This window comes from Methylobacterium sp. E-046, assembly GCF_022829625.1.
GTDB classification, from domain to species: domain Bacteria; phylum Pseudomonadota; class Alphaproteobacteria; order Rhizobiales; family Beijerinckiaceae; genus Methylobacterium; species Methylobacterium longum.
The window spans coordinates 1-57,075 of record NZ_JAKSYP010000159.1 but is presented as its reverse complement, the minus strand read 5'-3'; the positions used below and the strand labels follow the sequence as shown (position 1 = coordinate 57,075).

46 protein-coding genes, 1 tRNA gene, 1 rRNA gene and 1 pseudogene (1 of these 49 only partly in view) are annotated in these 57,075 nt (G+C 71.7%); 19 read left to right on the top strand and 30 right to left on the bottom strand.

The window, feature by feature from the left end; translation table 11 throughout:
* Positions 1-1,149, bottom strand: partial view of a Na+/H+ antiporter NhaA gene (nhaA, locus tag MKK82_RS13615; RefSeq protein WP_243986050.1) — the 5' portion only. Its footprint begins 48 nt before the window's first position; the window shows 1,149 of its 1,197 coding nt (coding positions 1-1,149); it begins with the start codon at positions 1,147-1,149; its stop codon lies off the left edge, out of view.
* A gap of 375 nt (positions 1,150-1,524) precedes the next feature.
* On the opposite strand from nhaA, the gene MKK82_RS13610 reads away from it, so the two are divergent.
* Complete coding sequence (locus MKK82_RS13610; protein WP_238290429.1) at positions 1,525-1,800, top strand: hypothetical protein; 276 nt, start codon at positions 1,525-1,527, stop codon at positions 1,798-1,800.
* A 260-nt stretch (positions 1,801-2,060) separates the two neighbouring features.
* Here MKK82_RS13610 and MKK82_RS13605 read toward each other — a convergent pair whose 3' ends face one another.
* From MKK82_RS13605 to MKK82_RS13570, 8 genes and pseudogenes are all read right to left on the bottom strand, one after another.
* A complete protein-coding gene (locus MKK82_RS13605; RefSeq protein ID WP_238290430.1) occupies positions 2,061-2,456 on the bottom strand; it encodes a DUF1850 domain-containing protein in 396 nt (131 codons plus the stop codon).
* Positions 2,453-4,712: pseudogene (locus MKK82_RS13600) on the bottom strand (TRAP transporter permease). The gene MKK82_RS13605 and the pseudogene MKK82_RS13600 overlap by 4 nt, the downstream one beginning before the upstream one ends.
* Positions 4,713-4,794: 82 nt before the next feature.
* Positions 4,795-5,757, bottom strand: a complete 963-nt coding sequence (locus MKK82_RS13595) for a TAXI family TRAP transporter solute-binding subunit (RefSeq protein ID WP_238290433.1) — start codon at positions 5,755-5,757, stop codon at positions 4,795-4,797.
* A gap of 597 nt (positions 5,758-6,354) precedes the next feature.
* Positions 6,355-7,113: an SDR family oxidoreductase gene (locus tag MKK82_RS13590; protein WP_238290434.1), complete on the bottom strand. Its 759-nt coding sequence runs from the start codon at positions 7,111-7,113 to the stop codon at positions 6,355-6,357.
* A 21-nt stretch (positions 7,114-7,134) separates the two neighbouring features.
* Entirely contained in the window at positions 7,135-8,349 is a 1,215-nt protein-coding gene (locus tag MKK82_RS13585; RefSeq protein ID WP_238290435.1) for an ABC transporter substrate-binding protein, read from the bottom strand.
* A 324-nt stretch (positions 8,350-8,673) separates the two neighbouring features.
* Positions 8,674-9,657, bottom strand: coding sequence for a patatin-like phospholipase family protein (locus MKK82_RS13580; RefSeq protein WP_243986049.1), 984 nt, complete (start codon positions 9,655-9,657; stop codon positions 8,674-8,676).
* Positions 9,658-9,829: 172 nt separating this feature from the next.
* The gene (locus tag MKK82_RS13575) at positions 9,830-10,813 is read right to left on the bottom strand and encodes an NAD(P)/FAD-dependent oxidoreductase (protein WP_238290437.1); all 984 of its coding nucleotides are present in this window, start codon (positions 10,811-10,813) and stop codon (positions 9,830-9,832) included.
* A 119-nt stretch (positions 10,814-10,932) separates the two neighbouring features.
* Positions 10,933-11,070: a hypothetical protein gene (locus MKK82_RS13570; RefSeq protein WP_243986048.1), complete on the bottom strand. Its 138-nt coding sequence runs from the start codon at positions 11,068-11,070 to the stop codon at positions 10,933-10,935.
* A 561-nt stretch (positions 11,071-11,631) separates the two neighbouring features.
* Here MKK82_RS13570 and MKK82_RS13565 point away from each other — a divergent pair.
* From MKK82_RS13565 to MKK82_RS13545, 5 genes are all read left to right on the top strand, one after another.
* Positions 11,632-12,000 (top strand): hypothetical protein, encoded by a 369-nt coding sequence (locus MKK82_RS13565; protein WP_238290439.1) that lies wholly within the window; start codon positions 11,632-11,634, stop codon positions 11,998-12,000.
* Between the two features lie 37 nt (positions 12,001-12,037).
* The gene (locus MKK82_RS13560; protein ID WP_243986047.1) at positions 12,038-13,417 is read left to right on the top strand and encodes a PepSY-associated TM helix domain-containing protein; all 1,380 of its coding nucleotides are present in this window, start codon (positions 12,038-12,040) and stop codon (positions 13,415-13,417) included.
* A gap of 25 nt (positions 13,418-13,442) precedes the next feature.
* Complete coding sequence (locus tag MKK82_RS13555; protein WP_238290442.1) at positions 13,443-13,862, top strand: DUF2946 family protein; 420 nt, start codon at positions 13,443-13,445, stop codon at positions 13,860-13,862.
* Positions 13,863-13,931: 69 nt separating this feature from the next.
* The gene (locus tag MKK82_RS13550; protein WP_238290443.1) at positions 13,932-16,268 is read left to right on the top strand and encodes a TonB-dependent receptor family protein; all 2,337 of its coding nucleotides are present in this window, start codon (positions 13,932-13,934) and stop codon (positions 16,266-16,268) included.
* A 78-nt stretch (positions 16,269-16,346) separates the two neighbouring features.
* Positions 16,347-16,907 (top strand): copper chaperone PCu(A)C, encoded by a 561-nt coding sequence (locus MKK82_RS13545; RefSeq protein WP_238290444.1) that lies wholly within the window; start codon positions 16,347-16,349, stop codon positions 16,905-16,907.
* A 27-nt stretch (positions 16,908-16,934) separates the two neighbouring features.
* Here MKK82_RS13545 and MKK82_RS13540 read toward each other — a convergent pair whose 3' ends face one another.
* Positions 16,935-18,107 (bottom strand): patatin-like phospholipase family protein, encoded by a 1,173-nt coding sequence (locus MKK82_RS13540; RefSeq protein WP_238290445.1) that lies wholly within the window; start codon positions 18,105-18,107, stop codon positions 16,935-16,937.
* Positions 18,108-18,329: 222 nt separating this feature from the next.
* Here MKK82_RS13540 and MKK82_RS13535 point away from each other — a divergent pair, with 222 nt between their 5' ends.
* Positions 18,330-18,650, top strand: a complete 321-nt coding sequence (locus MKK82_RS13535; RefSeq protein WP_238290446.1) for a hypothetical protein — start codon at positions 18,330-18,332, stop codon at positions 18,648-18,650.
* Positions 18,651-18,689: 39 nt separating this feature from the next.
* Here MKK82_RS13535 and MKK82_RS13530 read toward each other — a convergent pair whose 3' ends face one another.
* Positions 18,690-18,941, bottom strand: coding sequence for a hypothetical protein (locus MKK82_RS13530; protein ID WP_238290447.1), 252 nt, complete (start codon positions 18,939-18,941; stop codon positions 18,690-18,692).
* A gap of 160 nt (positions 18,942-19,101) precedes the next feature.
* Here MKK82_RS13530 and MKK82_RS13525 point away from each other — a divergent pair, with 160 nt between their 5' ends.
* The 4 genes from MKK82_RS13525 (at position 19,102) to MKK82_RS13510 (ending at position 26,556) form a co-directional block, all read left to right on the top strand.
* The gene (locus MKK82_RS13525; RefSeq protein ID WP_238290448.1) at positions 19,102-19,689 is read left to right on the top strand and encodes a phospholipase A2 family protein; all 588 of its coding nucleotides are present in this window, start codon (positions 19,102-19,104) and stop codon (positions 19,687-19,689) included.
* A 509-nt stretch (positions 19,690-20,198) separates the two neighbouring features.
* Positions 20,199-21,335: an MFS transporter gene (locus tag MKK82_RS13520; RefSeq protein WP_243986078.1), complete on the top strand. Its 1,137-nt coding sequence runs from the start codon at positions 20,199-20,201 to the stop codon at positions 21,333-21,335.
* Between the two features lie 75 nt (positions 21,336-21,410).
* Positions 21,411-24,032 carry an aminopeptidase N gene (gene pepN, locus MKK82_RS13515; protein ID WP_238290449.1) on the top strand — a complete coding sequence of 874 codons (2,622 nt, stop codon included), beginning with the start codon at positions 21,411-21,413 and terminating at the stop codon, positions 24,030-24,032.
* A gap of 178 nt (positions 24,033-24,210) precedes the next feature.
* Positions 24,211-26,556: a PAS domain-containing sensor histidine kinase gene (locus tag MKK82_RS13510; protein ID WP_243986045.1), complete on the top strand. Its 2,346-nt coding sequence runs from the start codon at positions 24,211-24,213 to the stop codon at positions 26,554-26,556.
* A 110-nt stretch (positions 26,557-26,666) separates the two neighbouring features.
* On the opposite strand, the gene MKK82_RS13505 is transcribed toward MKK82_RS13510, so the two are convergent.
* Positions 26,667-26,921 (bottom strand): hypothetical protein, encoded by a 255-nt coding sequence (locus MKK82_RS13505; protein WP_238290451.1) that lies wholly within the window; start codon positions 26,919-26,921, stop codon positions 26,667-26,669.
* 160 nt (positions 26,922-27,081) lie between these two features.
* On the opposite strand from MKK82_RS13505, the gene MKK82_RS13500 reads away from it, so the two are divergent.
* Positions 27,082-27,366: a hypothetical protein gene (locus MKK82_RS13500; RefSeq protein WP_243986043.1), complete on the top strand. Its 285-nt coding sequence runs from the start codon at positions 27,082-27,084 to the stop codon at positions 27,364-27,366.
* A 98-nt stretch (positions 27,367-27,464) separates the two neighbouring features.
* Here MKK82_RS13500 and MKK82_RS13495 read toward each other — a convergent pair whose 3' ends face one another.
* The 4 genes from MKK82_RS13495 to MKK82_RS13480 are packed head-to-tail and all read right to left on the bottom strand — an operon-like array spanning position 27,465 to position 31,973.
* Positions 27,465-28,607: a GNAT family N-acetyltransferase gene (locus MKK82_RS13495; protein WP_238290454.1), complete on the bottom strand. Its 1,143-nt coding sequence runs from the start codon at positions 28,605-28,607 to the stop codon at positions 27,465-27,467.
* Positions 28,604-29,944: a lipopolysaccharide biosynthesis protein gene (locus tag MKK82_RS13490; RefSeq protein ID WP_243986041.1), complete on the bottom strand. Its 1,341-nt coding sequence runs from the start codon at positions 29,942-29,944 to the stop codon at positions 28,604-28,606. Before MKK82_RS13490 ends, MKK82_RS13495 begins: the two co-directional genes overlap by 4 nt.
* A gap of 56 nt (positions 29,945-30,000) precedes the next feature.
* On the bottom strand, positions 30,001-30,915 hold the full coding sequence (locus MKK82_RS13485; protein ID WP_238290456.1) for an SGNH/GDSL hydrolase family protein: 915 nt from the start codon (positions 30,913-30,915) through the stop codon (positions 30,001-30,003).
* The gene (locus MKK82_RS13480; RefSeq protein WP_238290457.1) at positions 30,876-31,973 is read right to left on the bottom strand and encodes an OpgC family protein; all 1,098 of its coding nucleotides are present in this window, start codon (positions 31,971-31,973) and stop codon (positions 30,876-30,878) included. Before MKK82_RS13480 ends, MKK82_RS13485 begins: the two co-directional genes overlap by 40 nt.
* Before the next feature lie 168 nt (positions 31,974-32,141).
* Here MKK82_RS13480 and MKK82_RS13475 point away from each other — a divergent pair, with 168 nt between their 5' ends.
* On the top strand, positions 32,142-32,408 hold the full coding sequence (locus MKK82_RS13475) for a hypothetical protein (RefSeq protein ID WP_238290458.1): 267 nt from the start codon (positions 32,142-32,144) through the stop codon (positions 32,406-32,408).
* Positions 32,409-32,428: 20 nt separating this feature from the next.
* Here the strand turns inward: MKK82_RS13475 and rfbA are convergent, their stop codons facing one another.
* The 4 genes from rfbA to rfbC form a co-directional block, all read right to left on the bottom strand.
* Complete coding sequence (gene rfbA / locus MKK82_RS13470) at positions 32,429-33,328, bottom strand: glucose-1-phosphate thymidylyltransferase RfbA (protein ID WP_238290459.1); 900 nt, start codon at positions 33,326-33,328, stop codon at positions 32,429-32,431.
* A complete protein-coding gene (gene rfbD, locus MKK82_RS13465; protein ID WP_238290460.1) occupies positions 33,325-34,230 on the bottom strand; it encodes a dTDP-4-dehydrorhamnose reductase in 906 nt (301 codons plus the stop codon). Before rfbD ends, rfbA begins: the two co-directional genes overlap by 4 nt.
* Positions 34,230-35,279 carry a dTDP-glucose 4,6-dehydratase gene (rfbB, locus tag MKK82_RS13460; RefSeq protein WP_238290461.1) on the bottom strand — a complete coding sequence of 350 codons (1,050 nt, stop codon included), beginning with the start codon at positions 35,277-35,279 and terminating at the stop codon, positions 34,230-34,232. The genes rfbD and rfbB overlap by 1 nt, the downstream gene beginning before the upstream one ends.
* A 91-nt stretch (positions 35,280-35,370) precedes the next feature.
* Positions 35,371-35,922, bottom strand: coding sequence for a dTDP-4-dehydrorhamnose 3,5-epimerase (gene rfbC, locus MKK82_RS13455; protein WP_238290463.1), 552 nt, complete (start codon positions 35,920-35,922; stop codon positions 35,371-35,373).
* Positions 35,923-36,098: 176 nt separating this feature from the next.
* On the opposite strand from rfbC, the gene MKK82_RS13450 reads away from it, so the two are divergent.
* On the top strand, positions 36,099-37,010 hold the full coding sequence (locus MKK82_RS13450; RefSeq protein ID WP_238290464.1) for a DUF6925 family protein: 912 nt from the start codon (positions 36,099-36,101) through the stop codon (positions 37,008-37,010).
* Positions 37,011-37,019: 9 nt separating this feature from the next.
* Here the strand turns inward: MKK82_RS13450 and MKK82_RS13445 are convergent, their stop codons facing one another.
* The 5 genes from MKK82_RS13445 to queE all read right to left on the bottom strand — a co-directional run bounded on the left by MKK82_RS13445 (position 37,020) and on the right by queE (position 44,663).
* A complete protein-coding gene (locus MKK82_RS13445; protein WP_243986040.1) occupies positions 37,020-40,547 on the bottom strand; it encodes a tubulin-like doman-containing protein in 3,528 nt (1,175 codons plus the stop codon).
* 4 nt (positions 40,548-40,551) lie between these two features.
* Positions 40,552-41,016 (bottom strand): hypothetical protein, encoded by a 465-nt coding sequence (locus MKK82_RS13440; RefSeq protein WP_238290466.1) that lies wholly within the window; start codon positions 41,014-41,016, stop codon positions 40,552-40,554.
* On the bottom strand, positions 41,013-42,539 hold the full coding sequence (locus tag MKK82_RS13435) for a hypothetical protein (RefSeq protein WP_238290467.1): 1,527 nt from the start codon (positions 42,537-42,539) through the stop codon (positions 41,013-41,015). The genes MKK82_RS13440 and MKK82_RS13435 overlap by 4 nt, the downstream gene beginning before the upstream one ends.
* Positions 42,536-43,768, bottom strand: a complete 1,233-nt coding sequence (locus MKK82_RS13430) for a hypothetical protein (RefSeq protein ID WP_243986038.1) — start codon at positions 43,766-43,768, stop codon at positions 42,536-42,538. The genes MKK82_RS13435 and MKK82_RS13430 overlap by 4 nt, the downstream gene beginning before the upstream one ends.
* Positions 43,769-44,030: 262 nt before the next feature.
* Positions 44,031-44,663, bottom strand: a complete 633-nt coding sequence (queE, locus tag MKK82_RS13425) for a 7-carboxy-7-deazaguanine synthase (RefSeq protein WP_238290469.1) — start codon at positions 44,661-44,663, stop codon at positions 44,031-44,033.
* A 256-nt stretch (positions 44,664-44,919) separates the two neighbouring features.
* On the opposite strand from queE, the gene MKK82_RS13420 reads away from it, so the two are divergent.
* The 4 genes from MKK82_RS13420 (at position 44,920) to nth (ending at position 49,388) form a co-directional block, all read left to right on the top strand.
* Positions 44,920-46,446, top strand: coding sequence for a D-alanyl-D-alanine carboxypeptidase family protein (locus MKK82_RS13420; protein WP_238290470.1), 1,527 nt, complete (start codon positions 44,920-44,922; stop codon positions 46,444-46,446).
* Positions 46,447-46,507: 61 nt separating this feature from the next.
* Positions 46,508-47,602, top strand: coding sequence for a CobW family GTP-binding protein (locus tag MKK82_RS13415; protein ID WP_238290471.1), 1,095 nt, complete (start codon positions 46,508-46,510; stop codon positions 47,600-47,602).
* A 106-nt stretch (positions 47,603-47,708) separates the two neighbouring features.
* On the top strand, positions 47,709-48,611 hold the full coding sequence (locus MKK82_RS13410) for a hypothetical protein (protein ID WP_238290472.1): 903 nt from the start codon (positions 47,709-47,711) through the stop codon (positions 48,609-48,611).
* A 123-nt stretch (positions 48,612-48,734) separates the two neighbouring features.
* Positions 48,735-49,388 (top strand): endonuclease III domain-containing protein, encoded by a 654-nt coding sequence (nth, locus tag MKK82_RS13405; RefSeq protein WP_238290474.1) that lies wholly within the window; start codon positions 48,735-48,737, stop codon positions 49,386-49,388.
* Between the two features lie 6 nt (positions 49,389-49,394).
* Here nth and MKK82_RS13400 read toward each other — a convergent pair whose 3' ends face one another.
* The 3 genes from MKK82_RS13400 to MKK82_RS13390 form a co-directional block, all read right to left on the bottom strand.
* Entirely contained in the window at positions 49,395-49,712 is a 318-nt protein-coding gene (locus MKK82_RS13400) for an HPr family phosphocarrier protein (RefSeq protein WP_238290475.1), read from the bottom strand.
* Between the two features lie 174 nt (positions 49,713-49,886).
* On the bottom strand, positions 49,887-54,182 hold the full coding sequence (locus tag MKK82_RS13395) for a translocation/assembly module TamB domain-containing protein (RefSeq protein ID WP_409566800.1): 4,296 nt from the start codon (positions 54,180-54,182) through the stop codon (positions 49,887-49,889).
* A gap of 54 nt (positions 54,183-54,236) precedes the next feature.
* On the bottom strand, positions 54,237-56,147 hold the full coding sequence (locus MKK82_RS13390) for an autotransporter assembly complex protein TamA (RefSeq protein WP_243986036.1): 1,911 nt from the start codon (positions 56,145-56,147) through the stop codon (positions 54,237-54,239).
* Positions 56,148-56,509: 362 nt separating this feature from the next.
* Between MKK82_RS13390 and MKK82_RS13385 the strand changes: the two genes are divergently transcribed.
* Entirely contained in the window at positions 56,510-56,683 is a 174-nt protein-coding gene (locus tag MKK82_RS13385; RefSeq protein ID WP_238290477.1) for a hypothetical protein, read from the top strand.
* Positions 56,684-56,787: 104 nt separating this feature from the next.
* On the opposite strand, the gene MKK82_RS13380 is transcribed toward MKK82_RS13385, so the two are convergent.
* Both MKK82_RS13380 and rrf read right to left on the bottom strand, forming a co-directional pair.
* Positions 56,788-56,864: transfer RNA gene (locus tag MKK82_RS13380), tRNA-Met, on the bottom strand.
* Positions 56,865-56,971: 107 nt separating this feature from the next.
* A 5S ribosomal RNA gene (gene rrf / locus MKK82_RS13375) occupies positions 56,972-57,075 on the bottom strand; the annotation flags it as partial.

The following is a 57,075-nucleotide window of genomic DNA, read 5'->3' as shown; positions in this document are numbered from 1 at the left end:
GGCGGCCATGCAGGCGAGCGAGCCGAAGAGCACGCCGACCTTGGTCTCGGCCTCCAGATCCGGCCGGTGGGCGAAGGCCAGCAGGCCGATGAACAGGCTCATCGTGAAGCCGACCCCGCACAGGATGGCGACGCCGTAGACCTGCGCCCACGTCGCACCGCTCGGCCGCTGCGCCCAGCCGAGGCGCACGGTCGCGAGCACGAAGCCGAACACGCCGAGCTGCTTGCCGAGGAACAGGCCGAGCCCCACGCCCAGCGTCACCGGATCGAGCAGGATCGCCGGCCTGAACCCGGCGAAGGACACGCCGGCATTGGCGAAGCCGAACACCGGCAGGATCAGGAACGCCGTCCAGGGGCTCACGGCATGTTCGAGGATGTGCAGCGGTGAGGTCGGATCGTCCGGCCTGCCGACGCTCAGCCGGAGCGGCACCGCCAGGGCGAGCAGGACGCCCGCGATGGTGGCGTGCACGCCCGACAAGAGCGTGAACACCCAGAGCACCGCCCCGAGGGCGAGGTAGGGCCACAGGCGGCTGACGCCGGCCTTGTTGAGCCCGTACAGCGCCGCCAGGGTCACGGCCGCGCCGCCGAGCATCGGCAGCGACAGGTCTGCGGTGTAGAACACGGCGATGATGATCACCGCGCCGAGGTCGTCGATGATGGCGAGCGCCGTCAGGAACACCTTCAGCGACACCGGCACGCGCGAGCCGAGGAGCGCCAGCACGCCCAGCGCGAAGGCGATGTCGGTGGCGGCCGGGATGGCCCAGCCCCGCAGGGTCTCGGGCGAGTGGCGGTTGACGGCGGCGTAGACGAGGGCCGGCAGGATCATGCCGCCCAGCGCGGCCACGCCCGGCAGGATGCGGTCGGGCCAGGTGCGCAGGCGCCCGTCGAGCAGCTCGCGCTTGATCTCCAGGCCGACGAGCAGGAAGAACACGGCCATCAGGCCGTCGTTGATCCAGTGCAGGACCGAGAGCGGGCCGACATGGGCCTGAAGCGCGGCGAAATAGGTGTCGGCGAGCGGCGAGTTGGCGACGGCGAGCGCCAACGCAGCGCTGGCCATCAGGACGAGGCCGCCGCCGGCGCCGCTCGTGAGCAGGGCGCGCAGGGACGACAGGGGACGAGGGGGGCGGGAGGGCACGCGCACGGACTCCATGCCGCTGGCGGCCCGACCAGCGCAGAGACCTGCCGATCCGACCGACCGGACCGCGCACCCGGGGGCGCTATCGCATCGTTCGGCCGCCCCGGCAACCGACACGCGCGCAGCCAAGGCCCGGAGCCTCGGGCGAGCTCAGGGCGATCGAGCGCCACGGGCACGCCCGCGCTGAGACCGTTCGGCCGCGGTCACCGCGTGGGCGGCCCGGCCTGCGCCCTTCGCGGGCGACCCGGGGCCGTTTCCGCGGGCGCTTCTCCGATGGCGTGACGGGGAGAACAACGTACCACTTGGAACGGTGCGGAAGCTGCGCCGTTCCTCGACTCCGGTCGCTGTCAACTCCGACCTCCGGCCGGCAACAACGAAGTGAGGACGCCCATGAAGAAGTCTCTGTTCGCCGCCGCCATCCTGGCAACCCTGGGTGTCGCTTCCGTCGCTCCGGCATCCGCCGCTCCCGGCATGATCGGCGCGGTCGATGCCCCCGTCGCGGTCACCGAGGTCCGGATGGACGGCATGCACGGTCATCGTGGCCATGGCCGCATGATGCGCCACCACCACATGCGCGGTCACATGATGCGTCATCACCGCGGACATCACATGATGCGCCACCATCGCGGTCACATGATGGGACACCACCGCGGTCACCGCATGTGATCGAAGATCCCCGGCCCGCGATGGCCGGGTGACGGCTCGGGAGGCCGGGAAGGATACGTCAGGCGTGTCCTTCCCGTCGTCCGTTCGGGATCCCGGGCGCCGACGAGCAGGCTGACGGGCCGGTAGCGCGGGCCGGAGAGTTCGTGCGGGCTGTCCGCGTGCGGGCCGTCCGCGCGCGGTGCGACACGCGCTCTTCCGGTCCGCGATCGTGAGACGTCCGGCGAGGCCGCCGGACCCCAATGCGAAGACCGGGCTTCCGATCAGCGATGCTCGGCGGCGTCGCCGCGCGGGGCGCCCGCGCAGGAGGTCAGCGTCACCGGATCGGCCTCCGGCCCGACGAAGACGCTCATCGGCTGGCAGGCGCCCTGCAGGCACACGGACCAGTCCGCCGTCGCGCCCGAGCGCCGCAGCACGACCTCCCTGAGGGGAGCCAGGCGCGGGACCCAGGTCCAGGCGCCGTTCACCCAATGTGCATCGAGAGCAGGCTCCATGCCGGCGCCCGAACCCCTGACGCGGCTCGCGGTGATCGTCAGCCCGGCCGGGGTGTCCGCCCAGTCCTCCTCCCAGACGATCTTCTCGACCGAGTGGGACCAGCGCAGCGTGATGGCCGGCACGCTCAGCGGGACCACCACGCTCGCGGCGAGGAGGCAGATCATGCCGGGCGCGTCGCGACCCGGCGCAACCGCCAGACGTGCGCGCCGACGGCGGCAGCCCCGAGCAGGAATCCGGCCTGGTCGGTCAGCGGCAGCGCGACCACGAGGAGAAGGGCGCCGAGGAAGGCCGCCGCCCGCTCCCACAGGCGCATCGGTCCGCGCAGGAAGCCGCTCGTGGCCGCGCCCCACAGGAACACCGCGGCGGCGGCCTTCACGCACATGTAGGCGACGGCGGCCGCGAAGGCGGGGCCCCCGATCCCGGTGGTGTTCTGCGCCATCAGCGCCGGATCGTAGACGGCCATGTAGGGGACCACGAAGCCGGGCAGCGCGATCCGGATCGCCTCCAGGCTGATCTTGAAGCCGCTCTCGCGCGCGATCGGCGCCGCCGCGAAGCAGGCGAGCGCGACGGGTGGCGTCAGGTCCGCCATGATGCCGAAGTAGAACACGAACATGTGGCTGACGATCAGCGGCACGCCCAGCGTCAGGAGCGAGGGCGCCGCGAGCGATGAGGTGATGATGTAATTGGGGATCGTCGGGATGCCCATGCCGAGGATCAGGCTCACCACCATCGTCAGGACGAGGGAGGCGACGAGCGAGTTCTGGCCGACCGACACGACGTAGTTGCCGAAGATCGTCCCGACGCCGGTCAGCGTCATCGTGCCGATGACGAGGCCGACGACCGCGCAGGCCAGACCGACCGGAAGGGCTTGCCGGGCGCCGTCGGCGAGGGCGTTGCGACAGGCGACGAGGGTGTCGCGCCCGCCGCGGGTGAGCAGGCTGGCGGCCACCATGACCAGGACGAGCGCCAGGACGAGCATGACGCCGACCCAGAGTGCCCCGGCGGCGATCAGGCCGAGCGTGACGTAGAAGATCGAGCGGACAGCCTCGCGGCCGAAGCCGAGGGCGATGGTGCCGCCCAGGATCAGGGTCACCGTGAGCGCGAGCCCGACCGAGCCCGCGAAGAGCGGCGTGTAGCCCGCGAAGAGCAGGTAGACGAGGACGGCGAGCGGCAGGATGAGGAACCAGCGCTCGCGCAACGCCGCCTTGGCGCTCGGCAGCTCGCCGCGCGGCAGCCCCACGAGGCCGCGCCGGCCGGCCTCGAAATGCACGGCCAGGAAGGCGGAGAGGTAGTAGAGAAGGGCCGGGATGATCGCCGCCTTGACGATCTCGACGTAGGGCACGTCTATCGTCTCGGCCATGATGAAGGCCACCGCGCCCATCACGGGCGGCATGATCTGCCCGCCCATGGAGGCGGTCGCCTCGACGCCGCCCGAAGGCGGGCTTGTAGCCGAAGCGTTTCATCAGCGGGATGGTGAACTGGCCGACCGCCACGACGTTGGCGACGCCGGACCCCGAGATCGTGCCCATGAGCGCGGAGGAGAACACCGCGACCTTGGCGGGACCGCCCCTTGCCGAGCCGAACAGGCTCATGGCGATGTCGGTGAACAGCGCGATCATGCCGGCGCGCTCGAGGAAGGCGCCGAAGAGAACGAACAGGAAGATGTAGGTCGACGACACGTAGACGGGCGTGCCGTAGATGCCCTCCGTCCCGAAGGCCATGTGCTCGACCACCTGCTCGAGGCCGTAGCCGCGATGGTTGAGCGGCGCCGGCAGGTACTGGCCGAGCAGGCAATAGGCGAGGAACGTGCCGGCCACGATGACGAGCGCCGGCCCCATGATGCGGGCGACGAGGTAGAACAGCAGCGCGATCAGGGCGAGCCCGACATAGAGGTCGGCATCCGTGAGTTCGCCCGCGCGCGCCACGAGGTCGTCGTAGAAGGCCCACTGGTAGGCCCCGATCAGGAAGCCGGCGACGGCGAGCGCCCAGCCCAGACTCCGCGTCGCCCGCGTGCGCGACCGGTGGTTCGCCAGGAGGCCGCCGCCGACCAGGCACAGGAAGCCGACGTGGAGCGTGCGGACCGCTTGGCTCGGCAGCCCGCCGGGGAACTTGGTGACGAGGCCGACGGTGATCGCCAGCGTCACGACGGCGAACAGCCCGTCCAGCACCGGTCGCCGCCGCGCGGCGGCCCAGCCGACGAAGAGCGCGCCGGCCGCCAGGGCCGCCCAGGCGAGGGCAAGGGGTGTGACGCCGAACGCGATCGTGCGGTCGAGCGGAACGCCGAAGGCGGTCACGATCTGGAAGGTCGAGAAAGCCACAGCAAGCCAGAACAGGAGGCGCCCCGGCCAGCCGGCCCCGAAATTCTCCGGCAGCCCGTGCTCGGGATTCTGCAGCTCAGCTTGGTCGACCCGCTCGTTCATGGGCTGCCTTCCGAAAGCGGGCCAACCCATTCCCCAGGTTCGCCCCCGACGCATCGTGATCGCACGGTCTGCTCCGCACGTATCAGGGGACGGATACGCCCTTCTCCTTGAGGTAGCGGGCGGCGCCTGGATGGAGCGGCAGCGGCATACCTTCCGCAGCCCTGTTGACGTCAATCCCCTTCGCGGCCGAGTGCGCGGCCTGCAACTCGGGCAGGCTCTCATACACCGCCTTCGTCATCCTGTAGACGAGGTCGTCCGAGAGGTCGGCGCGGGTCACGAGGTAGTTGACAACCGCCCCCGTTTCCACGGCCTCGGCCTGTCCCTCGTAGGTATTCGCCGGGATCAATTGCTTGACGAAGGGTGCGCCCGCCTTGTCGACCACCGCCGCCGGTATGGCGACAACCGTGATGGGTGTCGCATTCGCCAGATCGCGAATGGAGGAGACGCCGAGACCGGCCGATTGCAGCGTCGCGTCGAGCTGACGGTTCTTCATGAGTTCGACGGATTCACCGAACGGCAGGTACTCGACCTTGCCGAGATCCTTGTAGCTCAGCCCGGCGGCCTCCAGGATCGCGCGCGCATTCAGCTCCGTGCCCGACTTGGGGGCGCCGACGGAGAGGCGCTTGCCCTTCAGGTCCGCCAACGTCCGGATGCCGGACTCCTTGGAGGCGACGATCTGGACGTAGTTCGGGTAGATCGCGGTGACCCCGCGCAGCTTGTCGAGCTTGCGCCGGAAGCCCGCTTCCTCATCGCCCTTCCATCCGGCGGCCAAGCTGTCGCCGAGCGTGAACGCGAGTTCGCCCTTGCCGGCCTGGACCAGGTTGAGGTTCTCGACGGAGGCCTTGGTGGCCTGAACGGACGGGCGGGTCCCCGGAAGCTTCTCGGTGAAGATCTTCGAGAGCGCGACACCCATCGGGTAGTACACGCCTGAGGTTCCACCCGTGAGGATGGCGATGAAATCGTCGGCGCGCGCAGGGACGGCGAGGCTCAGGAAGGCGGATGCGCCGAGGGCGAGCCCGGCGAGGCGTTTCGGCAGACCTGACATGAGCCCTCCCATATTCTGTTGCCGCCTTGAAGCAGATCTGACCCTCTGCGTCGATGCGCAATCCATCGATCCGTCCGATGTCCACGTCCCGAACGTGGTCGAGAGCGTCTGAACCGCCCGGATGGACCCAAAGCCGCCGACGGGTGCTGGTCTGCCGCCTCGGGAATGCGGCATGCCGCGATCCCTGCGCGCTCCGCACGCCGTTCTGCCGTCTCGCGCAGAGATTTGTGCAAGTTCGAGCGCGAAATAATTGCCAAGACAATCTGAAATCTTGCCGAAGACGGACAGGACTTCATTTGCGCGTCATCATGTGAAGAACTTCCGGCGCGGACCTGTCCTGTCGGTGTGGCCGGATTCCCGAGGGTTCCGGCGAGGCCCTGGCCTGCACGACATCGGCGAGGCGGCGGTCCGGGGGCTCGGTCGATCGCCGCGGTGGCGGGCACCGGGCGGGTCGGAGCGAAGGCTGGATGCCCTCATGGGCGCCCTCGCGCGCGCCCTCATGGGCGCTCTCATGGGCGCGGAGCGACAGCGGCTTGCCCCCGGTCGTGGCCGCCCACCTCGAGGCAGGCGGCGGACGCGGGCTCGTCCCGCGACGCGTCAGAGCTTCACGCCCTCGAGGTAGCCGCGGTTCCAGGTCGGGCTGATGAGGATCTCGTTGACGCACACGCTCGCCGGCATCCGCGCCACGAACAGGATCGTCTCGGCGAGATCCTCCGATTGCAGCATCCGCCCTTTGTCCTCCGCCGTCACGGGAACCGGCCGCTTGTCGAGCAGCGGTGTCGCGACCTCGCCGGGACAGATGCAGCAGGACCGGATCCCGTGTCGGCATTCCTCCTGGTTGAGGCTCTCCGAGAGCGCCACCAGCCCGTGCTTGGCTGCCGAGTAGGCTGGTCCCGTCAGGGTGGACACGTAGCGGCCGGCCCAGGACGAGACCTGGATGATCAGGCCGCTCCGCTGGGCGCGCATCGTCGGCAGCACGGCCCGCGACGCGTAGAAGGGACCGTTGAGGTTCACGCCGACCACGGCGTCGATGCCGGCCGGCCCGATCTCGCTCCAGCTTCGCTGGGGCACGTTGAGGCCGGCCGAATTCACCAGCAGGTCGCAGCGGCGGTAGGCGGCCTGGACCGCCTCCCAGGCCCTCTGCACGTCGTCGGCGACGCCCATGTCGGCGGGGGCGACCAGCGCCTCCCCGCCCGCCGCGCGGATCGCTTCCGCGGTGCCCTCCAGGGCCTCCCGGCCGCGCCCCGTGAGCGCGAGGCGAACCCCGGCCTTCGCCAGCGACACTGCGGCCGCTCGTCCGATGCCGGACCCGGCGCCCGTCACCCAGGCGACCTGTCCCTCGATGTCCCGCAGCATGTCGGTCTATCTCAGCGGTTTCTACGGCTTGCCGACGAGCGGGCAGCCGCCCTCCGCCAGGGGCCGGAAGGCCTGATCGGCCGGGATGGTGTCGAGGAGCTTGTAGAGGTCCCACGCGCCCTTCGACTCGGACGGCGCCTTCACCTCGAACAGGTACATCGGGTGCACCTTGCGCCCGTCCGCCCGGATCGTACCCTTGCCGAACAGCGGGTCGTCCGTCGGGTTGGCCTTCATCCAGGCCATCGTCGCCTGCGGGTCGGTCGATTTCGTCGCCGCCACAGCCTTCAGGTAGTGCAGGAGGCCGGAATAGACGCCCGCCTGGTTCATCGTCGGCATGTTGTTGCCGTGGCGCTTGGCGAACCGCTCGGAGAACGCCCGGGTCTCCGGATTGAGGTCCCAGTAGAACGATTCCGTGAGCACCAGCCCCTGCGCGGTCTGGAGGCCGAGAGCGTGCACGTCGATGGCGTAGATCAGCAGCGCGGCGAGCTTCTGGCCGCCCTCGGTCAGCCCGAACTCATGCGCCTGCTTGACCGCATTGATCGTGTCGCCGCCGGCATTGGCCAGCCCCACCACCTTCGCCCCCGAGGCCTGCGCCTGCAGGAGGAACGAGGAGACGTCGGTGGCGGGGAACGGGACGCGGGCGGCGCCCAGCACCCGCCCGCCGCCCGTCCCGATCACGTCCGTGGCCTGTTCCTGGAGGGAGAGGCCGAACGCGTAGTCGGCGGTGAGGAAGTACCACGTGTCGCCCCCGCGCTTGAGCAGGGCGCCGGCCGTCCCGTGCGCCAGGGCGTAGGTGTCGTAGGTCCATTGGATCGTGTTCGGCGAGCATTGCTTGCCGGTCAGCTCCGTGGTCCCGGCACCGGAATCGATGAAGACCTTGTTCTTCTCGCGCGTGATCTGGCTCACCGCCAGCGCCACCGAGGAGGTCGGTACGTCGAGGATCGCGTCGACGCCGTCGCGGTCGTACCATTGGCGGGCAACGGCGGCGCCGATATCGGGCTTGTTCTGGTGGTCGGCCGAGACGACCTCGACCTGCACGGCCCCGTTCGTCTTGGCGAAGTCCTCGACCGCCATCTGCGCGGCGACCAGTGAACCCTTGCCGCCGGTATCGGCGTAGACGCCCGACATGTCGTTGAGGACGCCGACCTTGACGCGGATCGGCTGGGCGGATGCCGGCCAAGCCAGGGCGGTGAGGCTGATCGCCGCCGAGAGCAGGCAGCACCGGATCAACGCCATGGCGGTTCTCACTCCCGGATTGATTATCGTTGGAGCCAGGAGGGCACGGCCCGCATCCCAGCGTCAAGCGCCGTTCCCCAGTGCCGCCGGGCGCCGGCGCCAAACCGTCAGGCACGCGACGCGGTGGGCATCGAGGGCTCCGACGAACCAGCGCGCCCCGCCTCCATGCGGGCTGTCGGGCTCGCCCATCGCCCCGGGCGAGCATCGCGCCCGGGCCGCCGCTCCGGTCCCGGGGCGCGGTCAGCCGGTCCGCGCCGCCCGTGCCGCGTGCGACGGTTCGCCCGGATCGGCGGTGACGTAGGTGAACCTGTCGCGGCCGTCGGTCTACTGCCCGGACAGGCGCTCCAGGCCGGCGACGGCGTCCCGGTGGCCGGCCGCCCAGCGGTCGCGGATCGACGAGGGCGAGAAGTCGAAGCTCTTGGCGGCGAGCTGGTCGGCGCCCGCCTGATAGACGAGGTGCAGCAGCGTCACCGCCGGACCGGCCGGATCGAGCTGCTGCCGCAGCGCGTACTCGCGCTTCAGGGCGGCGATCGCCCGGCGCGGCGCGCTGCCGAAGATGAGGTCGTTCGCGCGCTCCAGCACCGCGTCGAGGGAGGCCGGGCGCGGCGCCCGCGGGCTGAACAGGTCCGAGGCGATGCAGAGCAGGTCCCGCGCGGGCTCGGTGGCGAAGATCGGGTCGAGCGGCAGGTTGTTCGTGTATCCGGCGTCGCACAGCACGCGCCCGTCCACCTCCACCGGCGGGAAGGCGGGCAGGATCGCGGTGCTGGCGAGGATGTGCTCGGCCCGGATCGTCTCGCGGGCGGTGTCGAAATAGACCTCCTCGCCGGTCTCGATATCGACGCAGCCGATCGACAGGCGCGTGTCGCCCCGGTTCAGGCGCTCGAAGTCGATGAGGCGGTTCAGGGTCTGGAGCAGGGGGGCGTTGTCGAACAGGGCCACGTCGTCCGGGACCCACGGCAGCGCCGACCACGCGCCGGGCAGGCGGTGGCGGAAGATGTTCGGCCGCCCCCAGAGCAGGGCCATCAGGGCGTGCAGGCCGTTGTAGATCTGGCGCGGCTTGAGCAGCCCGGTGGGATCCAGCGCGGGGCCCAGCGTCGCCTCCTGCCAGAAGCGGTGGAGCTGGGCGACCCTGTCGCCGGGGGCGTTGCCCGCGATGATCGCGGCGGTCACGGCGCCGATGGAGGCGCCGACGACCCAGTCGGGTCGGAGTCCCTGGGCGTGGAGCGCCTCGTAGGCACCGGCATGGTAGGCGCCGACGGCGTTGCCGCCGGCGAAGACCAGGGCGAGATCGCGCGCGTGTTCCGTCATCCCGGCTTTCAGGTTCGAAGGCTCTCGAAGCCCGTAATCGAGCCGATGCGGGCCGGTTCCCGCGGCCGGCGCGCGGAGTGGTTGGCCCGCTCGGGCCTGAGCGAAGGTAGCGGCGTCCGCGGGCCGGCCCCGGTTCGGCCGCTCGGCCGCGCTGGGGCGGATCGCCGGGTGATCAGGCGCGGCCCGCCTTGGCTTCGCCGCCGTCCACCTCCTCTTCGGTGGGGAGTTCGCAGCGGTTGTGGATGGCGGTGGCGGCCACCGCGCCGTGGCCCATGGCCACCACGATCTGGTCGAGGCCGCGGACGACGCCGCCGGCCGCGTACAGGCCGGGCACCGTCGTGCGGTTGTGCTCGTCGACGATGAGCGCGCCGGTCGCGTCGTGGGCGGCGCCGAGCGCCACCGCGAGGTCGGAGCGGATGGTCAGGCCCAGGGCCGAGTAGAGCACCGCGAAACGGTGCTCGGCCCCGTCGGCCGTGCGCAGCACCGTGATCCGTGCCCCCTCGACGTCGAGGCCGACGACGGGGTCGTGGACCACCGCGATGCCATGCCGGGCGATGCGCGCGGCCTCGCCCGCGTCGAGGACCATGCCCTGGCCCAGGGTCATCAGCGTCACGTCCCGGGCGTAGGTGCGCGCGATGAAGACCGCTTCGCCCAGCCCCCGGTCGCCGTGGCCGATCACGGCGATGCGCTTGCCCCGCGCCTCGTAGCCGTCGCAGATCGGGCAGTAGCGCACGAGCCCGCGGCGCACCGCGTCGGGCAGGCCGGGAAAGCCGGGCTCGACGTCGTCGGCGCCGCTCGCGAGCAGGACGCGACGGGCCCGGACCTCGCCCGGTAGGCCTCCGGTCTCCAGGCTGGCGAGGAAGCCGCCCTTCTCCTTGCTCAGGGCCGTGACGGTCCCGTGCGCCACGGATCCGCCGTAGCGGGCGACGTGCGCCCGCTGGCGGGCCAGCATCTCCGTGCCCGAGATGCCCTCCGCGAAGGCGGGGACGTTATGGCTCTTCGGGATCCGGGACGCCCGGGACTGCCCCGCATCCACGACCAGGAACCGGCGCTCGAACCGGGCGAGGTAGAGGGCGGCGGTCAGGCCCGCCGGGCCGCCGCCGACGACCAGGCAGTCCAGCGGCTCGTCCGCCATCGTGGACTCGAACCCGGACATCCATCCCTATCCCGAACGGCCGGCGATCCCGGCCCGGCGGCGACCCCCGCCGGGTCCGGAACACGCGCTGCGCACCCGCCGGCCCTGCGGCTCGTCGGGGCCCCTCGTCCCGCGCGCGCTCATTGCGGCGGCAGCCGCGACGGGATGAGGAAGAAGTAGATCGCGAACGCCGCGAGCGCCGCGAACAGGAGCGCCGCCGCGATCAGGCCGTAGCGGTTCGTCCGGACTGGAGCGGGCTTCATGTCCCCCGGTTGCATCGTGGACTCCTCGATTGCGCGATCACGCCGATCGGGCCCCTGACCCGGCCCTGTGGAGCGCACGCGGGCCCGGCGTCGCGGAAAAAACGGGGGAACGCCGGGGGCTTGCACCCGCGGCGCTGTGGCGATGGCAACGTCGGCTCGCTCACCTGTGAGCCCGCCGGGCGGTCACCGCCCCTTCTGCGGGAGCGGATCGCGGGCTTCCTTGACGGCCTCCCGGCAGCTCCGGTCACCCTCGGCGTTCAGATCGACCGCGCGCTGCACGGCCCGCCCTCCTCGGCGAGGGCCGCCGCCGGGATCAGGCGGAGCGTCGTGAGGGCTACGGACCCGAAGAACCGGTTGAGCCGTCGCATGCAGGTATCCTTCCGATGGGCGGGATGTCCTCCGGTGAACCGGGGACGAACCGACTTGTTCGGTGGCGCGCCTCCCCCCCGGCGCGACCGGGCGACACAGGGCCGTCGCCGTTCGGCAACGTCGCCGTTCGGCAACGGTGAGGCTCGTCCGCCCGCGAGGCGCGCGCGTCGCGTTGACCTGCCGCGGGTCCGGAGACTAGATCATCCGATGCGCAGGCTCGACGACCGACCGGCTCGACGCCGCGCGGTCATCGCCGTGACCGCGCTCTACGCGCTGCTGCTCCAGGCCTTCCTCGTCACGCTGGCGCCCGCCGCCCCTCTGGCCGGCGCGCCGGGCGTGATCTGTGCGGAGCATGGCGGCGCGCCGGCCGACGACGGCCTCCCCTGCCAGCAGCATCCCTGCTGCATCCTGACCCAGGCGGCGCAGCCCCTGACCGCCGTCGCGTCCGCGCCGGTCGAGGGGGTGGCGGCGCCGCCGCGCCGGGCGACCGTGCTGGCCTGGAGGCCGACTGCGGCGCTCGGCCCCCGCGCCCCGCCCGACCCCGCCGTCAGCCCCCGAGGTCCGCCGACCGCCTGACCGATCCGTTCCCCGATCGCTCAGACCCGGACCACCCATGTCGATCTCGCTTCAGGGCAGCACCCGTTCCTTCAGGGCGGCGGCTGCGGCGCGCACGTCCCGCGACGCGGTCTACCGCGCCGTCTGGCGCTGGCACTTCTACGCCGGGCTGGCCTGCCTGCCGTTCCTGATCTCGCTCTCGGCAACAGGCGCGCTGTACCTGTTCCAGCCCGAGATCAACGCCACCGCGTTCGCCTACCGGACCCGGGTCGCCGCGCCGTCCACGGCGCCGCTCGGCCCCGACCGCCTGATCTTCAACGCCGCGCAGGCCGTGCCCGGGGGCACGCCGGTCGCCTACACCGACCCCGCCGACGCGACCGCCTCGGCGATGGTCACCCTGGCGGACGGCGCCCGCAGGATCCTCGTCTACCTCGATCCCTACACCGGCAGCGTGCTCGACCGGGTCGACCGGGACGGCGAGTTCTTCATGGTGCTGCGGCGCCTCCACAGCCTCGCCTATTTCGGGCCCTGGGCCAACGCGGTGATCGAGATCGTCGCGGGCTTCGCCATCATCCTCGTGGCGACGGGCCTCTATCTCTGGTGGCCGCGCGGCCAGGACGGCGGCGTGGTCACGATCCGCGGCACCCCGCAGCGGCGCGTCTGGTGGCGGGACCTGCACGCGGTGACCGGGCTCGCGGCCGGCGGCGGCCTGTTCTTCCTGGCGCTGACCGGCCTGCCCTGGTCGATCTGGTGGGGCGACCAGTTCAGGGCCTGGACCAACGCGGCCGGGCTCGGCCAACCGGCGGCCCTGTGGGCGGGCAAGCCGGTCTCGAACGTGCCCCTGGGCGAGATGCTCACCACGGCGGGCTGGACCCTGCAGGACGCGCCCGTGCCGAAATCGGAGGGCGCCGGAAGCGCCCCGGGGATCGGCATCGACGGCGCCGCGGCGATCCTGGCACGCCTCGGGATGCCGCGCGGCTACGAGCTGTCGCTGCCGGTCGGCCCGACCGGCGTCTTCGCGGCCGCCGCCTATCCCCGCGACGTGAACCGGCAGCGGATGATCTCCCTCGACCAGTACACCGGCAAGGCGCTGGTCGACGTGCACTTCGCCGATATCGGCCCGGTCGCCCGGGCGGTGCAATACGGGATCGGCATCCACAAGGGCGAGCATTGGGGCCGCGTGAACCAGCTCGCCATGCTGGCTTTCTGCCTCGCCACCATCCTCCTCGCCGTCACCGCCGGGACGATGTGGTGGAAGCGGCGGCCGGCCGGTCGCCTGGGGGTGCCGCCCCCGCCGCGCGACCGGCGCGCCGCCGCGACCGTGACGGGGATCGTCCTCGGCCTCGGCGTCCTGTTCCCCCTGACCGGCCTCGCGATCCTGATCATGCTCGGCTTCGATCTGGCGGCCGGACGCACCTTCCGGACGCGGACGGCCTGACCGCGGCGGTACGGGAGCGGCTCCCGTGGTCACCCGCATGCGCTCGGTCGGATCGGCACGCAGGCTCGGCGCCGGCCTGATCCTGCTCGCCCTGTGGCTGCAGCTGCTGGCGCCCGCGGCGGGCGTGCTGACGCGCGTCCGGCAGGCGGAGGCCGCGGCTGCGGACGCGCTGATCCACGCGATCCTCTGCGGCCGGGATCAAGGGCCCGACGGCGCGGCCGACCTTCACGCCGGCCTTCACGCCGACACCCCGGCGGACCATGCCGCGTGCGACCGCTGCCCCCTGTGCCGCTGCACGGCGGCTGCCCCGCTCCCCGTGATTCCGGACGCGGTGGCGGGCCGGCTCGTCTGGCGGCGCGTCACCTGGCCGATCCCGCCGCCGATCCCCGGCATCCGGCCGGCGCGAAACGCCGTCCAAGCCCGCGCACCTCCCGAGACCGTCTGAGTGCAGCCCCGCCCAGGCCGCCCGGCGCACCGCGCCCGGCCCATCCGCGTTCAGACGAGACCCGAGATCATGTCCGCCCCCCGTTTCCGCAGACCCCGGCGCGTCCTCGCCCTGGCCCTCGCCGCGAGCCCGCTGATCCCCGCCGCCGCACAGGCGCAGCAGAGCGTAACCCTGGAGGAGCTGTCCGTCGTCGGCGCGGGGGGCGGTCCCGTCGCGGACCCGCGGGGCGCGGCGACGCCCGGGGTCGCCGCGCCGGTGCCGGCCGCCCCGACCCCAGTCGCCGCGCCCGTCGGGCAGGTGAACAGCAGAATCGGCCGTGGGGACGTCATCGACGACCGCCCCGCGGTCAACATTGCGGATGTCGCCCGCAACAGTCCGGGCGTCACCGTACGCCAGGGCAACGGCCCCCGGGATGTCATCATCTCGGTCCGCGGCAACAACGCCCGCGCCACCGGCGTGTCGCGCAACTTCGTCGTGCTGGAGGACGGCTTCCCGGTCACCCAGGCGGACGGATCGTCGCGCTTCGACATCACCGACCCCCGCGCCTACGGCAGCCTCGACGTGTTCCGCGGCCCCCAATCGGCGCTGTTCGGCAATTACGCCAGCGGCGGCGCGCTCGTGTTCGACACCCGCCGGGGCGCGGCGGTGAACGGCTTCGAGTACGGCGTCGACGCCGGCAGCTTCGGCTACCTCAACAACTACGCCACGGTGGGCGGCATCAGCGGACCGTTCGAGCTCAGCCTGTTCACCAGCGACTCCCGCGGCAACGGCTTCGCGGGCCATTCCTCGTTCAACACCCAGACGATCAACCTCCTCGGCACGTATACGCCGACGCCGGACAACCGCTTCACCCTGAAGATCATCAACAACGAGTTCCAGGCGAACCTGCCGGGCCGCTCCTCGCTGCTCCAGTTCTACCAGAACCCCTACCAGCGCGGCTGCGCGTCGGCGCTGACCGCGGCCGCCGGCTGCGTGACCTACGCCCTGCCGGTCAACGGCCGGAACGGCGCCACCGCGCCGGTCACGGCCGACGAGGGCGGCTTCTTCCGCGGCGACCGGCGCACCATCGTGGGCGGCCGCTACGAGCACGACTTCGACGCATACACGACGTGGCGCACGCAGCTCGTCTTCGACGACCGCAACATCAACCAGCCCTTCTATACGACATCGGCGCGCGGCGACTTCCCGGGCTTCAACGTCCTCTCCGACGTGACCCGGCGCGGCGACCTGTTCGGGATGCCGATGACCGGCTACGTGGCCCTGGCCTACAACACCCTCGACTCGAACTCGCTCACCTATGTCCGCGCGCCCTACGGCGGTGCCAGGCTCGGGGCCCTCAACGCCAACTTGGCCGCAACGCAGGACAATCTCGGCGGGCGGGCGCGGGTCGAACTGCTGCTGTCGGACCGGTGGACCGCGACCGCCGGCATCGGCGCCGAGACCACCGCCATCACCGGCCGCAACATCACGTACGGCTACCCGACGGCCGGCGGGGTGACGGTCGCCAGCGCCACTCTCGACCGCAGCTTCCTCAACGTCGCGCCCGAGTTCTCCCTGACCTACCGGCCCGACGAGGCGTGGCGCCTCCTCGGCCGCGTCGCCGCCGGCTACGCGACCCCCTCGGCCTCGAACCTGACCGTGACCCCGGCCGGCGTGCCGGGCAACAACACCCAGATCCAGACCCAGGAGAATCTCGGCTTCGACCTCGGCGCGTCCTGGGCGCCGCTGCCCGAGCTGCAGTTCTCCGTCACCGGCTTCTACGAGTTCTTCCGCAACGAGCTGATCGCGCAATCGCCCGGCGCGGGTCTCCTGAGTTACACGTTCAACGCCCCGGCCTCGGAGCACCGGGGTGTCGAGATCGGCGCCACCTGGGCGTCGCCGGCGGGCTGGCGGGCGACGCTGGCCTACACGCACGACGACCAGATCTTCACGAACTACACCGAGCAGCTCAGCGCCGGAACGCGCACGGCCCGGTTCAACCGCGCGGGCAACCAGATCCCCGGCGTGCCGGCCGACGCGGCGCTAGCGCGCTTCGGCTACGAGCAGACCACGGGCCCGTGGGCGGGCCTGGGCGCCTTCGTCGAGGCGGTCTACCAGAGCGATTTCTACCTCGACAACGCCAACCTTCTGAAGGCGCCGGGCTTCACGGTCGTGAACCTCAACCTGCACTACGACCGGGTCCTCCCCGGCGGGGCCGCGGTGGGCTTCGCCAAGCGGCTGAGCCTGTACGTCGAGGTGCGCAACGTGTTCGACCGGGTCTACACCAACGCGGCGCAGAACCTCGCCGACTCGATCAGCGGCACGACCGGCCTGCAGAACGGCGCGGGCGTGCTGGCGGCGACCACCGGCTCGATCTTCGCCGGTGCGCCGCGCAACGTCGTTGGCGGGATGAAGCTGGCCTTCTGACCGCCCCGTCCGCCCCTGCCCGTCCACCCTCGCCCGTCCACCCTCGCCCGAACGCAGACGCATCCTCCGGAGAGAACCATGAGATCCACGACGACCCGCACCCTCGCCCGCGCGACCTTCGGCCTGGCCGCCCTGCTCGCCGCCGCAAACGCGGCGCCCGCCGCGGAGGTCGCCGCCGGCACCCTCAAGATCGTGCAGCCCTGGTCGCGCGCCACGCCCAACGGCGCCCAGGTCGCGGGCGGCTACGTCGCCGTGACCAACACGGGCACCGAGCCCGATACGCTGACCGGGGCTACGTTCGAGAATGCCGGCCGGGCCGAGCTGCATTCCATGTCGATGGAGGGCGGGGTGATGAAGATGGCCCCCGTCGAGGGCGGCCTCGTGATCAAGCCCGGCGAGACGGTCACGCTCAAGCCCGGCGGCTACCACCTGATGTTCCTGGACCTGAGGAGCCCGCTCAAGAAGGGCGAGACCGTCAAGGGCACGCTGACCTTCGCCAAGGCCGGCAGCGTGCCGGTGGCGTTCGCCGTCGAGGGCATCGCCGCGAAGGCGCCCGGCGCGGCCGAGATGGACCACGGCGATGCGGGGCATGGTGGCGGAGGGCATGGCGGCGCGGAGCATGGCGGCCACGCACACTGACCCGGCCGCACCGCTCCGATGCGCGTCTCATTCCGACATGAGGCGCGAGCGGAACGCCGTGTCGGACGGGGCGCCGGAAAAGACCGGACCGAGGCGCGCCTCGGCCAGCGCGTAGCCAGCGGCCCGGCGCCGCTCCACTGTCCGGGCCGAAAAGTCGCGCAGGCCGTTCTCGTCATCGAAGCCCGCTTCACCGGGCGGGCCGTGGTCCTGGAAGTCGATGTCGAGGATGTCGACGAGCTTCAGCCGGGCGAACCGCTCGACCTGCGCTCCGAGCGCCGGGGGGAGCGGGCGGCCCTCCGCTTCCGCGAGGGCGGCGAGGGCGTCGATCGTCCGGAGCATCCCGTTGACGCGCTCGGCCGCCGCCCGGTCCTGCCGCAGGCGGTTGCCGAAGCTCAGTTCATGCACCCGGTCCAGGACTTGGCCCATGTTGGCCGGCCGGTTCGCCCGCAGGGGATACAGGTTCATCACGACGAGCAGGCGCTCCGTCGCGGGGTCGGCCGACAGGGCATCGATGGCGTCGCCGAGCGGCGTGTTGTCGACGAGGCCACCATCCCAGTATCGGCGCCCGTCGATGATCGTCCAGGGAAATTGCGGCGCGAGGCTGCCGCTCGCCAGCACGTGCTCCGGCCCGATCGTGACGGCCCGATCCTCGGCCCTGCAGGAACCCGCGTCCCGCACCGGCGGACAGGCCCCCGCGGCGTTCCGGAAGCGCGTGAGCCGGCCGGTCTCCACGTCGACCGCCGTGACCACGAAGGCCGTCCGGCTCCCGTTCAGGGCCTCGAAATCGACGTGCCTGTTCAGTGTGCCGAGGAGCGGCCTGGTGTCGTACAGGGCGGTCCAGGCCAGGATGTCCCAGACATCCGCCCGCGGCCCGTAGAACCCGGGCAGTCCGAAGAGGGCGAGGTCCCGCGCGACGGCCGGCGGCGTGAGCGGCGGCACGTGGAGCGTCAGGTCCGCCCAGAGGCCGCTCAACCGCCTGCGCGCATCCGCGAGCGACGTCGATCCGACGAGGCAGGCCGCGGTGATGGCGCCGATGGACACGCCGGTCACGCCGCGCAGCGCGACCGCGTGCCCCTCCGACCGCGCCGCCTCGATGCGGTCGATGAGCGCCGTCACGGCACCCCACTCGTAGGCCCCGAGGGCACCGCCGCCCTGGAGAACGAGACCGATCTCGATCCTGCGATGACCCGGATCCGCCATGTGCCGACCGCCCCGCCGTCCGGTGCTGATTCGTTTCCGCGCGATGGTACATGGGCCGGGCCGGGCCGCCGGGCTGCAGGGCAGCGTCCGGAGCGACAGGAAGCGCCCGGCGCGTCGGGAGCGCCGGGTCTCACGATGGCGCGAGACCCGCCCCGTGCCGACGCCCGTCGGGCCGGCACGGGCTTGCGTCCGCGCTCATGATTAGATTTATTCCAATCTGCGATGGTGGACGACGAGCGAACGCGGGCGTGGCGCGCCCTGACACCGGCGCAGCAGGCGATGCTGCGCCGGCTGGATCGGGAGGGCACCCTCCTGTCCGTCGCGCCCTGGGAGATGCGCACGGTGCGGTCCCTGCTGGTGCGCGGCCTCGTCAGGCCCCGGCGCTCCGGGCGCGCCGATGTCGGCCTCTGGTTCCTGAGCGCGAAGGGCAGCCGGCTCCTGCCAAGCGCCGAAACGAAGGCCCGCGCCGCCCGAGGACCGCGCGAGGACCCTCGCCCCGATCCTCGCCCCGATCGCCAACTCCCCGAAGGCGCCGCTCCCTGACGGGGCGCGCCGCGCCTTCGGGGAGACCGCCGCGGCGGTTCAGCCCTTCTTGCCCTGCTTGAAGCTCTGGATGGCCCCCTGGCAGCCCGGCGAGAGCTTCGCCATGTTTTTCTCGAAGCACGCCTGCGTCTCGGGACCATCCTCGGGGGGAAGGTCGCCGCAGAACGTCGTGAAGTCCCCCATACACTGCTGCTGCAGGGCCGCCTTGTCGTCGGCGCTCATGGGGGCCGCCAGGGCGGGCCCGGCGAAGGTCGCCAGGAGGGCGACGGTGGTCAGAAGGCGTGTCGGCATGTTGTGCTCCGGGGCATTCGGCCAGCCCGAGATCAAAGACGGACGTGGCGGAAACGGTTGCATGCGCACTGCGCCTTCCGCGCGGGCCGTGTTCACCCGGAACGACTTTGCCGAGCTTCGAGTTGAGGGCGGCATTTCAGGAGCCCCGCAGGAGCCCCGTTTGAGACCCGCACGCCTCGCCCTGCTCGGCTTGATGCTCCTGGCCGGATCGCAACCCGTCGCGGCGCAGAGCCCGCAGGTGGACGAGCCGGCCACGACCATCGAGGCCGACGAGCCCCGCCCCGGTCCGCCCCCGCCCCTGCCGGACCTGTCGGAGCCGAACGGCCGCGCCGGCGAGGCCCTGAACGAGCCCGGCGAGCGTTCCGGCATCCCCAAGGCGCTGCGCGGGTCGGGATCGAAGGCCGGCGGGCCCGCCAACGATCTCAACCCCGGCGGGCGCGCCGAGGCTCCGGCGCCACCCAGGGGCGAGATCGGTCAGGTCATCGCCGGTCAGGCCCTGTTCCACGGCAATTACTGCGGCAAGGGCCAGCGCGGCGAGGGACTACCCCCGACCGATGACCTGGATGCAGCCTGCATGCGCCATGATGCGTGCTACGATGCAGCCGGCTACAGCTCCTGCGCCTGCGACGCGACGCTGCGGCGCGAAGCCGCGTCGGTGGCGGACGGCACGAACGCGTCCCTCGAGGTCCGCCGCCGGGCCCTCAGCGTGATCGAGGCGGCGGCCGCGATGGCGTGCCGCGCGCCCTGATCGGTGCCGCATCGCCGCGCGAGCCCGCCCCCTGCGTCGGGCGGAGGCTCCCCGGCGAGCAGCGGGAGTCGGCCCAACTGGCTCTTCATCATGCCGGCCAGGTTGCCGCGCCGCTCCGGAGAGATCCGAACCTGACCCGTCGGCCGCAGCGCGCGGCGCGGGGACCTTCGGGTCGGCGATCCTGGTTCCGTCGGGCAGGCGACGTCCGTCGGCGAGTCCACCTCCACGATCTCCTCTCGCCCGAAGGAACTGCAGCAGGCCGAGCTGAAACCATTGCGTACCGCGCGTGGTGATCGACCAAGACCCGGCCTGTGGTACCTCGCGCGATACGCGGGCGATGAACCGCAACTCTGACATCGAGCGCCCCGTGATCGGATCCGCGAAGACACCGCCGGCCGGGGCCCTGCGCGACCGGCTTCCCGCCCGGTCGATGGCCGCTCCGCCGAGGGAGCGCTGATCCCGTGATCGGTTCGCGGGGCCGCTGGCCCGTGATCTGTGCGCTGGGCGTGATGCAGATCCTCGCCTGGGGCTCCACCTACTATCTCCCCGCCGTCCTGGCGGAACCGATCGCCCGCGATACCGGCTGGCCCCTCGCCTGGATCGTCGGTGGCCTGTCGGTCGGGCTGTTGGTCGCGGCCCTCGCCTCGCCCCGCGTCGGGGCCGTGATCCAGGCGCGCGGCGGCCGGCCGGTCCTGGCGCTCGCGGCCCTTGTCCTGGCGGCGGGCCTGACGATCCTAGGCCTCGCGCCGAGCCTGCCGGTCTTCCTGGCCGGATGGGTGCTGCTCGGCTTCGGCATGGGCTGCGGCCTGTACGATCCCGCCTACGCCACCTTGGGACGCCTCTACGGCGCGAACGCGCGCTCCGCGATCACGCACCTGACCCTGCTGGGCGGTTTTGCCAGCACCGTCTGCTGGCCGCTCTCGGCCTTTCTCGCGGCGCAGGTCGGGTGGCGGGGAGCCTGCTTCGCCTATGCCGGCCTGCACCTCGCGGTGACGCTGCCCCTCGTCCTCGCCTTCATCCCGCCGGCTCCCGGAACGGCGGCGACTGCGCGCAGCGGGGTGCAGGCCGCGCCCAGCCTGGAGCCGGGGCAGCGCCGGGCTGTCCTCCTGATGATGGGTGTGCTGGTCCTCGGTGGAGCCATCATGGCCTTGGTATCGGTCCACCTGATCACCCTGCTCCAGGCCCGGGGCGTCGCGCTTGCGGCGGCCGTGACTTATGGCGGCCTGATCGGGCCGTCCCAGGTGGCCGCGCGCCTGATCGAGATCGCCGGCCGGGGCCGGTATCATCCCCTCTGGACGCTGACGGCCGCCTTCACCCTCGTGGGGCTCGGCCTGTCGCTACTGGCGGCGCACTGGTCGGACATCGCCCTAGCCCTGATTCTCTACGGCGCCGGGAATGGGGTCTACTCGATCGCCCGCGGGACCGTGCCCCTGGCCCTGTTCGGACCGGATCACTATGCCGGCCTCGTCGGCCGACTGGCCCGCCCCGGTCTGGTGGCCCAGGCCGCGGCGCCGCCGCTCGGGGCTGTCCTGTTCTCCCGTCTCGGGGCGGACGGCCTCTGGGCGGCGCTGGCCCTCATGGCCCTCGCCAATCTCGGCCTGATCGCGGGCCTGTGGTGGCAGAAGGGCCGCCTCCGGAGCGGGTGAGGGGCGACAACCGCGTTGCGTCCGCCCCGGCGAGGGACCAGAACGGGCGCCACCCGTACCCGGAATGAGGGCCGCATGCGCACCGAGACGCCGCCGCTGATCCGCCTCGAGGAATACCGCCCGAGCGACTACCTGATCGACCGCGTCGACCTCGACATCCGCCTCGATCCGCACGCAACCCGCATCGACGCGACGCTGGCCCTGTATCCGAATCCGGCGGGCGAAGCGGGAGCACCTCTAAACCTCGACGGCGACGACCTGCGGCTGGTCTCCATCGCGCTGGACGGCGCGCCGCTCGCGCAGGACGGCTACACGGTGACACCCGCGGGGCTGAGCCTGATCGCCCCGCCCCGGCGCCCGTTCACCCTGCGCCTCGTGACCGAGGTCGATCCCACCGCCAACACCAAGCTCATGGGCCTCTACCGCTCCAGCGGGGTCTACTGCACGCAGTGCGAGGCCGACGGCTTCCGCCGCATCACCTACTTCCTCGACCGTCCCGACGTCATGGCGGTCTACACCACCCGCCTGGAGGCGGATCGGGATCAGGCTCCGGTGCTGCTCGGCAACGGCAACCTGATCGAAGCCGGCGAGGCCGGGGCCGGCCGGCACTTCGCCGTCTGGCACGATCCGCACCCGAAGCCCGCCTACCTGTTCGCCCTGGTCGGCGGCCGGCTCGGCAAGGTGGAGACCCGCTTCACCACGATGGAGGGGCGTGCCATCACCTGCGCGGTCTACGTCGAGCCCGGGAAGGAGGATCGCGCCGGTTACGCCCTCGATGCGGTGATCCGCTCCATGGCCTGGGACGAAACTGCGTTCGGGCGGCCCTACGACCTCGACGTGTTCAACGTCGTGGCGGTGTCCGACTTCAACATGGGCGCCATGGAGAACAAGGGCCTCAATATCTTCAACGATAAATATGTGTTGGCGAGCCCAGAGACCGCCACCGACGGAGATTACGCCGCCATCGAGGCGATCATCGCGCACGAGTATTTCCACAACTGGTCGGGCAACCGCGTCACCTGCCGCGACTGGTTCCAGCTCTGCCTGAAGGAGGGTCTGACGGTCTTCCGCGACCAGGAATTCTCCTCCGACATGCGATCCAGACCGGTGCACCGGATCGCCGAGGTGCGGTCCCTGCGGGCGCGGCAGTTCCCCGAGGATGCCGGGCCGCTGCGTCATCCGGTGCGCCCGCGGGTCTACGCGGAGATCAACAACTTCTACACGGCCACCGTCTACGACAAGGGCGCCGAGATCGTCCGGATGCTGCGCACGCTGATCGGCCCACAAGCCTTCCGGGCCGGCATGGACCGCTACTTCGCCGACAATGACGGCCGGGCCGCCACGGTCGAGGATTTCCTGGCCGCTTTCGCGGCCGTGACGGGCGGCGACCTCGACGCCTTCGCGCGCTGGTACGAGCGCCCCGGCACGCCCCGCCTCACCGTCAGCGGCGCGTACGAGCCCGGTGCGGCCCGCTGCACCCTTCGTCTGGCGCAGAGCCAGCCCGGCGCGGGAGGGCAGGACGGACCGCCCCTGGTGATCCCCGTGGCGCTCGGGCTCGTCGGCGCGTCCGGACCGCTGACCGGCGTGACCTGCCCCGCCCTGCGGGACGGCGTCTTCGTCCTCGATCGCCCCGAGGCCGAAATCATCTTCGACGGCGTCGCCGAGGAGCCGGTCCCCTCGGTGCTGCGGGATTTCTCGGCGCCGGTACGGCTTGAACTCGCCCTGACCGACGCGCAGCGCATGCGCCTGCTCGCCCATGACAGCGACCCCTTCAACCGCTGGCAGGCGGCGCAGGACGTGGCCCTGCGGCTGATCCTCGATCCGGATGCCGACCGGACCGAAGCGTTCGCGCAGGCCCTGGGCCGCTTCCTCGACGCCGAGGCCCTGGCCGATCCCGCCTTCGCGGCCCTGGTCCTCGCCCTGCCGAGCGAGGGGGAGGCCGCCGACGCCGTGCCGAGCGGCGTCGACCCCGACGCGATCCACCGGGCCCGGTTCGCGCTGCGGGCGCATCTCGGGACCGCGCTCCGACCGCGCCTCGAACGGCTCGATGCCGCGCTCGCTCCCCTCGATAATGTGCCCTACAGCCCCGACGCGTCTGCGGCCGGCCGCCGGTCCCTCCGCAACGCGGCCCTCGACCTGATCGCGGCGGGCGATCCCGAGACCGGTGCGCGGCGGGCGGCGGAGCGCCTGGGCAGCGCCAGCAACATGACCGACCGCCTCGCCGCCCTCGCCACCTTGGCGCTGATCCCGGGCGACGCGCGGGAGACAGCGCTGACGGAGTTCGCCGAACGCTACGCCGGCGAGCCCCTCGTCCTCGACAAGTGGTTCGCCATCCAGGCCCAGATCCCGGAACCCGGCACGCTGGAGCGGATCGTCCGCCTGCAGGGCCACCCCGCCTTTACGATGACCAATCCGAATCGGGTGCGGGCTCTGATCGGGAGCTTCGCCTTCGGCAATCCGACGCAGTTTGCGCGCGCCGACGGGGCCGGTTTTGCCCGCGTGGCCGAGACCGTCGCTGCCCTTGATTCGACCAACCCGCAGGTTGCCGCGCGGATGCTGACGGCCTTCGGATCCTGGCGCCGCCTGGAAAATTCCCGGGCCGCCAAGGCTTTAGAAATCCTTAATTGGATCAAGGCGATCCCGGGCCTTTCACGGGATACGGCCGACATCCTGGCGCGCACTCGGGGAGACGGCTAAGCATCTGACGGCGCGAGGGAAATTGATTCTCGAGCGCCGCTGCAACACCGGTCGTTCGTCAATCCCGTATGGTAAAAAACCCGTGGACAAACGCCCCCCTGGGGTGGTTGTATTCAATGAGATTCGGGGGCCGGACGGGCCCCGATCGGATCACAGTTCCCACGGGTGAGGTTCGGCCATGCCGGAGGCGGGTTCCGCTTCCTTCTCCGCGCGTGCGGACTCGACTCTCGCCATCTCCTGGCCGATGCGTGCACGGGACCCGCGGTTCGGCCAAGCCGAGCGCTGGCTGCGCTACGCGGTGCCGGGGACGCTGGCGGTGTTCCTGGCCTGCCTCGCCGGACTCGCCGCGCTCCACATCCAGGGGCAGCGCGCCGAGATCCTGGCGGGCGCCCGGGCCGAGGTCGAAGGCTTCGCGCGCCTCGCCGCCAGGGCCGCCGCCCCGGCCGGGACCGTCGTGTCGGACCTGCGCGCCCTGCTGCCGGAGAACGAGCGGCATCCCGGCCGCCGCCTCCTGCTGGTGCGGCCCGACGCCCGCATCGCCGCCGCGCATCCGCCCCTGCCCGCCGAGATCCACACCCTGGCCCAGGTCCTGGGTGAGGGTGAGCCGCTCTCCATCCTCGGTGAGCGCGCCGGCGCCATGACCCTCGAGCTGCCGGGAGGCGAGACCGTACTGGCCGCCCTGCACAGCCTGCCCGGCGGGATCGGCCGGGTAGCGGTGCTGCAGCCGGTCGAGCCGCTGCTGCGCGGCTGGAGCGCCCGCACCCGCGACCAGATCGTCCTGATCGCCGCCTCCGCCCTCGTCATCATTGGCGTCGGCTTCGCCTATGGATTGCAGACCCGCCAGGCCGCGCGGGCCGACCGGGCCCGGGAGCGGATGCGCGGCCGCCTGGAGACCGCCCTGCGCAGGGGCGCCTGTGGGCTGTGGGATTGGGACATCGCCCGGGGCCGGATCTACTGGTCCGACTCGATGTACAGCCTGCTCGGCTACCAGCGGCAGCACGAATACCTCTCGTTCGGCGACATCAACGGGCTGGTCCATCCCGACGACGGCGACCTCTACAGCCTCGCCCGGGGGCTGGCCGCCAACCAGACCTTCATCGACCACGCCTTCCGCATGCGCGGGGCTGACGGCGCCTATGTCTGGCTACGCGCCCGGGCCGAGGTCGTGGCGGACTCGGCCGATGGCGGCCGTCACCTCGTCGGCATCGCCACCGACATCAGCGAGCAGCGGGCCCTGGAAGAAACCAACGCGGCGGCCGACATGCGCCTGCGCGACGCGGTCGAGGCGATCTCCGAGGCCTTCGTGCTCTGGGATACGGGCAACCGCCTGGTCCTGTGCAATTCCAAGTTCCGCCACCTCCACGCCCTCAGCCCGGAGGACGCGCAGTCCGGCCGCGGCTACGCGGACGTGATGAGGCGCGGAGTCCTGCCCCAGGTCCGGCGCGAATCGCCCGAGGCCGGCATGGCGCTGACCGACATCGCGGCCCGGACCTTCGAGGCCGAACTCGCGGACGGCCGCTGGCTCCAGATCAGCGAGCGGCGTACCAAGGACGGCGGCTACGTGTCGGTCGGGACCGACATCACCAGCCTGAAGCGCAATCAGGAGCAGCTCCAGGCGTCCGAGCGCGAACTGATCGAGACCGTCAAGGATCTGAAGCGCTCCCGGCGCACCCTCGAACTGCAGACGCAGCAACTCGCCGATCTCGCCGAGCGCTACCTCGACCAGAAGGCCGCGGCCGAGACCGCCAACCAGGCGAAGGCCGAGTTCCTCGCCAACATGAGCCACGAGCTGCGCACGCCGCTCAACGCCATCATCGGGTTCGCCGACGTGATGGAGAACGCCGTGCTGGGGCCGATCGGCACGCCGCGCTACACCGAGTATTGCCGCGACATCCGCGAGAGCGGCTCGCACCTCCTCTCCATGATCGACGACATCCTCGACATGGCCCGGCTCGAAGCGCGCCGGGTGCGCCTCAGCCCCCGGGCGATCAACGCCGAGGCCGCCATCGCGGACGCCCTCGTGCCCGTCTCGGCCGAGGCCCGCCAGAAGGCAGTCAGCGTCAGCGTCGACGTTCCGGCCGGGCTGGACCTGCTGGCCGACCCGAGCGCGATGCACCAGATCCTCGTCAACCTCGTCGAGAACGCCGTGAAGTTCACGCCGACCGGCGGACGCGTGGTGGTCCGCGCGCGGCGGGCGGGCGCGAGCACCCACCTGTTCATCGAGGATAACGGCATCGGGATCCCGCGCTCCGACGTCGCGCGGCTCGGCCGCCCCTTCACGCAGGTCGAGACGCAGATGACCCGCAGCCACAAGGGTTCGGGCCTGGGCCTCGCCATCACCCGCTCGATGGTCGAGCTGCATGGCGGATCGCTGCGCATCCGGTCCGAGGAAACGGTCGGCACCATCGTCCTCGTCCGCCTCCCGGCCTCAAGCCCGCACCGAACCGTTCCGGAGATCGCCGCCGGGCGCGTCCCCGACGCGCCCCGGGCGAGCCGGCGCGCGGGGCGGCCGGTGGCGGCGTAGCGTCCAGGACCGAGGAAGGTCGCAGCGATGCGTCGGGCGTGGCCTGACGGTGCCGTGGCGGCGCTCCGTTCCGCGGCGTTGTTTCAAGATCGGCGAGGCTGCGGTCGCCCCTAGGAACGCGGTTCGAGCCCGCCGAGGCGGGCGGCGCGTCCCTGCTCCGCGTGCCAGCGGGCATCCGCGACGGCTCGGGCGAGGGATCGGATGCGCCAGCGCCGGTACAGCGTGACGAGCGGGTTGCCCCCGAGACCCGCCTGATGCCGGTGCAGCCGCCGCAGCAGGTCGGGCAGCTGCGAGGCGGCCGCTTCGCCGGTGGCGATCTCAATGGCCCGCAGTTCGGCCCGGAATCCCGCCTTCCAGTCGTCCATGGCGCGCCTCCGCGATGAGGGTCCGGCAACCCGCGCGACTTCCGGCCGGTCGCGCGGCGCTGCCCCGCGGCATGAATGCGCGCCCGGACAACCGCCCCGCCGAGGCCGGGTTGCTCCGGAGACGATCCGGTCCGCGGATCAGCCCCGGAGATTACGACCGATGACATCCACGGCAAGCCTCCGCTTCATTCTCGTGGTCCTGCTCGGCCTCGCCGCCGCGCCGGCCGTCGCGCAGAGCACCGGCTACGTGACCGGCTTCCCCGGCAAGGACCCGGCGGGCGACGAGAAGATCGGCTGGGGACCGGCCTACCGCCCGGAGACCAGCTTCGCCCAGCCCGGCACACCCCCCACCCCCGGCGAGATCGCCGGCCGTGCCTACCGCGCCCGGACCGGCCGCGGCGTCTACGATCAGGTCGAGGCGCCTGCCGGATCTCGGGGCCGCTGAGGGCCGGGCCGGATCGTCCGGGCCGACCCTGGCGAGCCCGGCTTCCGCGCCGCCGTCGTCCGGCGCGGGGTCGCGACGCCATCGATCCGCGATCGAGGCTAGCGGCGCCGCAGCACCTGCTTGGCGGCGGCACGCGCCCGCCGCTCGAACCGGGCGAGCCCGAGGCGCCGCTCCAGGGTCAGCGCATGGCGACCGGGGGGCACGGCGACGAGTTCGGCGATCGGCGTGCGGTCGCGATAGAGGCTTTCGAGGGCCGAGCCTTCGAGCGTCGCCGAATCCAGGCGGTCGGTGAAGGCGGTCTCGTGACAGGTCCGCACGATCTCCGCCTCCAGCAGCAGGCCGGGCGCGTGGCTGCGCAGGTCCTCGTCGTAGGCGGTCTTGAGCAGCGTCGCGGTACCGCCGCCGACGAGGGCGAGGCTGATCGCGATCGGCCGGCCGTCCAGGGTCAGCGCATCGGCGCGGGCGCGGACCGGGCCCGGAGTGTCCGCGAACAGGGTGCGGGCGAGCGCGGCGGTCTCCGGGCGGCAGGCCATCGCGGAGCCGGCCGCGCCCTTCCAGCCGGCGCGTTCGAGGTCGAGGTACGCGGCCGCGAGGCCGGCGAGATCGGCGCCCCCGGTCGCGCAGGCATGGGCGACCGCGCCGGCCTCCCCGAGCCGGCGTGCGCGGCGGCGCAGATCCTTGAACCGCGACCGATTCGGATGACCCGCCAGGAAGGCATCGTGATCGGGGCGGCGATCCATGACCGGGCGCTCGAACGCCGCCACCGTCCCGATCGCCCACCCGCGCGCGCGCATGGCGGCGAGGATCTCGGGGACGGCACCGTCCCGGGTCGGCAGGAGCGGCCAGCGCCAGGGCCGGCCGTCCGAGGCGGCCTCGAGCCCGTCGACGAGGGCCGCCGCGTCGCGGTCGAGACCCGGCCCATCAGCGACCAGGGGCGCGGACGCCGTCATGAACGGAGACAGGAAGGGCCGCGCGACGCGCCCGCCGAGGCCGGTGAGGTCGTGGGACAGGGTGTAGGGCAGGAGCGCGGTCAACCGTTCCCCGCGGCGGACCGTCACGAAGCGCACGGCCTCCGGTAGAAGCCCCGCCACGCGGTGCGCCTCCATCACGGATCGGGAGAAGTGCGGCTGCGGGGCCGCACTGGCGACGAACAGCGCGTCCCAGGCCGCCGGGTCCGGCGCGTCGCCGAGGGCGAAGGCCGCATCGGACGTGGGGTGGATCGCCGCCAGGATCGGGTTCATCGGGCTGCTCCCGCGGACCAGACGGGCGTCGGCAAACCGTGGACGCGCCCCGCGACGCGGGCCAGGAGCGCGGCCCGACCGACCGTCGCGAGCGCCACCCCCAGGGCCGCTCCGAGCGGGCCGAAGGCGGGGATCAGGGCGACGCACAGGTCCGCGGCGGCGACGAGCGACGCGGCGGTGATTCCGGCACAGAGGCGCTCGCCGCCGAGCATCGTCAGGAGATCCTCGCCCGGCCCGAACAGGCTGGCCGCGACGCTGCCGGCCACGAGGACGCACAGGATCGGCACGCTCGCCCCGAGGCCGGGGCCGAACATGCCCAGGAGCAGCGGACTCGCGGCCAGGATCGCGCCGCCCACCGCCACGGTGGCGGCCGCGGTCGTCCGGCCCTGGCGCCGAACCAGCTCGGCCAGGAGGAATCGGTTGGCCTGCGCCTGGGCCGCACTGTAGCGCTGCAGGGTCGCGGCGCTGACGGCGAAGTGGACGAACACGACGAATTGCTGGATCCGCGTCGCCGCGAAGTAGATCCCGACCTCGGCGGGGCTCACCAGGGCACCCAGCACGATCACGTCCACGAAGGTGAAGCCGGCATTGGCCAGGTCGATGGCGGCGATGGGCAGGCTGGTGCCGAGCCAGAACCGCCAGCGGTAGCGGTTCGGACCCCGCGGCATCGTCCTGCGGAGCCGTACGGCGAGCAGCGCCGCCTGCAGGGTCGTCGCGGCGGCGGCGGCGGCCAGCATACAGGCCATCGCGACCTCGGCGTGCGGCGGGGCCCCGAGCAGGACGGCCGCGACCATGCAGCCCATCATCAGCGTCTGGCGCAGGAGGTAGGGCGGCGCGATGGCGAGCCCGACCCAGTTCTGGCTCCGCGCCACGCCTTCGAGGAAATCCTGAAGCGCGAAGAGCGGCATCACACAGATGGCGACCGCGATCGGCGCCCGGTAGGCCGGGGCGAACAGGTCCGGCTCCAGGGCGAGCAGGGCCGCGCCGAGACCCGCGACGGCGAGCGCCGCTCCGCCAGTCATCAGGGCGCCGGCGCGGATGTAGCCGCGCGCGAGGTCCAGATCGCCCTGCGCCTGATCGCCCGGTACGAACCGGCAGGCGCCCTGCGACAATCCGAGGGTGACGGTATGGCCGAGCATCGCGGTCCAGACCCAGACCGACGCGAAGATCCCGTAGGCCTCCCAGCCCATCAGCCGCGCCGCCAGGACCTGCGACCCGTACGCGAAGCCCGCCGAGCTGACGCGGATGGCGAAGACCGTGAGCGCCGCCCGCTGCGGTCCGCTGCGCAGGGTCCGCAGGCGTCTGAGCGCGGAGACCGGGAGAGCCGTAGCTGACACAACGCACTCCGCGCCGGACCCATGGGCGGCGGAAGGCCGGCCTTTGGCCGCCCGGTCTAGCCCGGGGCGCGTTGCGACCCGGTTAAGGGCTGGGTGGCGGGGTCGGCCTTCGGCTCCCGGGGCGCTTCGGTCCGCGTCAGCGAGGTCGCGATCGTCAGCGCCACGTGCTCGGCCATGCAGCGCAGGCCGAGATCGTTGAGGCGGAACTGGCGCCCGAGCATGTGCCCCTCGCCCCGGTCGCTGCGCCTCGACAGGTAATGCAGAGCCTCGTAGCGACGCACCAGCGGCACCTGCTGCTGGGTCGCCACGACGCGGACCGCGTCGACGATCCGGTTGTAGTCCACGTCTGCCGCCATGCTGGCGGTGTAGATCGGATCGACCAGCACCACGTCGATGCCGTGCGAACGGATCCACGCGACGGCCTCGCCGAGGGCATTCTCGAACGCCTCGGCGTCCACGCGGGCAATGGCGTCGTGGGTCCCGACCTGCCACACCACCAGATCGGGCTCGGCCTCGGCCACCATCGTGCGCAGGCGCTCGGCGGCGCCGGAGGCGACCTCGCCGGGTAGGCCGCGGTGGTCGATCACCACGTCGACCTTCGGCAGCGCGTGTTCCAGGGCTGCTTCGAGCTTGGCCGGGTAGGAGGCCGAGGCACCCGGCGCCGCGCTGCCGCCGATCGCCAGCAGCTTGATCGGGCGGTTCTCGGCGAGGGCCGCCTTGAGGGCGCCGAGCTGGGCCGCCGTGTAGAGCTGGGCGCCCGGGACCCGGCATTCCAGCGACAGGCTGGCCTCGCCGAGGCCGGGATCGGCGGGCTGTTCGGCCGCCGCCGGCAGTGCCAGAACCGCCGGAAGCACGGCCGCGAGGAGCCGCCACGCCCGGGTTCGGGGGACGACGGAGCCGGCGCGGGGCGGCACAGACCGGCGCACGGAACTCACGCGCGGGGTCTCGATGACCTGCTGCGGCTGCGCCATTCGACGAACCATGCCGTAAACCCCAGCCCGACGAGGCCCGAGCCGGCGACGAGCATATCGATCAGCAAGCCGCCGCCGGTCTGGAAACGCACGAGCTGCCCCAACAGGCTCAGGATCGAGCCCATCGAGAAAACAGCCAGGGAGTTTCGGCCCAGCTGACTCAGGTAGCCGACGATGCGGCCAATTCTTGGGACCAGCAATGCGTAGACGGGGGCAAATGCTAACAATACCCCCAGGAAATGCAGAAGCCGCGCCGGTGTCAGGTAGGTTTTCTCGAAGGTAAACAGCAGGCGCGGCTCCGGCACGACCATGGGATCAGGCCGGATCTCCGTCACCGCCAGCACGACACCCAGGACCACGATGGCGATGCCTGCGGGGAACAGCTTCCGCGACCAGCGGCGCAGGATGTCGGTGCGCAGGTTCCAGCCCTGGAGCACGAAGCCGAGCACCAGCAGGACCTGCCAGCAGAGCGGATCGAAGAACCAGTCGCCCTCCCCTGGCCAGGACGGCAGGTTCCACTCGAACACGAGGCTCGCGAGGTAGATGCTTCCCGACAGCGCCAGGGCCGCGACCAAGCTGAAGCGACCGACCAGCACGAAGAGCGGCGCGATGCCGATCAGCAATACGTACAGGGGCAGGATGTTGAAGTAGCCGAGCTGATAGGTCAGCAGCGCCATGCCGCAGACGGACTGAATCGGGTCCGCGAAGAAGTTGCCGGCGTTATGCCATTCGAGGATGAGCGGATTGTCGAGGAGCAGCGCCGCGCCCGCGATGAGGGCCAGCGCCAGCAGCATCACGGTGAGCTGGGCCCGGTAGACCTCAACGGTGCGGGCCAGCAGCCGGACCACGCTCTTCCCGGGCGCCTCCGGCACGCCGTCTCGGCCGCGGGTGGCGATGCCGATTGACCATCCCGCGAGGAACACGAACAGCTCGGCCGCGTCCGAGATGCCGTATTGCGAGAAGGTGTAGCGCTCGAAGGTGTTACCCGGAATGTGGTTGATGAAGATCGTGATCAGGGCGAAGCCGCGCCAGAAATCGATCGCGTTGGGGTCCCGCATCGTCGCGGCGTCTCCGAGTTTCGACGCTTCGAAGGGTCGGCGGCGGGTTCGGGGCCCCTGATACGGCGCCCCATCGTCTCTGCAAAGGCGAACAAAGGTGGAGTCCGCGCCGCGGATCGAACCGCATGGTCACACCCGCGTTATGGCCCGACACGGAGTTCCGGACCGATGAAACGCCAAGCCTCGACCCTCTGCCTCTCGCTTCTTCTGCCCGTTTTGGCGACCGGCGCCGCCCTGGCGCAGGCCCAGACCGGCACCGGTGGCGGCCCCACCTCGACGGCGACCGCCCCGAACGCCTCGTCGGTCGGGCGCGTCATGCCGCCGAGCCGCGGTGCCGGCGCCGCCACCCCGGACGACCGCCGCGACCGCACGCCGCGGGAGGCGCAGAACGACAAGGTCATGCGCGGGATCTGCGTCGGCTGCAGCCCGAAGTAGCCGGCCCGCGTCGAGCCGCGTTACTTGCCGCGACGCAGGCGCAGATCGTCCTCGCTCTCACGGGAGAGTCGCAGGAGGTTCTGACCGTAGGCCGTCTTGGCGAACATCTCGCCGCGGGCCACGAGCTGGTCGCGGTTGATGAAGCCCTGGAGGTAGGCGATCTCCTCCAGGCAGGCCACCTGCAATCCCTGACGGTGCTGGAGCGTGCGGACGAACTCGCTCGCCTCCAGCAGGCTGTCGTGGGTTCCGGTATCGAGCCACGCGTAGCCGCGCGACATCCGCTCGACGTGGAGCTGTCCGCGCTGCAGGTAGGCCTCGTTGACGCTGGTGATCTCCAGCTCGCCGCGGGCCGAGGGCGTCACGTCGGCGGCGATGTCGAGCACCTGATTGTCGTAGAAGTAGAGGCCGGTCACCGCCCAGGTGGATTCCGGATTCTGCGGCTTCTCCACGATCTTGGTCGGGCGCCCGGACTTGTCGAGGTTGACCACGCCGTAGGCCTGTGGGTTGTCGACATGGTAGGCGAAGACCGTGGCGCCCTGCCGGCGCGCGGCGGCGCGTTCCAGCAGTTCGCCCATGCCGGCGCCGAAGAATAGGTTGTCGCCGAGGATCAGCGCGACGTCGTCCTCGCCGACGAAGTCGCGCCCGATCACGAAGGCCTGCGCGAGGCCCTCCGGGCGCGGCTGCAGCGCGTAGGAGAACTTGAGCCCGAACTGCTCACCGGTGCCGAACAGGCGCTTGTAGTTGTCGAGGTGCTCCGGCGACGAGATGATCAGGATCTCGCGGATGCCGGCCAGCATCAGCACCGAGACCGGGTAGTAGATCATCGGCTTGTCGTAGACCGGCAGGAGCTGCTTGTTGATCGACAGCGTGGCCGGGTGCAGGCGCGTGCCGGATCCGCCGGCCAGAACGATGCCCTTCATGGCTTGGAAACTCCCTCTGACACCGGCCCGACGAGCCGGTCCAGGATATCGTCGAGCGCCGCCTGCCAGGGGCGCGGCGCGAGGCCGTAGGCGGCCGTGAGGCTGTCGGTGGACAGGCGCGAATTCGCCGGCCGCCGGGCCGGTGTCGGATAGGCGGAGGTGGGGATACCGTTGACCGGTACCGGGCGGCCCCCGCGCCGGGCCGAGCCCGCCACGATCGCTTCGGCGAAGCCGCACCACGTGGTGGCGCCCGCGTTCACGCAGTGGAACGTACCGGTGGGCGCGTCGGCGTCCGTGGCCAGGCGCCGCGCGATCGTCGCCAAGGCAGCGGCGAGGTCGGCGGCGGAGGTCGGGCAGCCGTACTGGTCGTCGACGACCGTGAGGGCGTCGCGTTCGGCCGAGAGTCGCAGCATCGTCTTGACGAAGTTGCCGCGGTGCGGGCTCACGACCCAGGCCGTCCGGACGATCGCGTGCCGCGGATTGCCCGTGCGCACCGCGAGCTCGCCGGCCGCCTTGCTGGCCCCGTAGACGCTCTGCGGGTCGATCGGGTCGTCGGGTGCGTAGGCGCCGTCCGGCTTCGAGCCGGCGAAAACGTAATCGGTCGACACGTGTACCAGCGGGATCGACGTCTCCGCGGTGGCGGCCGCCAGGATCGCCGGAGCCAGCGCGTTGAGGCGCCACGCCGCGACCACGTCGGCCTCGGCCTTGTCGACGGCGGTGTAGGCCGCCGTGTTGATCACGACCCGGTAGTCCCGGGCCGCAAGCTCCGCCGCGACGGCCCGCGCGTCGGTGATGTCGAGCTCCGCGCGGCCCGGCGCGTGCACGGACACGCCCGCCGGCCACGCGAGGGCCCGCAGCTCGGTTCCGACCTGCCCCGCACCGCCGAGGACGAGGACGTCCATCAGGCGTTCAGCCCCAGGCGCTCGCCCTTGTAGCGGCCCTCGCGGATCGGGCGCCACCAGCTCTCGTTTTCGAGGTACCAAGCGACGGTCTCTTCCAGCGCCTGCTCGAAGGTCTTCTGCGGCCGCCAGCCGAGTTCGGTCTCGGCCTTGGAGCAGTCGATGGCGTAGCGCCGGTCGTGGCCCGGACGGTCGGCCACGAAGCTGATCAGCTGCTCGTGCGGGGCGTTCTGCGGACGCAGCCGGTCGAAGGCCGCGCAGAGCGCCTTCACCACGGCGAGGTTGTTGCGCACTGCGCGGCCGCCGAGCAGGTAGGTCTCGCCGATCCGGCCGCGCTCCAGCACGGCAACGAGGCCCTTGGCGTGATCCTCCACGTGGATCCAGTCGCGCTCGTTCAGGCCGTCGCCGTAGACGGGCAGTTTCTTCCCCTCCAGGGCATTGAGGATCATCAGCGGGATCAGCTTCTCGGGGAAGTGACGCGGCCCGTAATTGTTCGAGCAGTTGGTCACCAGCACCGGCAGGCCGTAGGTCTCGTGCCAGGCGCGGGCGAGGTGGTCGGAGGCCGCCTTCGAGGCCGAGTAGGGCGAGCGCGGATCGTAGCGGCTCTCCTCGGTGAAGAACGCGTCCGGCGGCAGCGAGCCGTAGACCTCGTCGGTGGAGACGTGGAGGAACCGGAAGCTCTTCTTGTCCTCCTCCGACAGGGCTTCGTAATAGCCCCGCGCCCCATCCAGCATGGTCTGCGTGCCGATGACGTTGGTGCGCACGAAGGCGCCCGGATCGGTGATCGAGCGGTCGACGTGGCTCTCGGCGGCCAAGTGCATCACCGCCTGAGGCTGGAAGTCGGCATAGGCCTTCTGCACGGCGGCGCGGTCGCAGATATCGGCCTCGACGAGGCGATGGCGCGGGTTGTCGGAGAGCGACGCCAGGGAGACGGGATTGGCCGCGTAGGTCATCGCGTCGAGGGTGCAGACTTCGTGGCCGAGATCGTTGACGAGGTGCAGCACCAGCGCCGAGCCGATGAAGCCGCAGCCTCCGGTCACCAGGATGCGCATGGCGATGTACCTCTTCGGACAGGTCTGAAACGGGATGGCCGGGCAGCGTAAGACCGGCCGGCGTGACGAAATTGCGGCCGGGCCGCGCGGTTCAGAAGACTGGCCCGAGGTCGGCGAGGCGCGGCGCGCGGCGATCCTTGTCGGACAGGATCGCGGCCTCGCTCGACACCGGCCATTGGATCCCGATCTCGGGATCGTTCCAGAGCAGCGCGCGGTCGTGCTCCGGGCTGTAGTAGGAGTCGACCTTGTAGGCGACCATGACGTTGGGCGTCAGGGTGCAGAAGCCGTGGGCGAAGCCGTGCGGAACGTAGAGTTGCTCGCCCGTCTCGGCGTCGAGGGTCGCCGTCACGTGCCGGCCGTAGGTCGGGGAGCCGCTGCGGAGGTCGACCGCGACGTCCAAGATCGCGCCCTGGAGGACCCGGATCAGCTTGGCCTGGGCCTGGGGGGCGATCTGGAAGTGGAGGCCGCGGATCGTGCCCTGCGGCGCGGAGAAGGACTGATTGTCCTGAACGAAGGTGGTCCTGATCCCGGCCCGCTCCATCGCGTCGATGCGGAACGTCTCGGAGAACCATCCGCGCGCGTCGCCGAAGCGCTTCGGCACGATGCGCTTCACGTCCGGGATCTCAGTCTCGATGACGTTCATGCCAGCGCCTCTCCCGCAGATCCTGTCGCGAGGCCCTTCGAACGTGTCCGCGCCGGTCGCGCGGAGCCGTGCACCCGCCGCGCCGAATGCAACCTCGTTGATCGACCCGCGACTTCCGGTCATTCGCCGGCCGTGTCAAGGCGTGCCGGTTGCGGTGGCGCTCTCGCGGGGGGCTAATGGCGGACGGGGCGACGCGGTCCGTGGAGGCGCTCCTGCGCGCGCAACTCGCCGAGCCCGCGTGTATCTGGAGCCTGGGCGGCTACGGAACCGCCGCGACCTTCGCCCGAGACCCTGGAGAGCCGGTTCGAAATCCGGGCCCCGACGAGATGGGGCTCGTGACGGCCCGCGGCGCGATCGTGCTCGCTGCGCCGCCGGATCTCCGACCCTTCGCCTACGAGACCGGCTTCGCGGATGGCTGGAGCCAAGCCGTGGCGCTCTGCTTGCCCGCGGCTGCCTGCGCGATGGGCCGGCGGCGCGTTTTGACGGAACTGGGCCCCGACGCGACGGCCGCTCGGCCCCAGGACCGTGCGACGCCCCTGTTCGATCTCGGGCTCGGCCTCGAAGCCGCGGATGCCTGCGTGCGGACCGCGGACCCGCTCTGGATCGAACGCCTCCGAGCCGGGCTCGGCCGTTCGATCCTGCTCCCGGATCATCCGGCCGGACACGTGCTCGCCGAGACGAGGCTGCATCACGTCTTCGTCACGCGCCTGGGGCGGATCGAGGTCTACCCGTGGAGGGCGGCCGATGGCACCTCGGGCCCCGGGCCGCGCAGTCACATCCTGCCGAAACTCCTGGCGCTCCGGCGGACGCACGCGGCGACCGCACCGATCCCCGGGGAACTGGTCCCGTGCGGCGGCTTCCAGCCGGCGCACCCGCTGAGGGACGGATCGGGCCGGCCGATCCCGTTCGATGCGGCGCGCCACGGGGCCTTCGGGCACCTCCTCGATGCCTGGGGCGATCCGGCGCTGGTGGCCTTGCGGCGTACGGTGCTCGCCGGACAGGAACCCGACCCCTCCCGGGCCCGGGGACGTTTCGCGCGCTCGGCGATCCGGGCTGCGCGCGCGCAGCGCGCGGCGATGCGTGCCTGATTGCCGCCCTCACCGATCACAGGGCGGCGGAGGTGCGAGCAGCGGCGCCAGGTCGGGGTGCGCGGCGGCCGGCATCCAGGCCCCCCCCGGCGGGTGGATCTGCGTGGCCGCCGTCAGGGTCCCGGACCGCGCCATGGCGGCGAGCTCGGAGAGGGACCAGGGGCCCTCGACGGCGTCGCGATAGACGTAGAACCGCGCCATGGCCCTCGCCGGCGGCGCGGGCTCGGTCAGGCGGAGCAACCGGTCGCTTGTGAAGGCGCCCGGCTCGACGGAGCGCTTGTCCGCGGCACGGAAGGCCGGCGGATCGCCCGGATCGCGGTTGGCCTCCTCGGGCGGAAGGTCGCCGAGGCTGCCCGGGATCGGTTGGGTCCAGTCCGCGATCCGGGCGAGAAGCGCGTCGTGGAGCGCGTCCGCATCGCCCGGAAGGCGGCCCGCCTCCGGTGCCGCGCGCCGCCAGCGCTGCGCCAGCGTGTGGGCAACCGCGTGACCGACGCCGCCGACCCGCACCTCGGCATCGAAATTCACCGCCTCCCGCCGGGGCGCATAGGCGCGGTTGGCGGTCCACCTGAACAGGGCGGCGAGCGCCAGAATCTGGACGGCCGAGAGGCTCGCTTCGACCTCGGTCAGTCGCGCCGCGATGATGGCGGCCTGAGCCCGGTCGAAGTGTCGGCGCCGAAGCGTACGTTCGGAGCCGACGCTGCGCCAGTCGCCCGGCTCGAATTCGAAGCGCCAGAGTCCCGTGTCCGGCGACCGCACCAGCAGGTTGAGACAGACGGCGCGCAGGAACAGCGACAGGGTCTCGCGCAGCGCCTCCGTCTCCTCCGCGGTCGGTGCGACGGGGTCGGGGAAGCGCAGATAATCCTTGTGGTTGTGCAGCGGGATCGCGTCCAGGCGATCCAGTTCCAGCGCGTAGGCGCTGCGCCAGTCCCGCCGGAGTGGACCGAGCACGTCCAGGGGCACGCCAGACAACTCGCAGTAGCAGACGATGCGGCCGCGCTGGCTGGATTCCAGCACGCTGATCGCCCCGGCGCCGAGCATCGGCGGCAGGCTCGCCCGCAGGATCGCGCCGAACTCGGCCTCGAAGGCGTGCGCGCCCTCGATGGCGAGGATCGTCTTGAACTGGTCCCCGCTGGGGCTGAAGGCGTCGAACTGCACTTGGATCCACGGCATGCAGCGCAACAGCATCAATCCGAGGATGTCCCGCTGCCGCTCGGCCGGCAGGGCGCGCAGGGCATCGAGGGCGGAGGGAATGCGCGCGCGGTGGGGGCCGAGCCGGCGGCGGGCCATGGCGCGCACGGCATCGAGCAGCTCCCCGCGGCCCTCCTCCGACCGCAGCAATGCGAAGATGGCGCGGGAACCGCCATAGGCCTGGAACGCCTCCCGCGCCCAGGCGAGGCGGTCCATCGGCGGCGCCGCGAGGCCCTGTGGGGCGCCCGAGGGCAGAACGAGAAACGTGCCGCCGGAGGGGCGGTCGATCGCGTCGCGGATCTCGGCGATGTCGAGCCGCAGCGCGCGCATCAACGCGCCGACATCCGCGCGGCCCTGGTTCAGCACCCCCAGGAGACCGTCGTGTCGGGCGAGTCCGGTCTCCGGATCGCGCCCGATGCGGCTGCCGAGTCGCGTCGAGACCCGGCGCAGCAACTCGGCGGCCTCGCGAGCGGCCAGTGCGCGGATCCGCAGCACGCAGGAGCCGCGAAGATCGTCCCGGGCCTGCTCCAGGTAGCGCTCGGCATCGCGGCGGTGCGAGAAGATCAGGCCCGGCCGGACTTGCTCCAGGCGGCTGAGCGAGGCGGAGAAATGTTCGGCCAGCATCTCGTCCGCCAACCGCGCGTAGGTATCGGCGGCGGTGGTCAGGCGGGCGAGCGCCCCGCCGTCGGCCTCAATCAGGTCGTTCACGCCCTCGATCAGGGCGCGCGCATAGTCGAGGCCGCCGCGCTCCTGATCGTCGAGGACGCGGTACAGCGCTGCCAGCAGGGTGCCGTCCCGATCAGCGAGCCAAGCCGCCTCGAGCTTCACCCGCGCGTCCAGCACCTCCGCGCCGCGGGGACCGTACAGGGTGCCCGAGCCTGTCCGGCCGAGGATGTCGTCCCGCAGGCGCTCGGCCGCCTTGCGCAGGTTGGGCGCCCAATCGCGCGGGACCGCGAGTTCGTGGCGGATCGCATCGACCGCGTCGTCGGCGGCGAGCGCCACCGCCTCCTGGATCGAGGTTCCGTCCGGACGCCGCAGGATCTGATCGATCAGATCGAACTCCGCGATGCCCGGCGGCGCCGGACGGAGCACCTTCGGAAAGGTCTCGAAGACCGAGAAGCGGAGCGCGAGGCGATCGGCGGCGAAGCGGTCGCGCTCCTCGATGGTGGGGATCCGCCGCTCGGGCAGGCCCCGGGCGACGCCGAAGAAGGTCCCCACCATGTCGAGCCCGACCTGGGCGGCGGCCGCCTCGACTTCCAGGCTGCCCTGCGTGGCGAGCACCGCCTGGCCGAGGGCGGAATAGCTGAGGGCGTAGAGGGCCGCGTGGTTCGCCCGAAGGGGGCTGGGAGGCGCCCATTTGCGCATCTTGTGCTGGGTCTGGTTCACCGCGACGGAGCGCTTGCGCCCCGAGAATTCGGAGTTGCCGAAATCCTCGAACAGGACGTCGGCCATCATGTCGTAGAGGTCGCTCACCGCGTTGGTCCGCTGGTCGGCGAGGTTCTGGCTGTCGAACAGGTACACGTCGCTGAAGGGCCGCTCGACGCCGGGCGCGACCCGCTCGTGATCGCCCCAGCGCTCCACGTAGGGTGGCTGCGGGGTGCCGCGCATTGCGTATTCGAGCTCGGAAAGGGTCGCGACGCCGTTGGCGAAGACCCGATCCCGGTTGGCGCCGACATAGCCCGAGGGCAGGACGAGGAAGAGGTCGACGGCGTCGGGACGCTTGGGGGTCTCGAGGGACGAGATCGCGTAGCCGGCGTCGATCACCGTGCCTGAACCGGTGCCGCCGGCCACCGAGGCGACCACGACGAAGCGCAGCTCGGTGGCGGTGTCGATGCCCAGCGCGCGCAGCTGCGCCTCGTTCGACATGTTGGCGAGCACGAGGCCGGCCTTCGCGGCCAAGCGGTCGGTCAGGTTGCGAACCTCGTCGAAGAACAGCAGGCGGGCGATGGCACGGATCTGTCCGGCGCCCTTGGAAGCGTCGATCCGCGAGAGATCGCGGGCGGGCAGCCACGCGTCGATGTGCGGGTAGCTCCGCCTCTCGGCTTGGTAGCGGGCGAGGTTGACGGCCTTCTGCAGGGTCTCGCCCTCGCGGAAAGCCACCTTGGCGGAGAGCGGATCGGTGGCGGGGCGGTGCGATTCGCGCGCCTCCAGGGTGTCGGTGTCGAAATACAGGAAGGCGGCCGCCGGGAACTGGTCGAGGGCGCCGATCCGGTTCCCGTTCCAATCGGCCTGGAGGATGCGGCGGCGCAGGCGCAGCAGAACCTCCATGCCCGTGCCGCCGAGCGCCACGAAGACGGTCGGCCGAACCTTCAGTTGCCGCTCGATGCCGGCCTTGCGCGCATCGTCCATCGGTTCAGCGCCTGCGTTCGGAGGCGCGCAGGAACAGCGCCAGAGCGGTGGCGAACAGGATCACGCAGAGCGAGAAGCCCGCGGTCAGTCCCGCCCAGGCCTGCCAGAGACGTCCCACCGTAGCGCCCACCACGATCGAGGCCGTCAGCATCAGGGCGGCGAACAGCACCCAGCTCGCGCCGTCCGCGGCGTCGAGGGTCGCGCGACGGTTGATTAGGTGGACCCGGACACCGTGCCGGACGACCAGGAAGACGAGCCCGAACATCAGGAGGGCGGAAGCTCCCAGAAGGATCTCCGGTGTGGTCGGAGCGCGCTCCAGCCTCGCGAACGGGCTCGCGGCCGCGGCCGGCGGCGCCGGGGCCACCCGCGGGGTTGCGCCCTGCGGCGGCGGTATCGTGAAGTCGCGCCCGCCCGGCCCCTGGATCCGGATGGCTGGCGGATATCCGGCGTCGCCGTGGAGCCCGATCATGCTCCGGGTCCGGCATCCGCGATCCGGGTCGCGCTTGGCTCGCCCCGGAGGCTCGCCCGCACCCGCCAGCGGCTGCCATCGGGTGCGCAGAGGACCGCGGCGCGATACGGCCTGAGGATGACGCGCTTCGTCGACGAACCGAGCGTCACCGTGTAGAGCTTGGCACGTCGAAGCCTTGCGGCGCAGAGGCCCGCCGCCCCGACAAGGGCGCCGGCACCAAACGCGGTCGCGGCGAGCGGCCAGGGTGAGAATGCCGCCTCGATCCGGACAGGCAGACTGACAGCCGCCTCGGCCACGCCGCGATAGTCGCGAAACAGGCCGGGTAGGCGTTCCTCCAGGGCATCCGCGGCGGCCGGCTCCGGGGACTGATCCGCGCTGAAAAGGTCGCTCCCGAAGATTGGACGCACACGCTCGAGGAACGCTGGATCGAGGGTGAGGCGCAGGTTGGTCAGGCGGAGGGTGAGGATGCCGTCAATCGCCTGGCCAGCCGACAGCAGCCCGGCCAGACCGGGCGGGCGCGGCATCGGGGGCAGCGTCAGGGTCACCGCGAGGGGCGCACTCTCAGCCTGCGGTGCGAGGTCGACCACCGTGTCCGGCAGAACCGCCGCGCGCGCCAACTCGGTCGCGGAACGATCCGCGCTCCAATTCAAGGCGAGCGTGGCCGAGGCGATGCGCTGCGGGTAGAATCCGTTGGTCAGATGCCCGATGAAGCGCAGCACCGTTCCGCCGGCGGCGTCGGCTCCACGCACCACCAAGATGCCGTCCTCCAGCCCGGCCTCCAGGCCGCCGCTGTCGACACGATCGATGCTCAGGGCCAGGGCGCCGGCCCTGATGGGCTTGAGGGTCACCGGCGGGTGATGGAACAGGGCACGCAGGGCCGGAGTGGCCAGCACGGTCGCGAGCGCCCGCCCGCCGGATGGGCCGTAGCCGATCCCGTAGACGACGAAGCCCGCTTCCGAGAAATTCCGCCCCCTCAGGGGCATCCGGACCGGATAGGCGATGATCCGCGCGACGGCCGGCGCGGCGCGCAGGGTCGCGTAGAAGGCGGCGGTGTTGCGCTCAACTTCGGCGCTGTTGCCGGGCGCGTTCTTGTTGTTCGTGATCATCCAGATCACGCCGTCGCCGCCGTGCAGGCCGGCGCGGATCCCGCCGAGCAGCGCGCCGTTGAAGTCGGCATCGGCATAGGCCTGTCCGCCGGCCTTGCGCGGCAGGTCGATGGCCGTCACGGCGGCCCGAACGCGGTCCGCTCGGTAGGGACCCTCGTACAGCATACGCGGGGAAGGACGTCCTGGGACCTGACCGTCCTGATCGAAGGCTGCAACCGCCACCACATCGGTCTGCGTTCCGGCGGCCGCTATCAGGGCCTCGACGAGGGGCCGGAACTGTGAGCCCTTCGCGGTCAGGAAGGGCTCCATCCAGCCGGAATCCTGGATCAGGAAGAGCTGACGCACCGGAGACTCCGCTCGGGCCGGTTCGCCCGTCAGCACGAGGAGCGCCAGGAGCGTCTGCAGCCAAGTCTTCATGCCGAGCGCAGCCGCAGGGTGTGGCAACGGCCACTTGATCGGCTCCACAGGTAGAGCGCCCCATCGTGCAGGAGCGCTCCCGGGTCGCCGATGGCGCAGACGTCGAGGCTGACCGGCAGGCGACGCAGTCCCGCCCCGTGCGCGTGGTGGAGAAGATGGCCCGTCACGGGGCCGGGTTGGAGAGCGCCCCGTATGAAGCCACCCTGCTGGCCCTCCAGCCGGAGGGCCAGCAGGACGGTGTCCCGTGGCATCGCCAGCACCGGGACCAGGAGGCTCCCCGCGTGGCCGCCGAGGTTCAGGCTCTCGGCTGGCGCCTGCCAGGGCGCCGCGAACCGGGCGTCGCCCCAGTAGGTGACGGTCCCTGCGGTGAGATGGGGGCCGTCGAGACGCTGGAGCGTCGCATCGCGCGACAGCGCGGCGACGTGGTAGCGGCTGTCCGCCGAGCCGAGCTGATGGGGCACGTCGGCCCGGTCGCGCCACGGGGCCTGATTGAGGATCGGACTGAACCCATCCGGCCAAGAATCGAAACGGATGCCGTCGTCACCGGCGTCGCACGTGACGAATCCGCCCGATCCCGTCCAGATCGCGTCGCCGAGGCGGTTCACCCACGGGCCGGAGAATCGGCCGCCCGGGGCGCGTCGGCCGGTCTCGAACAGGTCGAGCCCGTCCGAGCCGGCCGTGCCGCGGCACCGGACCAGCCAGCCGTCGCGCTCGGCCCAGGCGAGCAGGTCGGCCCCGCGCCAGCAGGGCGCGGAGAGGAAGCGCAGGCCCGGCATCCGCGCCGCGCCGTGAGCCAGGCCCGGGCCGAATTGCGGCAGCGTCAGCGAAACCAGCGCGGTGGCGGTCGTGTAGGCCACGCCCTCCGGGCCGACGGCGAGGGCCGGTCCCGTCGCGGAGACCGGAAGCCGTCCGAGAGCCGAGAAGCCGCGGCCGGTCCAGGCTTCCAGCGCGCCGAGATTGTCGTGAAGCAGGTAGAGGCCGGCGGGGCGTCCGGCGCGGAACAGCAGCGGTCTCCCGCTGGGGAGCGGCACCTCGACGGCGCTGCCGCCGTCGATGTCGAGCAGGGCGGGATCGGGCCGTGGCACGGGCGGACCCAGCGCCTCGCCGGTCGATGGTGCATGCGCGAATGCGACCGGGAACGGTTCGGCACGCGAGTCCCGCCGGATGCCGAGGAGCGCGATCCGGGCATCATCCGCGCCGATGCGCTGGCCGGCGACGTCGGTTGCCACGGTTCGGCCGTCCCGGAGGTGCCAGTTCTGCCGGCCTCGGAGATTGGTGAACCGGGGATCAGGATCGATCGGCCAGACGCCGTCGGCTCCGGATGCGCTACTGTCGCAATCGAAGCGGGCGTTGTTCCAACGGGTCTCCGGAGATCCATCCAAGATCAAGGGCGCCGATCCGTAGCTGAAGTGCCGCCGCGATCGTCACCTATTTCCTGCGTGTTGGGAAGGGCTCACGCGCCTGATCGTCCCGCATCTTGCCGTGATCTTGTCAGGGGATGCCGATCATCTTGTGCGTCTGCAGGGATAGGCGCCAGCGTGCATCGCGCCGGCAATAGGCGATCGCCGCCTGCGTGCTCGCGGTCTGGCCCGGCCCGTCCATCGGCTGAAGGAAGCGGTGCCTGAAGGGCAGGTCGACGAATTCCGCGGGATCGGCGTCCGCCTGTGGATAGACCAGCTTGAGCTCGTCGCCGGTGACAAGGGAGAGGGCGTTGCGGCCCTTTGGGCTCACGCAGATCCAGTCGATGCCGGGCGGCGCCGGCAGGGTGCCGTTCGTCTCGATGGCGATCTCGAAGCCTTCCGCGTGGACGGCCTCGATCAGGGGCACGTCGAGCTGGAGCAGCGGCTCGCCGCCCGTAAACACCACGTAGCGGTTGTCCGGTCCGCCGGCCCAGGCCGCCGCGATGGCGCCCGCGAGGGCGGCCGCGTCGGCAAAGCGTCCGCCGCCCTCACCGTCCATGCCCACGAAATCCGTGTCGCAGAATCGGCAGGCCGCCGCCGCGCGGTCGGCTTCACGCCCCGACCAAAGGTTGCATCCGGCAAAGCGGCAGAACACGGCCGCGCGTCCCGCCTGCGCGCCCTCGCCCTGCAGGGTGTGGAAGATCTCCTTGACCGCGTAAGCCACTGCCGTCCCAATCATCGTCGCCGCGACGCCTGGCCAGCACATAGGCTGTGCGCAGCCGGTGGACCACCGACAGTCGCGCGGCGCAGACCCCCCCTGGGGTCTCGCCTTGCTCTTGCCACGGTAGGCCCGTTCATGCCGTGATGCTGCTCGGCGACCGAAACCGGCCGTCCGGGTTGTGCCTCGTGCCGGCCGGCCGGCCGGAAGACCGGCGCCTCGCGGTGCCGACCCTGGCGATCCTCTGACGAGTCGGGCTCGAATGTCCTCTTCTCTCTACCGGCGCCTCACCGTCGGGCTTGCGGCGCTGACGGGCCTCTTCGGAACGAGCCTCGTGGGTCTCGGCGCGGCGCAGGCGGTCACGGTGCCGATCCTCGTCGCCGACGTCGATTCGGGCAAGGTGATCTACTCGCAGGCGCCGACGGATCCCTGGTATCCGGCCTCCATCACCAAGCTGATGACCACCTATGTCGCCCTCGACCTCGTGCGGCAGGGCAAGGTGTCGCTCGACTCGATGATCACGGTCTCGGCCGCCGCCGCCGCGGAGCCGCCGTCGAAGATGGGGTTCAAGCCGGGGACGCAGCTGACCCTCGACAACGCCCTCAAGATCATCATGGTCAAGTCGGCCAACGACATCGCCTTCGCGATCGGCGAGAATCTGGGCGGCTCGGTCGATAACTTCGCCGCGATGATGAACGAGACCGCCGTGCGGATCGGCATGCGCGACAGCCACTGGTACAATCCCAACGGCCTGCCCGATCCGCGCCAATGGACCTCGGCCCGCGACATGGCGGTGCTGGCCCGGGCCCTGCTCCGCGACTTCCCGGATTCCCACGACCTGTTCTCGATCTCGGCGATCCAGTTCGGCCGCGCCGTGATGGCGAACCACAACGGCCTTCTCGGGCGCTATCCGGGTACGGACGGCATGAAGACCGGCTTCATCTGCTCGGGCGGCTTCAACGTGGTGGCGACCGCCACGCGCAACGGCCGGCGCATCGTCACCATCGTGATGGGGCAGCCGAGCCCGCGGGAGCGCGACGTGAAGGCCGCCGACCTGTTCGATTACGCCTTCACCCAGAGCGCCGGCTGGACCAGCCCGACCCTCGATGCCCTGCCGGCCTCTGCCATCCCCGCGCCTCCGGACATGCGGCCCTTCGTGTGCGGCGGCAAGAAGCCCCCGGCCATCGAGGACGGCCCCGGTGCGCTGAGCGCCCCCGGCTCCGCGGCGCAACTCGTCGGCGGTGCCGCAGCGAACTCGCCGGCCCTGGCGCTCGCGGCCTTCTCCAACCCGGCCCTGCGGGCCCGGAGCCTGCCGCCCCGGGCGCCGCTCCAGCCCGTCGCGGTCTGGGTCGGACGCAATCCCGCCGAGAGTCAGCAGATCCTCGACGCTCAGGAGGCCGAGCAGAAGGCCGCCGTCGCCAACACCCGCGCCGCGAAGCTCGAAGCCGCCAAGGTGAAGCGCGCGGCGGCGCTGGAGGCGGCCAAGCAGGCCCGCGCGGAGCGCTTGGAGCGCGCGCAGGCGGCGCAGGCGGCCAAGCCGGCCCCGAAGGTCGCGGCCAAGCCGGGTCATCCTCTCCCCCGGACGGCGAGCGCCTACACGGCGGTCGAGACCCCGACGATGCCGGAGGCCAAGCCCGGCAGGGGATTGGTCAAGCCGGCGCCGAAGGCCGCCGCCCACAAGGCCGCCGCCCACAAGGCCGCCCCCGCCGAGGCCGCCACTGCCAAGGCCGCCACCGCCAAGGCCGCGGCGAAGAAGCCGGCGGCCAAGAAGGCTGCCGCCGGGGAGTAGGATCGATGTCGGACGTCCCGGGCCGTTGCCGCAGGCGTCCGACGACCCCACGTCGACGTTCATGTCACAGATGACCGCGCCCGAGCCGGATCCACGCCGTCCTGAACCGATCCCGCTCACGGTGCTCACCGGATTCCTCGGCGCTGGGAAAACCACGCTCCTGAACCGGCTGCTGCGCGATCCGGCGCTCGCCGACACGGTGGTGATCGTCAACGAGTTCGGCGCCATCGGCCTCGACCATCTGCTGATCGAGACCGTCGACGAGGACATGATCCTGCTCGGCGCCGGCTGCCTGTGCTGCACGGTGCGGGGCGACCTGATCGCCACCCTCGAGGATCTTCTCCGCAAGCGCGACAACGGCCGGATCCGGCCGTTCCGCCGCGTGGTGATCGAGACCACCGGTCTCGCCGACCCGGCGCCGATCCTGCACGCCCTGATCTACCATCCCTATCTCGTGCTGCGCTTCCGGCTGCAGGCGGTGGTGACCGTCGTCGACGCGATCACGGGCGGTGACACCCTCGACGCCCATCCGGAGGCCCTGCGCCAGGCGGCGATCGCCGACCGCATCGTCCTGACCAAAACCGACATGGCCCTCGATGCCTCGGCGATCCGAGCCCGCCTCGCCGCCCTCAATCCGGCAGCGCCGGTCGTCCTGCCGGAAACCCCCGCCGACACCCTGCTGGGTGGGCTGTTCGGTCTCGACGGCAAGGGCGCCGACGTGCGGGCCTGGCTCGGCGACGAGGCGCTGGCGCAGGCCCAGGGCGATGACGCCGACGTGAACCGGCACGACGCGTCGATCGAGGCCCTCTGCCTGACCAGCGAGGCCCCAGTGCCCCGCGCCGCCTTCGAGATGTTCATGGACCTGCTGCGCTCCGGCCACGGGCCGAAGCTGCTCCGGCTCAAGGGTATCGTGGCGCTGGCCGATGATCCGGGCCGCCCCCTGGTGGTGCATGGGGTCCAGCACGTCTTCCACGCCCCGCTCACCCTGCCCGCGTGGCCCGACCCCGACCACACCTCGCGTCTCGTCCTGATCCTGCGGGACCTCGATCCGGCCTTCGTGCGCAGGCTCTGGGACGCCTTCCTGGGTCGCCCCCGCGTCGATGCGCCGGATGCCGCCGCGCTCACCGACAATCCCCTGGCGATCCCGGGTCCCTGAACCCGCGACCCGACGGCATCGTCCTTGAACCTGTCCGCTCGAACAGCGCTTCGGGCGCGTCGGACCGTCCCGAAATGGGACGGATCGTCGAGGGGCAGGACACGCGATGGTGCGACGCTTCACCGTGATACAGGGCGGGCTCACCGGATTGCCATCCGAAGCGCGCGGATCGCACGCCGAAACCGTCGATCCCGAGGCGGTTCTGGTGGCGGCCAACGACTCGGCCGATCCGGCATCCACTTGGCGGATCGACCTGCGGTCGCCAATGACGGTTGACGCGGCGTCCGTCTCCGCGTGGCGGGCCATGCTGGTCCGGAACGCCGTGCGGGATCCGCTCCGCGATCCCGACCACCTGCTGCCCCTCGCCCAGCATCGACCCGCCGGGCGCCGGGTCGCCGTGGCCCTCGCCTGGAGCCAGGATGCGGTGACCGGCCGGGAGGCGCTGCGCGGCGTGGTGCCCCTGGCGATGCCCCATCCGATCTGGGGTGGCCGCGCGCGTCCCTGGCAGCCCGCGGAGGCTTTGGATACCGCCCTCGTCGACAACGACGCCGCGAGTGCCGTCGATCGCGCGCTGCGCGTTCGCCTCGCGGCTCTGCGCCGCCCGATCCGGCTCGTCGGGGCCATCGAGCCCGTGCGGGCGACGGCGCCCTTCCGTCTCAGCTTGGCGGCGAACCGCCCGTCGCGGCCGCGCTCGATCCCGGCCGGGAACCTCCTGGGCACCCGTCCGCATGGATGGGAGCCGCCTGCCTCCGAGATGCTGGCGGTGACCGAGCCGGACGCCGTCCGCGATGCCGTGGAGACCTTCCTGACCCTCGACGCCCGGACGGCACGGCGGCCGATCATCGCCGACCCGGCGGAAGCGTCCCTGGTGCGCGTGGTAAGCCGCCTCTTCGGCCGACGCGGCGCGCTGCGGGTCGAGTTACTGCGCCGGGCCGGCGCCATCGTCGCCGGAACGCTCCATATCGGAACCGGCGGCGCGTCCGTGGCGTGGCGACGGGTACAATCCTGAGCGGTCAATCCGCCGCGCGGGTCCGAACCTGTCGGCCATGGAGCGTGGCCCTAGCTCCGGTGCATGGCGCGCGACACCGTCCACGGTCTCCGCCCGGCCTCGCGTCGGACGCGGGCGGCGAAGATGGCCCCGACACCGGGAACCGGCAATGCCGGCCGCGTCGCGGCCGTGCTCACGCGGCTGGCCGAGATCGATCCGGATCCGAAGGCCGGCTTCAACAGGACCGATCCGTATCGGCTGCTGGTGACGGTGTTGCTCTCGGCACAATCGACCGGACCGACCGTCTCCCGCATCGCGGACGCTCTCTTTGCTGCAGTCGAGGATCCGGCCGGGATGCTGAGTTTGGGTGAGGCGCGCATCACCGACCTCATCCGGCCGGTCGGGCTCGGCCCGTCGAAGGCCCGCAACATCGTCAAGCTGTCGGCGGCCCTGCTCTCCGAGTTCGGCGGCACCGTCCCGCGCAGCGCGGCGGAGATGCGCCGCCTGCCGGGCATCGGCCGCAAGAGCGCCGAGGTCACGGCGAACTTCGCGTTCCATGAGCCCGTGATCGCCGTCGATACCCACGTGTTCCGGGTCTCGAACCGGATCCCGCTGGCGCCCGGCGCCACGGTCGACAGCGTCGCCGACGGTCTCGCCGGACTGGTGCCGGACCGCTTCAAGGACGGCGCGCATGTCTGGCTGTTCCGCCACGGACGCGACACCTGCACGGCGCGGAAGCCGGCCTGTCCCCGCTGCCCGGTCGTCGATCTCTGCACGTGGTCCGGAAAGGACCTGTGAACGGCGCTATTCGTCTTCGCCGAACCGGTTGGCGAGCAACGCCTCGATCGCGTCCAGACATTCCGCGGCATCCTCGCCCACGGCGGTGACGGCGATGCGGGTGCCCATGGCGGCGCCGAGCGTCAGAAGCCCCATGATGGAGCGGCCGCCCACGGTCTCGCCGGCCCGCGTCACCGCGACCGCGGCGTGGTAGCGCTCCACCGTCTGGACGAACTTGGCCGAGGCCCTGGCGTGCAGGCCACGCCGGTTGATGATCGGCAACATGCGCAGCAGGCCGCCTTCGGGCACCGGCGGATCGTCGTCCGTCTCGAAAAGTTCGTCCATCGGGCGGCGTGGTTTTCGTGATTGGCGAGGAGCGGACGCGGTCCCGCTTCAGGCGGAAGACGCAGATTTAGCAGAGATGCACCGGCTTGCCAGGATTCCTTCCTGACAACCGTGTCGTCGCTGCCCGAATGCGTCGATCCGGGGCCGCGCGATCGCCACGGAACCTCCGCCCGCCTACCATTCGTATTCCGCACCGACGCCGAGGCTGGTCCTCCCGTCGCTGCCGGCCTCGCCCTTCAGCTTGATCCGCCGGGTCACGTCGAAATCGACCCCGACCGCCGTGTCGGCCGGCTTGGCCCCGGCCTTCACGCCGACGCTGACGCGATCCGAGATGTAGCGCGAGGCGCCCAGCGCCGGGCCGCCGCTGGCACCGGTCGAGACGTCCAGGCTGTCGAGGCCGAGACCCTTGCGCGCCTGCTCGAACACGTCCGGTCCTGCCGCGCCGCCCGAGAGCTGCGCCACTGCCTGGGCAAGTTGCAGGGCCTGGAACGGCGAGAGGCCGCCCGCCGCCTTCTTGAACAGCAAGCGCGACAGGATCTCGTCCTGCGGTAGAACCGGATCGGAGGTCAGCGCGAATTGCGGCATGTCCGCCGGCCCGGTCACGGCAACGCGGGCGGTCACGTCGCCGGCCTTGGTCTCCGCGGCGAAGTCGAGTTCCGGTGCGGTCAGGCTCCCCGCGAAAGTCAGCTTGCCGCGGCTGAAATCGAGGCGCTGGCCGACGAGTTCGAGCCGCCCGCGGCGCATCGCGAAGGCGCCGACGGCATTCGGTGCCGCGGAGGTCCCGGTGACGCGCAGTGCACCGCCGAGCTCGGCATCGATGCCGCGCCCGCGCACGAAGATGCGGCTCGGCGCGCTCACGGCGACGTCGAGCGTGGCGTCGAACGGGACCGCCGGCTTCCTGGGCCGCCGCCCGACTTGAGCCGCTTTCGGGCCCGCGCGCTGTACCAGTCGTACCCGCACATCGGGCGGCGTGTTGACGTGGCGCACGCCTGGAAGCGGGCGGATCGTGGCCGGCAATCGGTCTGGAACGGCGACGTCGATCGACACCACGTCGACCCGACCGGTGATCCTGGGCGTCCGCACCAGCGGGCCGGCCAGGGTGATGTCCGCACTCGAGACCGCCGTCATCAGCGGGCTGGAGACCAGTTCCGCCCGGTCGGCGGTGACGTGGAAGCTCCCGGGGAAATCCGGTGCCAGAGCCACATGTCCGGTGACCGCCAGACGGCCGCCGTTGCGAGCCGCGGCGGTCAGGCGTTCGATCACGACGGTGTCGCCCCGGCCGCTCACCCGGCCCTCGATGCCGGTCAGGCGGATGCCATTGAGCGGATCCGTGAAGCTCCCGCCGGTCAGCACGGCGAAGCCCTGTGCCCGGGGCGCTGCGAGCGTGCCGGCGACGCCGCCGTCGATGGCGACGCGACCGGCGACGCTCTGGCCGCCGACGCTCAGCAGGGAGTTGGCGAGTGATGCGTCGAGGGTGCCCCGGGCACGCAGGTCGAGGGGTCCGCCCGGCTCGACCGGCAGCGTGCCCGCGACTGTCAGAGCGACGCCCCGCCCGGCCGAGACCCGCCCGTCCAGGCTGGCCTCTCCCCCGGACAGCGTGCCCTTTGCGCTGGCGTCCACCGGCGGCAGGCCGGCCTGCCGGGTCTGCGGCGCCACGAGCTTGTTGACGGTGAGCGCGTAGCGCCCGCTCGGCCGTTCGGCCGGCCCGCGCAAGTCCGCCTCCCCATCGATGGTCCCCGACAGCGCGAGGTCCGGCGCGGCGATCCTCACCAGGGACAGGGGCAACGCGCGGATCCCGACCCGGAGGTCGAGGTCGCGCCCCGCCAGCCCGTCCACGGTGATCCGTCCGGCGCCGGCCGCGATCACGAATCCGTCGATCACCGCGCCCCCGTCGCGCAGGGTGACGGTCGCCGGGCCGCTCAAGGCGAAGCGCTCGCCGCCCCGGGCGGCCGACAGGCGCTGGACCTCGACGCGGATCTGGTCGGCCGGGACGACCCGGACCGCACCGTCGAGGCCGAAACCGCGGGCCTTGGCGGTCAGCGTCACGTCGCTGCCGGCGGGGCTGCCCGCGGCGGCGAGCCGAACCGCGTCGACCTGCTGGCCGGCGGCGATGAGCCGGTCGGCCTCCAGGCGTCCGTCCAGAACCGGGTGGGCACGGAGGTCGCGGCCCCTCAGGTTGGCGTCGAGGCGGGACAGCGCGGAGGTGCCGTAGCGCAGGTCGGACCCGGTCGCCCGGATCGCGGCATCCTGGCGCCCGCCGTCGCGGGTGAGCACCACGGTGGCGTCGAGATGTCCCGCCACGGGTTCGGGCGTCAGCGGCGCGATATCCTCCAGGTTGCTGGCGCGCACGGACAAGGAGCCGGCGGAGAGCCAGGTCTCGGCCGCCACCGCGGCGTTCCCCGCCACCGCGACGGAACCCAGATTCAGGTCGAGCCGGTCGAGCACCCAGTCGGCGGCTGTGCGCGCGATATGGGCGCCGCCTGTCAGCGCCTTGCCGGCCACGGTCCCGGAGAGGCGCAGGCTTCCGTCCGGGGCGAGGAGCGCATCCTTGAGGGCGGCCTCGACACGCAGGTCGCGGATCGGCTTGCCGTCCGCCGTGGCAGTGGGCGCCGACAGCGTCGCCGTCAGATCGGGGTGTTCCAGGGAGCCGGTGAGCCGGGCGTCGATCCCAGCGCGGCCGGTCAGGCGGCCATCGAGATCCGAGAGGCTCCTGAGATCCAGGCGACCCGCGACGTCGGCGACGGCCGAGGTTGCCTCGCCTTGGAGGGTCGCGGTGAGGCCAGCGCCCTCCAGACGAAGATGGTCGAAGCCGTAGCCGTCGTAAGATTGCGAGACGCGTCCTTGAAGAGTGGGCGCGCGGCCCAAGGCGCGGTCCGCCGCGGCCAGTCCGGTGACGAGCCCGGCGGTCGACACGGTGAGATCGGCCGCCAGCGCCTTGCGCGCGGGATCGCCGCTGAGGCGCGCCTTGACCTCCACGCGACCGGCCAGGCCGCGCCCGGCAAGTCCCGAGAATACCGCGAGGTCTGGCAGGGCTGCATCCACCGAGCCGGTCAGTGTGTTCTGGCCGACGCGGCCGGCGTAGCTCGCCCGCGCCGTCTCGGATTCCAGCCGCAGGGTGGCGACGTCGATCACGCCGTCCGGCCCGGAGGCCGCCCGGACGGTGAGCTGTGCTCGGCTCCCGAGGGACCGGCGCAGGGCGGGATCGGCCAGTCGCAGACCCTCGACCTTGCCATCCGCCACGATGGCGAAGCGCTGCGCCGCCGCTTCACCCTGCGGCTCCACGCCGAGGCGCGCCTCGATGTGATCCAACGCCGAGTCCCGGCTGCGCAGGTCGGCCGCGTCGAGGCTGCCGCGTATCGTCGGCGCCGTCAGCGGCCCCTTCAGGCTGCCGTCGAACACGAGCCGGCCGATCTCGGCCTCGCCCGCGCGCGTCACCGCGCCCTCGGTGGGCAGGGCGCGGGCCTGAAGCGTCAGATCGGCGATCCGATCCTTGGTCAGGCTGCCGCCCGCCGCGAGGCGCGCCGTGCGGGAGGTCAGTTCCAGGCGGTCAATCCGGAAGGCGCCGCTATCCGCGAAGGCCAGCCCGCCCTCGAGCTTGGTCGTGCCGGCGAAGACGGATGCCGCCGGGCCCGGTGCCAAGCCCTCGATGCGCGCCGCGAGGTCCAGGGCGAGGCGCCGCTCGGCGCCGATGCGGGAGATCTTCGCGCCACCCTTTGCCCCGATGTCCGGCCCGGCGGTGAAGTCGAGCTTGGCATTCCAGGCATCAAGGGTGCCCGCGCCGTCGAGGTCGAAGTCGATGGGCGGAGTGCCCGGGAGATTGGCCGCCTTCGAGAGCAGCCCGCCCGCAGGCTCGATCAGGTTGGCCTTCAGTTCCAGGCGGTCGCCCGTCGGCACGTAGAGGAGCGAGAGCAGGAAGCGCCCGGCGGCATCAAGGCGCTGCGCCCGCGCCTGCAGGTCGAGCCCCTCGCTGGCCGCGCCGAGCCGCGCCCGACCCTCGGCCGAGAGGCGCGCGGTCTGCCCGGCGACCGGCTCGCTGAGGACGAGTTCGGCCAGCTTGAAGCCCTTGACCTCGACCTTCACGGGCAAGTCCGGCAGCAACTTCCCGTCGGGCTTGGCCTCCGGCGGCGTGGGACCCGGGATCGGCCGGCGCAGCACCTCGATCCGCCCGACCTCCAGGCTGTCCACCTCCAGTCGTCCCGACAGAAGGGCGAGCCGGCGCCAGACGATGCGGGCCCGGTCGAGCTTCAGCCAGACGCCGTCGCGGTCGCTCACGGCGACGTCGCGGATCGTGGCATCGGAGGACAGGGCCCCGTCGACCGCGCCGATCGCCACGCGGGACGAGGGCGTGGACAGCGCGCGCGACAGGAGTCCGCCTAAGACGGACTTGTCGCCTTCGTCGGCGCGGGTCGGTACGGCGCCGGCCGGCATCAGAACCGCCAGGCCGATCAGCACCAGCGCACGCAGCCACATCTCCCGAAGGGAAGAGCGGCGCCGCGATCCGGTCCGCCCGCGAGAAACGACCATTCAGAACGCCTGTCCCAGGCTGAGATAGAGGACCGCCGGACGCACGTGGCCGCCCTTGTACGGGTCGAGCGGAAAGGCGAGATCCGCGCGGATCGGACCGATCCCGGTGTAGTAGCGCAGGCCGATGCCCACCGATTTCCGGATCTTCTCTTCGAAATCCGGCACCGCGGAGGCGAAGGCGGTCCCGGCGTCGAAGAACGGCACGACGCCGATCGTGTCGGTGACCTTGATGCGGGCCTCGAGGGAGGCCTCCAGAAGGCTGCGGCCGCCGATCGGCAGGTTGAAGGGGCCGATGGGCCCGAGCGTCCGGTACGGATAGCCGCGCACCGATCCGCCGCCGCCGGCGAAGAACCGGAAATTGTCCGGGATGTCCCCGAGGGGCGCACCCGAGACTGAGCCGAAGCCGATCCGGCCCGCGAGGATGTACCGGGATTCGTCATCCAGCGCGTAGTAGGTCGAGCCCTGCGCCTTGGCGACCACGATCCCCGGCGATGAGATGGCCCCGGGGTAGACGGCCAACGACGCGATCGCCCGTACGCCGCGGGTCGGATCCAACAGGCTGTCGGTGGAATCGTAGGTCACCGAAGCCGGCGTCCCGATCAGCCGGTACTTGACGGTGCCGAGCGCGTCCTTCGAGCGACCGACCTGGGCGTCGAGGCCGATCTGCGCCGAGAACGTATCGGAGAACCGGTGCCGGATCGCCGCCGAGGCCCCACCGCCATCCACGAGATAGCTCTGCTGCACCTCGCGGGTGACGAAGACGTTGGCCAGGAGGTCGTTCCGGCTGCCCCACAGGGCCGGCTGGACGTAGGTCGCCGACAGGCGTCCGCCGAGCCCGTTTGTTCCGATTCCGGCGATCCTGCGCTGGGTCGCGAATGGATCGTTGCCGAGGCCGAGATAGTAGAGGTCGGCGTCGATCCGGAAGGTCTCGCCGCCCCCGAACAGGTTGCGGTTGGCGTAGTAGGCCCGCACTCCGGGACCGTCGACCGTGGAGTAGCGCGCCGACACGCCCACGAGATTGCGCTCGCGTTCGCTGACTTCGACGAAGAGCGGCAGGTTGCCGTCGGCATCCAGCGCCGTGCCCTCACGAACCCGCACGCCCCCGATGCCCTCGATCCGCGCCACGGACCGGCGGATCGCGGCTACCGCCTGAGGCGCATACGGATCGCCCGGCTCCGCATAGATGAAGGATCGGATCGTCGCAGGATCGATCCCCGGGGCGCCGCTCACCGCGACGGCGCCGAGACCGGCGGCAGGCCCGGGCTCGATCGTGAAGGTCACGTCCATGACGTGCGCGGCATCGTCGACAACCGGATCCCGGGCGACGGCCTTCGCGAACGGATGACCCCGACTCCTGAACTGGTCGACGATCTGGGCTTCGCGCGCCAGCACCGTGGCCGAGCGGGCCGGCACGTCCTCGTCGACGCGGGTGATGCGCACGGGCAGAACGGCATCGGAGAAGGGTCGGCCCGCCGGGTCACGGACGACGATCCGGCGCAAGTGATAGAGCGGGCCGAGATCGACGGCGATCCGGGTCGGGACGAGGCCGCGATCGCGCCAAGCCTCGGCGGCACGGACGGCGCTCGCGGCCGGGCCCGTCGCCGGGACGCCATCGATCCGGATCGCGATCGTTCCCTGGTAGTAGCCGAAGCCCGACAAGACATCGGCGAGCTTGACGCGGTCGGCCTCGGCGCGGCGCAGCAAGCCGTCCCCGTCCGGGGGCGGTTCCTGCCGCAGGCGATAGAGGGTCGACGTGTCCTGCAATGCCCGGAGGACATCGGAATCTTCGGTGCCGGTGATCCGCACCGTGTAGGGCAGCGCCGTCGGACTCGGGGCCGGCGGCTCCGGCTCGTTGCCGAACAGGTTGAACAGATCGAAGGCGCGAGCCGGGCCCGGGACGGTGACCAGCATCGGGCATGACGCGGCGCCGGCCAGGATCACTCGCGACACAGCACGGCGCACGCCGACGATGTGGGTTCGGCTCACTGAGACGGAGACGCGCAAACCGCGGTCGTCAGTCCCGTTCGAGGGCGGAAGCACCGCCCGTCCCAATCAGCATCGCACGTTCCCCCCTACGCTACCCGACATAGCGTGCCCCGCCCCTTCTTAAGGCCTGGTCTCCGCGAGGCCAACACTGCGGTGCCCGTCGCCTCGATTTGCCGCTGGAGCACCGCCGCATTTCATGGTCCGGGTCGCGACGCGACCGTCGGCCGGGCCGGGACCGGCATTTCGGGCGCGTCTAAGGGAATCCGCGGCGCTTGGTGACGGAGCGCGTGACTGTCGAGATCACGCTCGGCGACATCGCCACGTGCGTCGATGGACCGCCGGACGTCAGCGCGTCCAAGATGCCGGGCCCCGCGCGGGTGGCCACCTTGAACAAACTCGTTCGCCAGCCGCTGTGCGAGGCGCGACGTTCCTCATCGACCCTGGATCTCCAGGGACGTTGAATGGGGGGCGGCGCAAGTACCGCCCTGCCCTGCCCTGCAGGCTGGGACGGTGCGCACGAAAAAAGCCGGCCCGCGGGAAGCGGACCGGCTTTGTCGAAGATCGTTGGTTGCGGGGACAGGATTTGAACCTGTGACCTTCAGGTTATGAGCCTGACGAGCTACCGGGCTGCTCCACCCCGCGCCAAGTTTGTGCGGCTGGTCCCGGGTGGGCGCGGGCTGGGGTGCAGCGGGCGCGGTATCCGGGGGCCGGATCGGTGTTCGTGAGGAGGGAGGGGTTGCGATGGGCGGGTCTGGCGGCGACCGACTCTCCCGTGTCTTGAGACACAGTACCATGGGCGCTGGCGTGTTTAACGGCCGAGTTCGAGATGGGATCGGGTTCTGGGCACGCCGCT

Bases quoted from the DNA above. Each gene is read 5' to 3' on its own strand.
- MKK82_RS13440 (WP_238290466.1), bottom strand. From the start codon at position 41,016: ATGATCGGGCTCCACGGCGACGCCGGATATCCGCCAGCCATCCGGATC.
- MKK82_RS13545 (WP_238290444.1), top strand. From the start codon at position 16,347: ATGAGATCCACGACGACCCGCACCCTCGCCCGCGCGACCTTCGGCCTG.
- MKK82_RS13500 (WP_243986043.1), top strand. From the start codon at position 27,082: ATGACATCCACGGCAAGCCTCCGCTTCATTCTCGTGGTCCTGCTCGGC.
- MKK82_RS13395 (WP_409566800.1), bottom strand. From the start codon at position 54,182: ATGTGGCTGCGTGCGCTGGTGCTGATCGGCCTGGCGGTTCTGATGCCG.
- MKK82_RS13485 (WP_238290456.1), bottom strand. From the start codon at position 30,915: ATGGCGCAGCCGCAGCAGGTCATCGAGACCCCGCGCGTGAGTTCCGTG.
- MKK82_RS13565 (WP_238290439.1), top strand. From the start codon at position 11,632: ATGCGCAGGCTCGACGACCGACCGGCTCGACGCCGCGCGGTCATCGCC.
- rfbA (WP_238290459.1), bottom strand. From the start codon at position 33,328: ATGAAGGGCATCGTTCTGGCCGGCGGATCCGGCACGCGCCTGCACCCG.
- MKK82_RS13400 (WP_238290475.1), bottom strand. From the start codon at position 49,712: ATGGACGAACTTTTCGAGACGGACGACGATCCGCCGGTGCCCGAAGGC.
- MKK82_RS13505 (WP_238290451.1), bottom strand. From the start codon at position 26,921: ATGGACGACTGGAAGGCGGGATTCCGGGCCGAACTGCGGGCCATTGAG.
- MKK82_RS13415 (WP_238290471.1), top strand. From the start codon at position 46,508: ATGTCACAGATGACCGCGCCCGAGCCGGATCCACGCCGTCCTGAACCG.
- nth (WP_238290474.1), top strand. From the start codon at position 48,735: ATGGCCCCGACACCGGGAACCGGCAATGCCGGCCGCGTCGCGGCCGTG.
- MKK82_RS13550 (WP_238290443.1), top strand. From the start codon at position 13,932: ATGTCCGCCCCCCGTTTCCGCAGACCCCGGCGCGTCCTCGCCCTGGCC.
- MKK82_RS13580 (WP_243986049.1), bottom strand. From the start codon at position 9,657: ATGACGGAACACGCGCGCGATCTCGCCCTGGTCTTCGCCGGCGGCAAC.
- MKK82_RS13605 (WP_238290430.1), bottom strand. From the start codon at position 2,456: ATGATCTGCCTCCTCGCCGCGAGCGTGGTGGTCCCGCTGAGCGTGCCG.
- MKK82_RS13435 (WP_238290467.1), bottom strand. From the start codon at position 42,539: ATGAAGACTTGGCTGCAGACGCTCCTGGCGCTCCTCGTGCTGACGGGC.
- MKK82_RS13420 (WP_238290470.1), top strand. From the start codon at position 44,920: ATGTCCTCTTCTCTCTACCGGCGCCTCACCGTCGGGCTTGCGGCGCTG.
- rfbD (WP_238290460.1), bottom strand. From the start codon at position 34,230: ATGGACGTCCTCGTCCTCGGCGGTGCGGGGCAGGTCGGAACCGAGCTG.
- MKK82_RS13535 (WP_238290446.1), top strand. From the start codon at position 18,330: ATGGTGGACGACGAGCGAACGCGGGCGTGGCGCGCCCTGACACCGGCG.
- MKK82_RS13390 (WP_243986036.1), bottom strand. From the start codon at position 56,147: ATGCTGGTCACCGTCCCGGGCCCGGCTCGCGCCTTCGATCTGTTCAAC.
- MKK82_RS13585 (WP_238290435.1), bottom strand. From the start codon at position 8,349: ATGGCGTTGATCCGGTGCTGCCTGCTCTCGGCGGCGATCAGCCTCACC.
- MKK82_RS13570 (WP_243986048.1), bottom strand. From the start codon at position 11,070: ATGCAACCGGGGGACATGAAGCCCGCTCCAGTCCGGACGAACCGCTAC.
- pepN (WP_238290449.1), top strand. From the start codon at position 21,411: ATGCGCACCGAGACGCCGCCGCTGATCCGCCTCGAGGAATACCGCCCG.
- MKK82_RS13510 (WP_243986045.1), top strand. From the start codon at position 24,211: ATGCCGGAGGCGGGTTCCGCTTCCTTCTCCGCGCGTGCGGACTCGACT.
- MKK82_RS13495 (WP_238290454.1), bottom strand. From the start codon at position 28,607: ATGAACCCGATCCTGGCGGCGATCCACCCCACGTCCGATGCGGCCTTC.
- MKK82_RS13560 (WP_243986047.1), top strand. From the start codon at position 12,038: ATGTCGATCTCGCTTCAGGGCAGCACCCGTTCCTTCAGGGCGGCGGCT.
- MKK82_RS13445 (WP_243986040.1), bottom strand. From the start codon at position 40,547: ATGGACGATGCGCGCAAGGCCGGCATCGAGCGGCAACTGAAGGTTCGG.
- MKK82_RS13530 (WP_238290447.1), bottom strand. From the start codon at position 18,941: ATGCCGACACGCCTTCTGACCACCGTCGCCCTCCTGGCGACCTTCGCC.
- rfbC (WP_238290463.1), bottom strand. From the start codon at position 35,922: ATGAACGTCATCGAGACTGAGATCCCGGACGTGAAGCGCATCGTGCCG.
- MKK82_RS13410 (WP_238290472.1), top strand. From the start codon at position 47,709: ATGGTGCGACGCTTCACCGTGATACAGGGCGGGCTCACCGGATTGCCA.
- MKK82_RS13520 (WP_243986078.1), top strand. From the start codon at position 20,199: ATGCAGATCCTCGCCTGGGGCTCCACCTACTATCTCCCCGCCGTCCTG.
- MKK82_RS13610 (WP_238290429.1), top strand. From the start codon at position 1,525: ATGAAGAAGTCTCTGTTCGCCGCCGCCATCCTGGCAACCCTGGGTGTC.
- rfbB (WP_238290461.1), bottom strand. From the start codon at position 35,279: ATGCGCATCCTGGTGACCGGAGGCTGCGGCTTCATCGGCTCGGCGCTG.
- MKK82_RS13480 (WP_238290457.1), bottom strand. From the start codon at position 31,973: ATGCGGGACCCCAACGCGATCGATTTCTGGCGCGGCTTCGCCCTGATC.
- MKK82_RS13450 (WP_238290464.1), top strand. From the start codon at position 36,099: ATGGCGGACGGGGCGACGCGGTCCGTGGAGGCGCTCCTGCGCGCGCAA.
- MKK82_RS13475 (WP_238290458.1), top strand. From the start codon at position 32,142: ATGAAACGCCAAGCCTCGACCCTCTGCCTCTCGCTTCTTCTGCCCGTT.
- MKK82_RS13590 (WP_238290434.1), bottom strand. From the start codon at position 7,113: ATGCTGCGGGACATCGAGGGACAGGTCGCCTGGGTGACGGGCGCCGGG.
- MKK82_RS13575 (WP_238290437.1), bottom strand. From the start codon at position 10,813: ATGTCCGGGTTCGAGTCCACGATGGCGGACGAGCCGCTGGACTGCCTG.
- MKK82_RS13595 (WP_238290433.1), bottom strand. From the start codon at position 5,757: ATGTCAGGTCTGCCGAAACGCCTCGCCGGGCTCGCCCTCGGCGCATCC.
- MKK82_RS13540 (WP_238290445.1), bottom strand. From the start codon at position 18,107: ATGGCGGATCCGGGTCATCGCAGGATCGAGATCGGTCTCGTTCTCCAG.